This window comes from Rhizobacter sp. OV335, from assembly GCF_900142965.1.
Lineage (GTDB): Bacteria > Pseudomonadota > Gammaproteobacteria > Burkholderiales > Burkholderiaceae_C > Rhizobacter.
Genome location: NZ_FRCQ01000021.1, coordinates 1 through 55,589, shown reverse-complemented (window position 1 = coordinate 55,589; position 55,589 = coordinate 1). Strand labels below are relative to the sequence as shown.

56 protein-coding genes and 2 tRNA genes (1 of these 58 running past the window's edge) are annotated in these 55,589 nt (G+C 69.3%); 40 read left to right on the top strand and 18 right to left on the bottom strand.

The features are described from left to right. Positions 1-1,065, bottom strand: the 5' portion of a protein-coding gene (locus tag BUE42_RS20590) for a sensor domain-containing diguanylate cyclase (RefSeq protein ID WP_073467167.1). Its footprint begins 801 nt before the window's first position; the window shows 1,065 of its 1,866 coding nt (coding positions 1-1,065); the start codon lies at positions 1,063-1,065; its stop codon lies off the left edge, out of view. A 342-nt stretch (positions 1,066-1,407) separates the two neighbouring features. Here BUE42_RS20590 and BUE42_RS20585 point away from each other — a divergent pair, with 342 nt between their 5' ends. Continuing rightward, on the top strand, positions 1,408-2,508 hold the full coding sequence (locus tag BUE42_RS20585; protein ID WP_073467166.1) for a PAS domain-containing sensor histidine kinase: 1,101 nt from the start codon (positions 1,408-1,410) through the stop codon (positions 2,506-2,508). On the opposite strand, the gene BUE42_RS20580 is transcribed toward BUE42_RS20585, so the two are convergent. From BUE42_RS20580 to BUE42_RS20570, 3 genes are all read right to left on the bottom strand, one after another. Beyond that, positions 2,433-3,167, bottom strand: coding sequence for a response regulator transcription factor (locus BUE42_RS20580; protein ID WP_073467165.1), 735 nt, complete (start codon positions 3,165-3,167; stop codon positions 2,433-2,435). The two genes, BUE42_RS20585 and BUE42_RS20580, sit on opposite strands and share 76 nt — an antisense overlap. A gap of 100 nt (positions 3,168-3,267) precedes the next feature. Continuing rightward, on the bottom strand, positions 3,268-3,942 hold the full coding sequence (locus BUE42_RS20575) for a response regulator (protein WP_073467234.1): 675 nt from the start codon (positions 3,940-3,942) through the stop codon (positions 3,268-3,270). Between the two features lie 8 nt (positions 3,943-3,950). Next, entirely contained in the window at positions 3,951-5,603 is a 1,653-nt protein-coding gene (locus BUE42_RS20570) for an ATP-binding protein (protein WP_143171650.1), read from the bottom strand. A 2-nt stretch (positions 5,604-5,605) separates the two neighbouring features. Between BUE42_RS20570 and BUE42_RS20565 the strand changes: the two genes are divergently transcribed. After that, on the top strand, positions 5,606-6,049 hold the full coding sequence (locus BUE42_RS20565; RefSeq protein WP_073467163.1) for a type IV pilin protein: 444 nt from the start codon (positions 5,606-5,608) through the stop codon (positions 6,047-6,049). A gap of 37 nt (positions 6,050-6,086) precedes the next feature. Then, the gene (locus BUE42_RS20560; protein ID WP_159445469.1) at positions 6,087-6,995 is read left to right on the top strand and encodes a winged helix-turn-helix domain-containing protein; all 909 of its coding nucleotides are present in this window, start codon (positions 6,087-6,089) and stop codon (positions 6,993-6,995) included. Here BUE42_RS20560 and BUE42_RS20555 read toward each other — a convergent pair. Continuing rightward, on the bottom strand, positions 6,941-7,663 hold the full coding sequence (locus BUE42_RS20555) for an SCO family protein (RefSeq protein WP_159445468.1): 723 nt from the start codon (positions 7,661-7,663) through the stop codon (positions 6,941-6,943). The two genes, BUE42_RS20560 and BUE42_RS20555, sit on opposite strands and share 55 nt — an antisense overlap. Positions 7,664-7,690: 27 nt before the next feature. Further along, positions 7,691-8,476 carry a YHYH protein gene (locus BUE42_RS33150; protein WP_159445467.1) on the bottom strand — a complete coding sequence of 262 codons (786 nt, stop codon included), beginning with the start codon at positions 8,474-8,476 and terminating at the stop codon, positions 7,691-7,693. Between BUE42_RS33150 and BUE42_RS33145 the strand changes: the two genes are divergently transcribed. The 5 genes from BUE42_RS33145 (at position 8,457) to BUE42_RS33130 (ending at position 10,887) form a co-directional block, all read left to right on the top strand. After that, on the top strand, positions 8,457-8,699 hold the full coding sequence (locus BUE42_RS33145; protein WP_159445466.1) for a hypothetical protein: 243 nt from the start codon (positions 8,457-8,459) through the stop codon (positions 8,697-8,699). The genes BUE42_RS33150 and BUE42_RS33145 overlap by 20 nt on opposite strands. A gap of 30 nt (positions 8,700-8,729) precedes the next feature. Continuing rightward, positions 8,730-8,975 carry a hypothetical protein gene (locus BUE42_RS33140; RefSeq protein WP_159445465.1) on the top strand — a complete coding sequence of 82 codons (246 nt, stop codon included), beginning with the start codon at positions 8,730-8,732 and terminating at the stop codon, positions 8,973-8,975. Between the two features lie 30 nt (positions 8,976-9,005). Continuing rightward, positions 9,006-9,155: a hypothetical protein gene (locus tag BUE42_RS33135; protein WP_159445464.1), complete on the top strand. Its 150-nt coding sequence runs from the start codon at positions 9,006-9,008 to the stop codon at positions 9,153-9,155. Positions 9,156-9,371: 216 nt separating this feature from the next. Further along, the gene (locus BUE42_RS20545; RefSeq protein ID WP_073467159.1) at positions 9,372-9,596 is read left to right on the top strand and encodes a hypothetical protein; all 225 of its coding nucleotides are present in this window, start codon (positions 9,372-9,374) and stop codon (positions 9,594-9,596) included. Positions 9,597-9,786: 190 nt separating this feature from the next. Beyond that, positions 9,787-10,887, top strand: coding sequence for a hypothetical protein (locus BUE42_RS33130; protein ID WP_073467158.1), 1,101 nt, complete (start codon positions 9,787-9,789; stop codon positions 10,885-10,887). Positions 10,888-10,908: 21 nt separating this feature from the next. Here BUE42_RS33130 and BUE42_RS20535 read toward each other — a convergent pair whose 3' ends face one another. Further along, positions 10,909-11,406, bottom strand: coding sequence for a DUF3016 domain-containing protein (locus BUE42_RS20535; protein WP_073467157.1), 498 nt, complete (start codon positions 11,404-11,406; stop codon positions 10,909-10,911). 116 nt (positions 11,407-11,522) lie between these two features. Between BUE42_RS20535 and BUE42_RS20530 the strand changes: the two genes are divergently transcribed. Next, entirely contained in the window at positions 11,523-12,995 is a 1,473-nt protein-coding gene (locus tag BUE42_RS20530) for a M48 family metalloprotease (RefSeq protein WP_073467156.1), read from the top strand. A gap of 3 nt (positions 12,996-12,998) precedes the next feature. On the opposite strand, the gene BUE42_RS20525 is transcribed toward BUE42_RS20530, so the two are convergent. Then, the gene (locus BUE42_RS20525; RefSeq protein WP_073467155.1) at positions 12,999-14,816 is read right to left on the bottom strand and encodes a glutamine--tRNA ligase/YqeY domain fusion protein; all 1,818 of its coding nucleotides are present in this window, start codon (positions 14,814-14,816) and stop codon (positions 12,999-13,001) included. A gap of 207 nt (positions 14,817-15,023) precedes the next feature. Here BUE42_RS20525 and BUE42_RS20520 point away from each other — a divergent pair, with 207 nt between their 5' ends. After that, positions 15,024-15,431: a hypothetical protein gene (locus tag BUE42_RS20520; RefSeq protein WP_073467154.1), complete on the top strand. Its 408-nt coding sequence runs from the start codon at positions 15,024-15,026 to the stop codon at positions 15,429-15,431. Positions 15,432-15,582: 151 nt separating this feature from the next. Next, complete coding sequence (locus BUE42_RS20515) at positions 15,583-16,023, top strand: hypothetical protein (RefSeq protein WP_073467233.1); 441 nt, start codon at positions 15,583-15,585, stop codon at positions 16,021-16,023. Here the strand turns inward: BUE42_RS20515 and BUE42_RS20510 are convergent, their stop codons facing one another. From BUE42_RS20510 to BUE42_RS20500, 3 genes are read right to left on the bottom strand one after another with little or no spacing between them, the layout of a single operon-like run. Continuing rightward, positions 16,024-16,848, bottom strand: coding sequence for a LytR/AlgR family response regulator transcription factor (locus tag BUE42_RS20510; protein ID WP_200799002.1), 825 nt, complete (start codon positions 16,846-16,848; stop codon positions 16,024-16,026). Beyond that, on the bottom strand, positions 16,845-17,912 hold the full coding sequence (locus BUE42_RS20505) for a sensor histidine kinase (RefSeq protein ID WP_073467231.1): 1,068 nt from the start codon (positions 17,910-17,912) through the stop codon (positions 16,845-16,847). Before BUE42_RS20505 ends, BUE42_RS20510 begins: the two co-directional genes overlap by 4 nt. Before the next feature lie 43 nt (positions 17,913-17,955). Beyond that, positions 17,956-18,465, bottom strand: coding sequence for a DUF6622 family protein (locus tag BUE42_RS20500; protein WP_073467153.1), 510 nt, complete (start codon positions 18,463-18,465; stop codon positions 17,956-17,958). 185 nt (positions 18,466-18,650) lie between these two features. Here BUE42_RS20500 and BUE42_RS20495 point away from each other — a divergent pair, with 185 nt between their 5' ends. Then, complete coding sequence (locus tag BUE42_RS20495; protein ID WP_073467152.1) at positions 18,651-20,372, top strand: M14 family metallopeptidase; 1,722 nt, start codon at positions 18,651-18,653, stop codon at positions 20,370-20,372. Between the two features lie 4 nt (positions 20,373-20,376). On the opposite strand, the gene BUE42_RS20490 is transcribed toward BUE42_RS20495, so the two are convergent. Beyond that, on the bottom strand, positions 20,377-21,939 hold the full coding sequence (locus BUE42_RS20490; protein WP_073467151.1) for a helicase HerA-like domain-containing protein: 1,563 nt from the start codon (positions 21,937-21,939) through the stop codon (positions 20,377-20,379). A 91-nt stretch (positions 21,940-22,030) separates the two neighbouring features. Between BUE42_RS20490 and BUE42_RS20485 the strand changes: the two genes are divergently transcribed. The 12 genes from BUE42_RS20485 to BUE42_RS20430 are packed head-to-tail and all read left to right on the top strand — an operon-like array spanning position 22,031 to position 33,504. Then, a complete protein-coding gene (locus tag BUE42_RS20485; RefSeq protein ID WP_073467150.1) occupies positions 22,031-22,753 on the top strand; it encodes a YebC/PmpR family DNA-binding transcriptional regulator in 723 nt (240 codons plus the stop codon). Next, positions 22,753-23,523: a glycosyltransferase family 25 protein gene (locus BUE42_RS20480; RefSeq protein ID WP_073467149.1), complete on the top strand. Its 771-nt coding sequence runs from the start codon at positions 22,753-22,755 to the stop codon at positions 23,521-23,523. The genes BUE42_RS20485 and BUE42_RS20480 overlap by 1 nt, the downstream gene beginning before the upstream one ends. After that, entirely contained in the window at positions 23,520-24,677 is a 1,158-nt protein-coding gene (locus tag BUE42_RS20475; RefSeq protein WP_143171647.1) for a glycosyltransferase, read from the top strand. The genes BUE42_RS20480 and BUE42_RS20475 overlap by 4 nt, the downstream gene beginning before the upstream one ends. 44 nt (positions 24,678-24,721) lie before the next feature. Next, the gene (purD, locus tag BUE42_RS20470) at positions 24,722-26,023 is read left to right on the top strand and encodes a phosphoribosylamine--glycine ligase (RefSeq protein WP_073467147.1); all 1,302 of its coding nucleotides are present in this window, start codon (positions 24,722-24,724) and stop codon (positions 26,021-26,023) included. Next, on the top strand, positions 26,020-26,946 hold the full coding sequence (gene hemF, locus BUE42_RS20465) for an oxygen-dependent coproporphyrinogen oxidase (protein WP_073467146.1): 927 nt from the start codon (positions 26,020-26,022) through the stop codon (positions 26,944-26,946). The genes purD and hemF overlap by 4 nt, the downstream gene beginning before the upstream one ends. After that, the gene (gene nadD, locus BUE42_RS20460; protein ID WP_073467145.1) at positions 26,943-27,536 is read left to right on the top strand and encodes a nicotinate-nucleotide adenylyltransferase; all 594 of its coding nucleotides are present in this window, start codon (positions 26,943-26,945) and stop codon (positions 27,534-27,536) included. Before hemF ends, nadD begins: the two co-directional genes overlap by 4 nt. Continuing rightward, positions 27,537-28,388 carry a ribosome silencing factor gene (gene rsfS / locus BUE42_RS20455; RefSeq protein WP_073467144.1) on the top strand — a complete coding sequence of 284 codons (852 nt, stop codon included), beginning with the start codon at positions 27,537-27,539 and terminating at the stop codon, positions 28,386-28,388. After that, positions 28,385-28,852 carry a 23S rRNA (pseudouridine(1915)-N(3))-methyltransferase RlmH gene (gene rlmH, locus BUE42_RS20450; RefSeq protein ID WP_073467143.1) on the top strand — a complete coding sequence of 156 codons (468 nt, stop codon included), beginning with the start codon at positions 28,385-28,387 and terminating at the stop codon, positions 28,850-28,852. Before rsfS ends, rlmH begins: the two co-directional genes overlap by 4 nt. A 16-nt stretch (positions 28,853-28,868) precedes the next feature. Continuing rightward, positions 28,869-29,471 carry a Maf family protein gene (locus BUE42_RS20445; protein ID WP_073467142.1) on the top strand — a complete coding sequence of 201 codons (603 nt, stop codon included), beginning with the start codon at positions 28,869-28,871 and terminating at the stop codon, positions 29,469-29,471. A gap of 25 nt (positions 29,472-29,496) precedes the next feature. Further along, positions 29,497-31,002, top strand: a complete 1,506-nt coding sequence (gene rng, locus BUE42_RS20440) for a ribonuclease G (protein ID WP_073467141.1) — start codon at positions 29,497-29,499, stop codon at positions 31,000-31,002. 10 nt (positions 31,003-31,012) lie between these two features. Next, positions 31,013-32,410: a glycosyltransferase family 4 protein gene (locus BUE42_RS20435; RefSeq protein WP_073467140.1), complete on the top strand. Its 1,398-nt coding sequence runs from the start codon at positions 31,013-31,015 to the stop codon at positions 32,408-32,410. After that, on the top strand, positions 32,407-33,504 hold the full coding sequence (locus tag BUE42_RS20430) for a glycosyltransferase family 9 protein (protein WP_073467139.1): 1,098 nt from the start codon (positions 32,407-32,409) through the stop codon (positions 33,502-33,504). Before BUE42_RS20435 ends, BUE42_RS20430 begins: the two co-directional genes overlap by 4 nt. On the opposite strand, the gene BUE42_RS20425 is transcribed toward BUE42_RS20430, so the two are convergent. From BUE42_RS20425 to msbA, 4 genes are read right to left on the bottom strand one after another with little or no spacing between them, the layout of a single operon-like run. After that, positions 33,485-34,585: a glycosyltransferase family 4 protein gene (locus BUE42_RS20425; RefSeq protein WP_073467138.1), complete on the bottom strand. Its 1,101-nt coding sequence runs from the start codon at positions 34,583-34,585 to the stop codon at positions 33,485-33,487. The two genes, BUE42_RS20430 and BUE42_RS20425, sit on opposite strands and share 20 nt — an antisense overlap. Continuing rightward, a complete protein-coding gene (locus BUE42_RS20420) occupies positions 34,582-35,469 on the bottom strand; it encodes a glycosyltransferase family protein (RefSeq protein WP_073467137.1) in 888 nt (295 codons plus the stop codon). The genes BUE42_RS20425 and BUE42_RS20420 overlap by 4 nt, the downstream gene beginning before the upstream one ends. Next, positions 35,466-36,287, bottom strand: a complete 822-nt coding sequence (locus tag BUE42_RS20415; RefSeq protein ID WP_073467136.1) for a glycosyltransferase family 2 protein — start codon at positions 36,285-36,287, stop codon at positions 35,466-35,468. The genes BUE42_RS20420 and BUE42_RS20415 overlap by 4 nt, the downstream gene beginning before the upstream one ends. Further along, a complete protein-coding gene (msbA, locus tag BUE42_RS20410) occupies positions 36,284-38,071 on the bottom strand; it encodes a lipid A export permease/ATP-binding protein MsbA (RefSeq protein ID WP_073467135.1) in 1,788 nt (595 codons plus the stop codon). The genes BUE42_RS20415 and msbA overlap by 4 nt, the downstream gene beginning before the upstream one ends. Positions 38,072-38,144: 73 nt before the next feature. Here msbA and BUE42_RS20405 point away from each other — a divergent pair, with 73 nt between their 5' ends. The 7 genes from BUE42_RS20405 to BUE42_RS20375 all read left to right on the top strand — a co-directional run bounded on the left by BUE42_RS20405 (position 38,145) and on the right by BUE42_RS20375 (position 42,726). Continuing rightward, positions 38,145-38,930, top strand: a complete 786-nt coding sequence (locus BUE42_RS20405; RefSeq protein WP_073467134.1) for a glycosyltransferase family 2 protein — start codon at positions 38,145-38,147, stop codon at positions 38,928-38,930. 14 nt (positions 38,931-38,944) lie between these two features. Continuing rightward, positions 38,945-40,228: a Tol-Pal system beta propeller repeat protein TolB gene (gene tolB / locus BUE42_RS20400; protein WP_073467133.1), complete on the top strand. Its 1,284-nt coding sequence runs from the start codon at positions 38,945-38,947 to the stop codon at positions 40,226-40,228. Positions 40,229-40,283: 55 nt separating this feature from the next. Continuing rightward, complete coding sequence (gene pal / locus BUE42_RS20395; protein WP_073467132.1) at positions 40,284-40,817, top strand: peptidoglycan-associated lipoprotein Pal; 534 nt, start codon at positions 40,284-40,286, stop codon at positions 40,815-40,817. 14 nt (positions 40,818-40,831) lie between these two features. After that, positions 40,832-41,635: a tol-pal system protein YbgF gene (ybgF, locus tag BUE42_RS20390; protein WP_073467131.1), complete on the top strand. Its 804-nt coding sequence runs from the start codon at positions 40,832-40,834 to the stop codon at positions 41,633-41,635. Positions 41,636-41,648: 13 nt separating this feature from the next. Beyond that, complete coding sequence (locus BUE42_RS20385; RefSeq protein ID WP_369822980.1) at positions 41,649-42,461, top strand: tRNA threonylcarbamoyladenosine dehydratase; 813 nt, start codon at positions 41,649-41,651, stop codon at positions 42,459-42,461. A gap of 91 nt (positions 42,462-42,552) precedes the next feature. Next, positions 42,553-42,628: transfer RNA gene (locus BUE42_RS20380), tRNA-Lys, on the top strand. Positions 42,629-42,650: 22 nt separating this feature from the next. After that, a tRNA-Lys gene (locus BUE42_RS20375) sits at positions 42,651-42,726 on the top strand. Between the two features lie 88 nt (positions 42,727-42,814). Here BUE42_RS20375 and BUE42_RS34130 read toward each other — a convergent pair. Then, positions 42,815-42,949: a hypothetical protein gene (locus tag BUE42_RS34130; RefSeq protein WP_255376875.1), complete on the bottom strand. Its 135-nt coding sequence runs from the start codon at positions 42,947-42,949 to the stop codon at positions 42,815-42,817. Between the two features lie 114 nt (positions 42,950-43,063). Here BUE42_RS34130 and BUE42_RS20370 point away from each other — a divergent pair, with 114 nt between their 5' ends. From BUE42_RS20370 to BUE42_RS20345, 6 genes are all read left to right on the top strand, one after another. Next, on the top strand, positions 43,064-44,098 hold the full coding sequence (locus BUE42_RS20370) for a M14 family zinc carboxypeptidase (RefSeq protein ID WP_073467130.1): 1,035 nt from the start codon (positions 43,064-43,066) through the stop codon (positions 44,096-44,098). A 110-nt stretch (positions 44,099-44,208) separates the two neighbouring features. Continuing rightward, complete coding sequence (locus BUE42_RS20365; RefSeq protein ID WP_073467129.1) at positions 44,209-44,418, top strand: hypothetical protein; 210 nt, start codon at positions 44,209-44,211, stop codon at positions 44,416-44,418. Positions 44,419-44,504: 86 nt separating this feature from the next. Further along, complete coding sequence (locus BUE42_RS20360) at positions 44,505-44,870, top strand: hypothetical protein (protein WP_073467128.1); 366 nt, start codon at positions 44,505-44,507, stop codon at positions 44,868-44,870. A 194-nt stretch (positions 44,871-45,064) separates the two neighbouring features. Continuing rightward, positions 45,065-45,700, top strand: a complete 636-nt coding sequence (locus tag BUE42_RS20355) for a hypothetical protein (RefSeq protein WP_143171646.1) — start codon at positions 45,065-45,067, stop codon at positions 45,698-45,700. A gap of 14 nt (positions 45,701-45,714) precedes the next feature. Then, the gene (locus tag BUE42_RS20350; RefSeq protein ID WP_073467126.1) at positions 45,715-46,209 is read left to right on the top strand and encodes a hypothetical protein; all 495 of its coding nucleotides are present in this window, start codon (positions 45,715-45,717) and stop codon (positions 46,207-46,209) included. Next, the gene (locus tag BUE42_RS20345) at positions 46,206-46,583 is read left to right on the top strand and encodes an ArsC family reductase (RefSeq protein WP_073467125.1); all 378 of its coding nucleotides are present in this window, start codon (positions 46,206-46,208) and stop codon (positions 46,581-46,583) included. The genes BUE42_RS20350 and BUE42_RS20345 overlap by 4 nt, the downstream gene beginning before the upstream one ends. Before the next feature lie 30 nt (positions 46,584-46,613). Here the strand turns inward: BUE42_RS20345 and acnA are convergent, their stop codons facing one another. Then, positions 46,614-49,364, bottom strand: a complete 2,751-nt coding sequence (gene acnA, locus BUE42_RS20340) for an aconitate hydratase AcnA (protein WP_083614326.1) — start codon at positions 49,362-49,364, stop codon at positions 46,614-46,616. A 252-nt stretch (positions 49,365-49,616) separates the two neighbouring features. Here acnA and BUE42_RS20335 point away from each other — a divergent pair, with 252 nt between their 5' ends. Genes BUE42_RS20335 through BUE42_RS20325 form a run of 3 tightly spaced genes read left to right on the top strand, consistent with a single transcriptional unit; the run spans position 49,617 to position 54,972 of the window. Next, positions 49,617-51,464 (top strand): O-linked N-acetylglucosamine transferase, SPINDLY family protein, encoded by a 1,848-nt coding sequence (locus BUE42_RS20335; RefSeq protein ID WP_073467124.1) that lies wholly within the window; start codon positions 49,617-49,619, stop codon positions 51,462-51,464. 20 nt (positions 51,465-51,484) lie between these two features. Further along, positions 51,485-53,743 carry a type I secretion system permease/ATPase gene (locus tag BUE42_RS20330; RefSeq protein ID WP_073467123.1) on the top strand — a complete coding sequence of 753 codons (2,259 nt, stop codon included), beginning with the start codon at positions 51,485-51,487 and terminating at the stop codon, positions 53,741-53,743. Positions 53,744-53,745: 2 nt separating this feature from the next. After that, positions 53,746-54,972: an HlyD family type I secretion periplasmic adaptor subunit gene (locus BUE42_RS20325; protein WP_073467122.1), complete on the top strand. Its 1,227-nt coding sequence runs from the start codon at positions 53,746-53,748 to the stop codon at positions 54,970-54,972. The last annotated feature ends 617 nt before the right edge of the window (positions 54,973-55,589 follow it).

Below are 55,589 nucleotides of genomic sequence, written 5' to 3'. Positions count from 1 at the left end.
GCCTTCGGCCGGGCAGGCACCGGGGCCGCCGCTGAAGGTCCAGGCCCAGCGGCGGGCCTCGCCGCGTTCGGCCAGTGCGCAGGCGCGGGCGCCCAGCAGTTCGGCGATATCGGCCAGCGCCATGCGAAGCGCCAGCGGATAGGCGTCGGGCGGCAGGTAGATCAGGCGGGCCGACAGCCGCGAGGCCGATTCGAGCACCCGGTTCAGCCGCGTCAGGTCGGCGGTGCGTTGCTGCACCGCGCTCTCGAGGCGGTCGCGCTCGGCGCCGAGCCTGCGCAGCGCGCGGTCGCGTTCGCCGACGTAGCGTGCGATGCCGTGGTGCAGTTGCTGGAAGCTGTCGGCCACCAGGTCGATCTCGTCGCGCCAGCGGCGCTGCGGGCGCGGCCAGGTCGGGGGCGGGCCGAGTTCTTCGGGCTTCAGCAAGGCCGCCTGCCGGGCGATCAGGCGCAGGCCGCGCGAGATGTCGCGGTGCAGCATCCAGGCCACCAGCAGTGCGAGCAACACCGCCGGCAGCACGATCGCGACGGCCGTTCGCGCGACGCTGCGGCGCACCTCGGCCGACAGGCCGCTGCGATCGAAGTCGAGCTCGAGCCGGCCGAGCACCGAAGGATCGGCGCCTGCCGCGGCGATCGGCATCTCGACGCCGCGCAGCGCCGCGCGCGGCAGCACGTCGTGCAGCACGCCTTGCGGCGCACCGGGCAGGTCCGACGGCACGCCGGCCGCATAGGTGGCGCCGGTCTCGGCGACGAGCCGCGCGTTCACCAGGCGCGGGTAGCGGGAGATCAGGTCGAGCTCGTGCTGGATCGCGCTGCCGTCGCGCCGGCGAAGGGCATCCGCCAGGCGGGGCAGGCGCGTGGCGGCGATGTCGCGCGCCATCGATTGCTCGTCGTCGGCCTGCGCGCTGAACGCGAGCCAGGCGTGCAACCCGAGCGACAACCCCGAGCACACCAGGCAGCTCAACGCGATGGCGGCGAGCGTGCGCGACACCAGCGGGCGGAATCGCCGCGCGGCCGGGGCAGGCGCAGCGGGCAAGGCAGCGACGGTGGACAAGATGTCGATGGTCATGGGAACGCCCGCGAACGGACGAAGGAGGCGCGACGGAGAGGCATCGTGCCTGCCATTTCGGCACGACCGCAGGCGAGCTGTTGGGGTGGCGCGTGACTTATTCCGGTGGTCCGCGAAGCACCGCGGCGAGTTGACAGTTGTTGGCGATTGAGGCGACCGGGCCGCCGGCAAAGGCTCGGTTTGGCCTTGCAAAGCGCCGAGGGCTCCGCCCACAATGAACTCATGCCAGCCTCACCGTCACGACCGGACAAGGTGCCCGCTCCCACGGGGGCGAGGCCGCTGGGGCGCGGCGGCTGGCACGGGCTTCTGCAGCACCTGTCGGCACTCGGGCGCAACGGCCCGATGCTGAGCCCGCACACCCATCGCCGTGCCATCGCCGACGCCCATCTGGGCCCGATGCTGCTGGTGAACGCCGCGGGGCGCATCGATCACGCGAACGCGGCCGCGGTGGCGTGTTTCAACGGGCCGGGTGCCGGGCCGCTCCACGGGCGAGCCATCGCCGATGTCTTCAGCGGCACGGTCCGCCTCAGCGACCGTTCGGCCGTGTGGCCGCAAGGCGATGTGCCGCAACACGGCTTCGAATGCGAGTCGCAGGACGCGCAGCAACGACACCTGCTCGTCCGCGCGACGCCGCGCTTCGGGGTGTTCGGCGGCGTGTCGGGTTGGAGCGTGTCGGTGCGCGACTGCACCGCCGAACAACTGGCGCAACAGCAGCTCGACGCGGCGCTGCGGCTGCTCAACCACGACCTGCGCGCGCCGCATTCCACCATCCTCAGCGTGGTCGAGCTGTGGCGCCTTCACCAGGGCTCGACCAGCGAAGCCGATCTGCTCTCGCAGGTCGAAAGCAACTCGATCACCGCCCTGGCCATGGCCGACAACTTCGTGCGCTATGTGCGGGCGCAGCAGGCCGAGCTGCGTTGCGAGACGTTTGACCTGAACGATGTGGCGGCCGAGGCGGTCGACGATCTGTGGGAACGCTCCCGCGAACGCCGGGTCACGATCCGCCGACCCCAGGCCGCAGGCGGGCCGGTGTACGTCGCGGGCGATGCCCAGCTGCTGCAGCGGGCGATCGGTCATCTGCTGCGGCATGCGCTCGGGCGAAGCCCGGGTGGGGCGAGCATCCAATGCGGCGTCGTCCGCCGTGCCACAGGCACGGCCGTCGAGGTGACCGATCATGGCGCGACGCCGGACCTGAGCTTCTCGCCGATGCCGGGCGGCGACGCCGGCGAGGGCGTGCCGGTGCTGCCAGCCGAGGGCGACTACGCGCTGGGGTTCGCCGAACTGGTGGCGCGCCGACACGGTGGCATGCTGCGTCAGCGACGCGCGGCGACGCAGGGCCTGACGATGAGCCTGTACCTGCCCGGGCTTCAGTCGCGCGAGCCGGATTCGGACACGGGCAGCGCCGCTGTCGCCCCGGATTCGTCCAGCGTCTCGAGCCGGTAGCCCACGCCGTAGACGGCGCTGAGCCGGTAGCCGGACGAAGGCCGCAAGCCGAGCTTGTTGCGAAGGTTCGAGACATGCGTGTCCAGGCTCCGCGACCAGATCTCGGGGTTCACGCCCCACACCTTCTCGAGCAGGTGCTGCCTCGACAACAACCTACCCACGTTGTGGAACAGGAAGTGCGCCAGCTCGTACTCCTTCTGCTTCAACTCGATCGTTTGCCCTTCGATTGACAGCACGCGGCGCCGGGTGTCGAAGCTGTAGCGGCCGAAGGCTTCGATCTCGCTCGTGACGACGGGGTAGCTGCGGCGCATCAGCGCGTTCACTCGGGCGGCCAGTTCGCCGACACGCACCGGCTTGGTCAGGTAGTCGTCGGCACCGTTGGCCAACGCGTCCATCAGGTCGCGCTCTTCGTTGCGGTTCGTCACGAAGAGGATCGGAATGCGGTGCTCGACCTTGTTGCGGACCCAGGTCACGATCTCAGGCCCGGTCATGTCGGGCAGGTGCCAGTCGAGGACCAGGAAGTCGAAGGTGTCGCGCCGCATCTGCCGGATCAGGGCCTGGCCGCGCTCGAACCCTTGGCAGTCGTGCCCGAGGCTGGAGATGGCATGCGAGATCAAGTCGACCTGTGAAGGATCGTCGTCAACGATTGCGACTTTCATCGGGTCCCCCGGAACGATCGGGCGGCCTGCGAGGCCGATCCCTGGGTTTGAACATACCTGAAAACAGGCCTCTGTGGGCAGGGCTCACACGGGTTGCGCGTCACGGGTCGAAGCGGTAGCCGACGCCGTACACCGCGACGATGCCGGAGCCCTGCGGCCGCACCTCCTCAAGCTTGCGCCGCAGGTTGCGGATGTGGCTGTCGACGGTGCGATCGGCCGTGTCGCGAAAGTCCTGCCGCACCGCATCGAGCAGTTGCGCGCGTGACAGGATGGCGCCGGCGCGCACCAGCAGTGCACGCAGGATGCGGTATTCGGAGGTCGTCAGGTCGAGCGCGCGGCCTTGCCACAGGATGCGCTGCGCCGCCTCGTTGACGTCGAAGCCGCCGTGCGACATGGTGCGGAACTGGCCGGTGACGCGCCGCCATTGCGCCTTCACGCGCGCCGCGACCTCGCGCGGGCTGAACGGCTTGCAGACATAGTCGTCCGCGCCGGCTTCCAGGCCGAGCAGGCGATCGACTTCGTCGATGCGGGCCGTCAGCATGATGATCGGCACCGACGAAAACTCGCGGATCGAGCGACACACCTCGAGGCCGTCGAGCCCCGGCAGCATCAGGTCGAGCAGCAGGATCGACGCGCGCTGCATGCGCACCTCGTTCACCGCGGCGATGCCGTTGTGGACCACCAGCGTCTGCCAGCCCTGGGCCCGCAGGTAGTTGCCGAGCATGTCGGCGATCTTCACGTCGTCCTCGGCGATGAGGATCGGGGTGGTGTCCATCGAGGTGTTCACGCGGGGGCTCCTTGCTGCTGCGCCTTCACCGGAAGCATCACTTGCATGGCCAGGCCGCCCCATGCGGACGGGCTGGCGTCGACCGTGCCACCGTGGGCGATCACGATGGCACGCACGATCGCCAGGCCCAGCCCGCTGCCTGTTCCGCTGCGCTGGCGGGACCGATCGCCGCGGAAGAGCGGCTCGAAGATGTGGGGGATGTCGGCCGGGTCGACGCAAGGCGCCGAGTCTTCGACCGTCAACCGCATCTGCCGAGCGTCCTCGGACAGCGCCCAGGCCACGCGCACGCGCCCCGGGCGCGACGTGTAGCGGCCGCTGTTGGTCAGCAGGTTCCGCAGCACCTGCTCGATGCGCACCGGGTCCCATGAGGCCCGCACGACGCGCGGTGCGGCGGCATTCACGTCGACCTCCAGGCCGTCGAGGGATGGATGGCGGACGAGCTTTGCAACGACGTACTCCAGCGTGTCCAGCGGATCCAGGTCGACCTTGTGGCAAGGCAGGCTGCCGAGGTCCGCGACCGCCAGCAGGTGCAGGTCATCGACGATGCGCACCATGTGGCGAATCTCTTCGCCGAGGTTCATCACGAGCGCGCGGTTGGGTTCGCGTGCACCGTCTTCCATCGATTCGATCTCGCCTTGCAGCACGGACAGCGGCGTGCGCAGTTCATGGGAGATCTGGGCCATCCACTTGCGGCGGGTCAGTTCCAGGCGGCGCAGCGAGTTCGCCATCGCCGACACGTCGTGCGACAGCTGCACGATCTCTTCCGGGCCATCGAATGACGGTTCGGTCGATTCGAAATGGCCGCCGGCGAGCTTGCGTGTCACCTCCTGCAGCGCGCCGAGCGGCCGGCTCCATCGGCGGGCGACGCGCATGGCCAAGCCGATTGAGACGGCCAGTGACACGAGGGCGGCCACCGCGACACCTTGGTACTGGCTGCGCAGGAAATCGATGTCGGAGTCGCTGGTCTGATCGCCGAGGTCCAGCAGGGCCGAGCCCACCGCGCGGCCGTTGACGAGGATTTCGCGGGCCAGCGTGCGGCCGCTCGGTTCCGCGGGACTGCCCGCCACCCGCATGCCGTTGGCGTCGAGGATCCGGATGCGGCCCGCGAAGCCGGGTTGCCGAACCCGGCTGGTCTGGGGGCCGATGTCGGGTTCCTGCGGGTCGGCTTCGCGAGCGAGAAAGCCGTCGACCAGCCTGCGCATGTCGTCGAAGTCGGAGGCCACCGCCGGCAAGCCGCCGCGGGCACTCGCCTGCTCGCCGACGTAGACCGCAAAACGATTCAACCGGCGCGATTCGCGATCGTGGACGTAGTCGGATGCGCCACCGCTCAGGCTGAGCAGCGCGCCGACGATGACGCACAGCACCGACAGCGTGACCGTGGCCAGCAGCAGCAGCGCCAATTGATGAACCATTCGCAAGCGCATGGCGGGATGTCGTGATCGTGGAGTGGTGTCGGTGTTGTCGGCGCATGCCGGCGCGATGACAGGGTCCAAAGCGCAGGTATGTGCATGCTCGGTGCAGAGGCCTCGACTTGGCAACGAGGGTTCGCAATCGTTGACATTTGCTGCCCTCAAAACGGGCACTTGTAGGTGGCATTCGCATTCTGTTACCCCGATGATTCGACCCCACCAACTCGCAACAAATTGCAACCATGACTTCCACCTACACGACTTCTCGCGGCTTCACCCTTGTTGAACTCAGCGTGGTCCTCGCGGTCGCCCTGGTGACGCTGGCGGTGGCCCTGCCCGGATACAGCGCCCAAGTCCAGAGATCGCGCGCCATGCCCGCGCTGATGGAACTGTCAGTGGCCAGCATCCAGCTGGAAAAGTTCTTCCAGCGCAAGCAGCAGTACGGGGCCGGCGGGAAATGTGCGATTCCGGATGCCGAGGTGGAACATTTCTCGGTTCACTGCTCACTCAGTGATGACGGTCGCGGTTACACGCTCGATGCCGTCGGCCACGGGCCGATGGCGGGCTACCAGTACCGCACCGACGAAAAAGGGCGCCAACAGACGATCTCCCTTCCCCAGACGGGCAACGCGGCCAACGCAACCTTGCCCTGCTGGTCACCGGATGGTCGCGCCTGCGGGGCGTGAGATTGCCGCTATCGATCGAGCTTTCATGACCACTACCTTGGATACCCTGGACACCTTGCACCGGCGCACCGATGAGCAGCCTCTTCTGTTGAGCCTGCCCTGCGCGAACCCCGCAGGCGCGGTGCCTGACGCCTTGGACGGCATCGGCGCAGGCGGCGCGACGAATGCTGCGATCGAAGCGCCCGCCGAGACACCGATGGACATGCCGGCCGCGTCGCCGGCAGACACCGTGTTCGTCGTGGCACAGGACGAGCGGCATCGCGCCAGGTTCCGTCGGGTCTGCGCCAGCCTCGGCCGCGCGTGCCTGGTGGCCTCGGTGGCCGACGTGATCGTGCATGCGCCGCGGCCCGGTCCGGCCCAACTGGCGATCGTTGCGGCCAACGGCCTCGACGTCCCGCTCGGTGCCGTGCTCGAAGCCCTGCGCGATGCGGGCGTGTCGTCGGTGGCCTTGTACGGTCCGACCTTCGGCAGCCTGGTGCATCTGCTTGCGCTGGAACTCGGCTTCGATCACGTCTGGGGTGACCTGGCCCATGAAGAAGCCCTGGCCGTGCTGATCCGGCACGCCGGGCAGCGGATCCACAAAGGCCGCGTCGCTCGCGCCGACGATGCGATGGGCGACACCGGGCTGACGGTCGATACGGCGAGCCTGACCTGCAACGTGCGGGGCGTGCCGTTTGCGCTGGGAATTTCGTCGCTGTACACGTTGAAGCTGCTGCTCGATCGGGCGCCGCATCCGGTCAGCCGGGCCGACATCGAAACAGTCATTCCGGCGACCAAGGCAGGCCGCATCGGCGGCACGCGTGTCGTCGATGCGCATGTGTCGCGGCTGCGCCAGCGGCTGCGTGAGGTCGGTGCCGATGCGGTTCGAATCGTGGCCATCCGCGGCAAGGGCTATCGCCTCACGACGACCGCGACCTCGGATGGCGAAGACGGCGAGATCGACTGATCGGCGAAGGCGGGAGCCTCCTCCTGCCTCAGCCGGGCGATGTCGTAGCGAAGCCGCACCATCTCGTGCGGCGAGCGCGCGTCGTAGATGCCGCGGATGCGGTGCCCCCGGTCGATCAGGAATGCGCGCTCGGTGTGGGGCGGCAGGCCGTCCGGGCCGATCTTCGTGATGTCGGAGTAGAGGCTGCGACGTGCCCAGGCCTCGACGGCTTGCGGATGTCCTGTCAGCAGCACCCAATCCTTGGGCAACACGAACTTGCCGGCGTAGTCGGCCAGCGCCCGCACGTCGTCGGTGAGCGGTGAGACCGTCAGCGACACGAACCTGGGCGCCTGGCTGCCGAGGTTCGCCTGAAGCGTGCGCAGCAGGTCCATCGACACCGGGCACACCGACACGCAGCCGGCGAAGAACAGGTTGACGACGGTCGGGCCGCTGTCGAGCAAGCGATCGTCGACGGCTGTCTTGCGCTGGTCGGTGAACTCGAAGCCATCGACCTGAAGCACCGACGAGACGCGATCCCAGCGAGGCCGGAGGTCGGCCGACGCATAGAAGGGCAGCGTGTCGTGCGCGAGGATCGAATCGGGCCGGTGCCAGTCGGCCCACAAGGACACTGCCGATACCCCCGCTGTCATGACGGCGAGGGCGAGGCACAGAACAGCGGTGCGGCGCATCACAGGTGCGGGCTGGCAGTCGCCGGGTTAGTTGTGGCTCGTGATGGGCGTGCCGCGGTAGCAGCCGATCGTGTACGGGAAGGTTTCCGTCGTGTGGTAGTGATACTGCGTCACCGAGGTGTCGGTGTGCCCGTGGCAGATGTCGAGGTCGGCGTTGGCGATGGTCTTGCCCGCATCACCTTGCATGCCGTAGACGGCGAAGCCGTCGGCCGCATATCCGATCACGGCCGAATGCTGGCCCGTGACGTCGGCGGTCAAACCGCATTTCGGCATGCTGTGATAGTGGTACGCACCTCCCGGCGCAGGGTGGCCTTCGCAGGCATCGGTGACCTCCCAGGCCCGCGCATCGCGGCCCTTGGCATCAAACGCGGCGAACATGCGCGCTCCGGTCAGGAAAACGCCGACTGCTCCGGTACTCAGGCAGGTCGGAGTGGCATTGACGGTCGGGTTGGGGTTCAGGCCGGACCAAGCAATGGTGTTCGTCAGGATGTAGTTGGGGTTCTGGTCGTATTGGTAGGCTTGCGGGCTGGTTTCATTCGTGATCTTGTAGATCCCGGTGGTATGGCTGGGCAAGCCGTTCCCATCCAGTTTGCGGAAGCCATTGGCGATCGCGTTCGTGAACGTCGATGCCCATGAAACAGCGCCGCTCACCGAGTAGAGCGACTTGGTTTGAAGGTTCCAGGTCGTGCCGTCGCTGCTGATCCAGCCTTGCGCTGAGTTGCCCGGGTTGCCCGCCGAAACGTTTGCAGTGGAGCAGAGGTAGAGGTAGCCGGCGTCGGTCGGGACCGTGGTGATGACCTTGCTGGTACCCACGGGCAGCGTCGTGGTGTCGACAGTCGTCGACGTGCCTCCACCCGAAGACGCCGCCACCGGCGTCACGCTCTTGCTCGCCGAGGTCGCCGACCCTGCCGAGTTGGTCGCCGTCACCGTGCAGGTGTACGCCTTCGTATTCGTCATGCTGGTCACGGTGATCGGGCTGCTGGAACCTGTGGCGCTTCTCGTGGTCTCCCCGGTGGCCGAGCAATTGCCGCTGTAGCTCGTCGCCGTTCCGCCGCTGGTCGATGCCGTGAACGCGAGCACCGCCTGGCCGTCGCCGGCGGTCGCCGAATTCAGCGTCGGCGTGCCGGGTGCCGAAGACGCCGCCACCGGCGTCACGCTCTTGCTCGCCGAGGTCGCGGTCCCCGCCGAGTTGCTCGCCGTCACCGTGCAGGTGTACGCGATCGCGTTCGTCATCCCGGTCACGGTGATCGGGCTGCTGGAGCCCGTGACCGACCGAGTCGTGGCCCCCGTAGCCGAGCAGTCGCCGTTGTAGGTCGTCGCCGTCCCCCCGCTGGTCGACGCCGTGAACGCCAGCACCGCCTGGGTGTCGCCGGCTGCCGCCGAATCCAGCGTCGGCGTGCCCGGTGCCGTCACGCTGGACGACGAACCGTTGCCGCCGCACGCGGCCAGCATCAGCAGCGGACCGACCTGCATCAGGGATCGGATGAGTTGAACTGCGCGCGAGGGGGTTTGGGTCACTGTGGGCTCCAGAGAACGGTTGCGGGAACGTCGGATGAAACGCACCGTGGACGGTAGACATCCTTTGTGGAGCAACGCAGCGGGTTGTCTGCACAGTTTCTGCATCTTTGTAGCCAAGCCCCGCGACTCGCGCCCCGTCTGCGGTACGCTGCCGCCCTTGGTCCGGCCAGCGGGCCTGCGGAGAGCGTTCATGAAGACCCACAACATCGAAATCCAGCGCGTCAAATCCATGGCCCACGACGTCCACGGCATGGTGCACCTGAAGGTCGATGCACTGGCGCAGACGGTGACCAACCACGACGACGAGCCGTCCAGCGTCATCAGCCTGACCGAGGCGAACTTGCGCGTGCTGCAGGCGCTGATCAAGAACCAACTGCTCGAACTCGACAAGCGCAAGGCACGCAGCCGCTTCTGATCGGGAACGCTCGAGTTGAAACCGGGTGTGTACCCGGGGCGCCTCGCCCTACAGGCCGGCGCCGAGGGGCCGATGACAGGGGCGAGTGCCGTCCGATCCGGCCTTCAACCCGCCTGTGTACGCGAGCGAAGTGACCACTGACGGTTACCAGTTCTCGCGCCACAATGGTGCCTTCGACCCGTGATCCCTGATGCCCGTGCCCACCGTTCCCACCAAGACCTCGCGCGGCCATGACGAGTTGCGCACCCGCACGCAGCGGCTCGGTCAGCGGCACCGCACGGTGCTGTTCCTGGTGGACGGCCGCCGCACGCTGGCCGAGGTGCTGAGCCTGGCGCACCAGGCCGGCGCGCAGACCGGGCATTTCGAGGAACTGGTGCGGCTGGGCCTGGTCGAGCTGCCCGAAGAGCACGCAGCGGCGGAGGCGATCGACAGCGGCTCGGGCGCGCTCGACGCACCGACGCTCACCAGCGTGGCCCTCGACGTGCCGATGCCGCAGGAAGCTCCTCCGGCCGCCCGCGAGCCGGCCGCACCGCCCGTCTGGATCGACCCCGAGAGCGCCCCCGACATCGCGCCGCTCACGCTCGACGAGCACACCGAGGCGGCACCGATCGATGCGACCCGCCTGTCGAACACCTCGCTGCTGCCGCCGCAACCGGTGGTGGCGCCGTCGCTCCATGCGGCGGTCGACGAGCCGATCGCACTGCAGCCGGCACCGCCGCTGGCGCGACATCCCGAGCCGGAGCCGGCGCTGCAAGTGCAACTGGTGGACGCGGTGCCGTGGTCCGACACCATTCCGCTGGCGGTGGAGCCCCGCGAAACCGTGTGGTCCCCGCCCGAGTCGGCGGTGGCCGTGGCGCAGAAGCCTTCGCGCAGGTCGGGCGCCCGCGCCGCTGCCGGCGGCATGACGGCGGTGCTGAACAAGGCGCTGGGCCGCGTGCGCGCGAAACCGGCCGAAGCCTTGCCGCCGGTGACGCCGAAGGTCGAGAAGCCGTCGTCCGAACAGCAGCTGATCGCCCAGGTGCGCGAGCTGCTGATCGACACCTTGCGCATCGATGCGCCGCTGTTCGCCGCGTTGACGCACGGCAAGGTGCGCTCGGCGCAGACCCAGCGCGACCTGATCGAGCTGGTGTGGGAGATCGAGCGCCACCGCAGCCATGCGCGCATGTCGCGCGACGAGCTGATCAGCCTTCAGCAGGCGCGTGAGCTGCTCGGCATGGGCAACACGCTGGTGGCCGGCGACAGCCAGTCCGACCGGCACGACGACTGGCCGACCACGCAGCCGCGGCTGTGATCGCGTCGGGCCAGGTGCGGCTCAGTTCGCGGCGGCCCGCGCCGCGCCGAATTCCTTCGTGAACCAGCTCGCCAGCAAGGCCTTTTCACGGCCGAGCGGGCCGCGTTCGTGATCCAGCCCCGGTGACTTGCGCGAGGCCAGGTCGCTCAACGCGGCATCGCCCGAGCGCAGCGCCTGGCCGTTGGACAGCAGCGTGTAGCGCAGCCAGATGCGCGCGCTGTCGTGGTCGTCGCGCACCACGCGCAAGTCGCCGCGCTGGGTGTGCCGCACGTAGCCGGCCAGGTCGACGTCGAGCACCTCGACCTGCAGCGTCTGGTCCGCCGGCAGGTTTTGTACGGCGAGCGATTGCAGCCGGTCGGTCAGCGCGCGCAGGTTGTCATCGCGTTCACGCGGCGTCTCGCCGGCATCGAAGAATCGCTCCGGCTGCTGGTAGCGCACCTCGGCTGAGCCTGCCGCCACGGCCGGCCCTGCCACGCATGCCGCGAGTGCGGCCCATCCGACGATCGATCTGAAGTGCATCGTGAACCCCTGAAGCCCATGCGAGACAGTACGCCTGCGCCCGCGCCCCTGCAAGCATGGGGGCAGGCCCGCCCAGCGGCTACCATCCGGCCGCACTCCCGGAAAAGGTCCCTGCCATGCGTCGTCTGTTGATCCCCTTGTTGCTGGCCACGTCGCTGCTGGGCGCCTGCGCCTCCGTCGTCAACCCGGTGACGGGCCGCAGCGAGCGCTCGGTGATGGACGAGCCGACCGAGATCGCCGAAGGCAAGAAGGCCCACCAGGAGGTGCTGAAGGAATACACCGTGCTCGACAACGCGCCGGTGCAGGCCTACGTGAACGACCTCGGGCAGCGGCTGGCGAAGCAGTCGCACCGGGCGCAGCTGCAGTGGACCTTCACCGTGCTCGACAGCCCCGAGGTCAACGCCTTCGCGCTGCCGGGCGGCTACGTCTACGTGACGCGCGGCATCATGGCCTACATGGAGAGCGAGGCCGACCTGGCCGGCGTGATGGGCCACGAGATCGGGCACGTCACCGCCCGCCACGGCGCGCAGCGTGCGACGCGCCAGCAGACCGCCGGCATCGGCGTGGTCGCGGCCACGGTGCTCGGCGCGGTGCTGGGCATCGGCGACGTGGCGAGCCAGGTGTCGCAGAGCGTCGCGGCCGGCTACATCGCGTCGTACAGCCGCGACCAGGAGTCGCAGGCCGACCAGCTCGGCGCCGAGTACCTGGTGCGCAACCACTACGACCCGAAGAACATGGTCGAGGTGATCCAGGTGCTGAAGCGCCAGGAGCAGTTCGCGGCCGACACCGCGAAGGCCGAGGGCCGCAGCGCCTCGGGCGGCAACGACTGGCTCGCCTCCCACCCGAGCAACGACCAGCGCCTGCGCGACATCACGACGATCGCCGACGGCTACGCGAAGGACGCGTCCTATGTCGACGAAGGCCGCGACCGCTACCTGCAGACGATCGCCGGCTTGCCGTTCGGCGAGAGCCGGGCGCAGGGCGTGACGCGCGGGCGCAGTTTCTACCACGAGCCGCTGGGCATCGCGCTGAAGGCGCCCGAGGGCTGGAAGGTGCAGAACTCGGCCGAGGACATCACGCTGGTCAACGCGGCGGGCGATGCCGGGCTGGTGGTGATGCTGGCGCCGGCCAAGGCCGGCAGCACGCACGAGGAGATCGTGCGCAGCGTGTTCAAGCCGACGCAGGGCAAGTTCGACAAGCTCGAGCTGAACGGCCTGAAGGCGAGCCGCTTCACCGGCACCGCGACGACGAAGCAGGGCCGGGCGCGCCCGGTCGTCGCGACGGTGGTGGACGGGCCGCAGAACAATCACTTCGTGCTGCTGCAGGCGTCGAAGGATGCCGCGGCGCTGCAGCGCAACGCGGCCGGCCTGAAGGAGGCCGAAGCCTCGTTCCGCGCACTGACCGCGGCCGACCGTGCGGCCGCGAAGCCGTGGGTGTTGAAATCGGTGCCGTTCCCGCGCGGCGGGTTCGCCGAGCTGGCGAAGCAGTCGCCGTTGCCGCAGGCCGAGGCGCAGCTGAAGCTGGTCAACGGCGTCTACGGAGGCGGCAAGGACCCGGCGGTGGGGCAGCGGGTCAAGGTCGTCGAGTGACGGCTACTTCCCCCAGCTGTCCTTCAGGCTGGTGATGCGGTTGAAGACCAACTTGCCCGGCTTGGAATCGATGCGATCCGCCACGAAGTAGCCATGCCGCTCGAACTGGAACTTGTCGTCCGGCTGCGCCTTCGCGAATGACGGCTCGACAACGCCCTGCACCACCTTCTTGCTGCCCGGGTTCAACACCGTCAGGTAATCGCGCCCGCCGGCGTCAGGCTGGGCTTCGGTGAACAGCCGATCGTAGAGGCGCAACTCGGCCGGAACACCGTCATGCACGCCAACCCAGGTGATCGTGCCCTTGACCTTCACCGCATCCGCACCCGGCGTGCCGCTCTTCGTGTCGGGGATCACCTTCGCCAGCACGACCCGCTCGCCGTTCGCATCGGTCTCGCTGCCGACGCACTCGACGATGACGCCGTACTTCAGCCGCACCTTGTTGCCCGGGAACAGCCGGAAGAATCCCTTCGGCGGCGTCTCGGCGTAGTCGTCGCGCTCGATCCACAGTTGCGGGCCGAGGCCGAATTCGCGCTGGCCGAGTTCGGGCTGGTGCGGATGCGCCGGCGCATGGCAGGGCTCGATGTGCGCATCGCTGCCGAACACCTCGGCCCAGTTGACGAGCTTCAGCCTCACCGGGTCGATCACCGTCATCGCGCGCGGCGCCTTGGCTTCCAGGTCGTCGCGCAGCGCGCCTTCGAGCGTGCCGTAGTCGATCCAGCTGTAGTCGCGCGTCACGCCGATGCGTTCGCAGAACAACTGGATCGCCGCCGGCGTGTAGCCGCGGCGGCGCAGGCCGGCCAGCGTCGGCATGCGCGGATCGTCCCAGCCGTCGACGTGCTTCTCGTCGACCAACTGCTTCAGCTTGCGCTTGCTGGTGATCACGTAGGTCAGGTTCAGCCGCGCGAACTCATGCTGGTGCGGGCGCGGCTGCGCGAGCAGGCCCAGCCCGCACAGCGTGTCGAGCAGCCAGTCGTAGAACGGGCGCTGGTCTTCGAACTCCAGCGTGCAGATGCTGTGCGTGATCTGCTCGAGCGCGTCTTCGATCGGGTGCGCGTAGGTGTACATCGGGTAGATGCACCAGGTGTCGCCGGTGTTGTGGTGCGTCGCGCGCTTGATGCGGTAGAGCGCCGGGTCGCGCAGGTTGATGTTCGGCGACGCCATGTCGATCTTCGCGCGCAGCACCGCGGCGCCGTCGGCCAATTTGCCGTCGCGCATCTCGCGGAAGCGCGCAAGGTTCTCGGCCGGTGTGCGGCTGCGGAACGGGCTGTCGGTGCCGGGCGTGTTGAAGTCGCCGCGGGTGGCCTTCATCGCGTCGGCGCTCTGTTCGTCGACATACGCGTGGCCGGCGGTGATCAGCGCCTCGGCCGCGCGGTACATGAAGTCGAAGTAGTTGCTCGCGTAGAACAGGTGGTCGACCGGCGCGCCGTTGACGTCGCTGCGCCAGTCGAAGCCCAGCCACTTCACCAGTTCGATGATCGCGTCGACGTACTCCTGCTCTTCCTTCTCGGGATTGGTGTCGTCGAAGCGCAGGTGGCACACGCCGCCGAAGTCGCGCGCCAGCCCGAAGTTCAGCCAGATGCTCTTCGCGTGGCCGACGTGCAGGTAGCCGTTCGGCTCGGGCGGGAAGCGGGTGCGGATGCGCGCCGCGTCGAGCGGTCCGCCGGCCTGGTGGGCCGCGTCACCCGGGGAGCCGGCGAAGTGGCGACCCGCGTAGCGTCCCTGGTCGAGGTCGCGCTCGATGATCTGCCGCAGGAAATTGGTCGGCCGAACGTCGGAGGCGGCGGGCTCGCCATGGGGTGCCTTGCTGTGGGGATCGCTCATGAAATGCGCTGGGGATTCAAGGAGTTGGAGGCGCTGCGCGGGGGTGCGAAGCGTGAAATCATTGTAGTTCGCGGCCCCGGATGCGCCCGGGTGATTGCCAAGCCGTGACTTTTCACACGCTCAGGTGTGTCCAGATGTATCTACCCCCGCGAGCAGAGGGGCGCCGCGGTCTTCTCATCCAGCGGGTGCGGTCGAACAATCGGCGCCATGAACACACCGCCGCGTCCGTCGAACTTCATGTTCGACTTCTCGCCCAGCCAGACCGGCTGGATGGCCACCGCGCCGTCGGCGCTGATGGACGGGCCGCACGGCCTGCAGCACCGACCCCCGCCGCCGAAGCGCGCACCGCAGTTGTGCGGCCTCAGCGGCATCGCCGAGGAGTGGCTCGCGTCGCTGCCGCCGCGCTACCAGCCGCTGACCACCGCGCAACGCCATCCGCACGTCGTCAACCGGCTGGCCGCGCTGTGGGAAAAGCCGCTGAGCCTGCCGGCGTACTTCGACGAACTGCTGCTGAGCGACCGCCCCGGGCGCGCCGGCTTCTCGTTCGAGGTGCTGACCGAGCTCGGCGACCTGCGTTCGCTGCTGGAGTTCGCGATGCACCGCGCACGTCAGTAAGCGGGTCGCGAGGCGGCCAAGCGGCCAACTTAACCTTCCAGAAACCTGCGGCTTACCAATCGACACGGAAACCGGTCTTCGCAGGCAGACGTTGTGACGTTGTAGACCCATGACGCTGCTTTCGCAGTGTCCGGACCACAAGGAGTTCACGATGTTGAATCGCAAGACCTCGTTCATCGCCGCGCTGGCCCTGCTGGGCGCGCTGTCCACCGCCGGCGCGCATGCCGCCAATGTCCAATGGTCGATCGGCGTCAACCTGCCGCCGGTGACCACCGTCGTGTCGAGCGGGCCGGTCTATGCCCAGCCGGTGTATGCAGAGCCGGTCTACGTGCAACCCGCCTATGCACCGGCACCGGTCTACGTGCAGCCTGCGCCGGTGGTGGTGTACCGCCCGCGCCCGGTCTATCGGCCGTACCCGGTCGTCTACCGCCCGTACCCGGTCTACCACGGCTACTACCCGGTCGGGCGGCCGGTGCCGGTGGTGGTGCCGGGCCGTGGCGGGTACTACGACCACTACGACCATCGCGACCACCACGACCACGACGGCTACCGTGATGACCACCGCGGCGGCCACGACGGCCACCGCCGTTGATCACATCGGCTTGAAGAGGTTCGCGTAGAGCCGGCTCACCACGAGCCGGTCGGCGTGGCCGCGCAGGGTCAGCGTGATCTTGCCGGCCTCGTCGCGCAGCGCGGTGGCGATGGCATCCGAGCGCACCACCGTGCCGCGGTGCACCTGCCAGAAGCGCTGCAGGTCGATCTGCGGCAGCAGTTCGCGCAGCGAGATCCGCACCAGGTACTCGCGCTCCAGCGTCACGACCCGCACGTACTTGTCGGCGGCTTCGAAGTACAGCACCTCGGCCACCGGCACCAGGTGGATCGCGCTGCCGACCGCGGCCTGGATCACGCTGAGCGGCGCGGCGGCCGGCGCAGGCGCCGTCGGCGCGCCGCTGCCGAGCAACTGGCGCAGCTGCCCGAGCGCGGCGTCGATCGCGTCGCCGCCGGCTGAGGCCCGCTGCTTCAGGAAGGCCTGCGCGCGCGCGCAGGTCTGCGCCAGGCGCGTCGGCTGCACCGGCTTCAGCACGTAGTCGACCGCGGCCCGCTCGAAGGCCTGCAGCGCGTACTCGTCGTAGGCGGTCACGAACACCAGCGCCGGCAGCGGCGTGCCATCGTCCGGCCAGTCCTCGGCGATGGCCTGCGCCGCCTCCAGGCCGCTCATGCCGGGCATGCGGATGTCGAGGAACAGCAGCTGCGGCCGCAGCGCCAGCGCCTGCTGCACCGCGGCCTCGCCGTGGGTCACGCTGGCGACGATCTGCAGCCCGGGCCACAGCGCATGCAGCTCAGCCTTCAGGTTGGCGGCGAGCAGCGGCTCGTCCTCGGCGATCAGCGCGGTGGCCTGCAATGCGGTGGTGTTCATGCGCTCGGGCTCCAGGGCAATCGAACGGTGGCCAGCGTGCCGCCTTCGGCGTCGACCGCGGCCGCCAGCGTCAGCGACGCGGCCTCGCCGTGCAGCGTCGCCAGCCGCTGGCGCACCTGCGACAGGCCGAAATGCGTGCCGTCGGCCGGCGCGGCGGACAGGCCCGCGCCGGTGTCGCGCACGTCCAGCACCAGCGCATCGCCGTCGCGGCGGGCGCTGACGACCAGCCGCCCGCCCTCGACGTGCGGCTCCAGCCCGTGCTTGATCGCGTTCTCGACCAGCGGCTGCAGCAGCATCGGCGGCACCGCCTGCGTGCCGAGCCCGGCGGGCAGGTCGAGCTCGGTCTGCAGGCGCTCGCCCATGCGGATCTTCATCAGGTCGAGGTAGTCGCCGACGCGCGCGAACTCGGCCGACAGCGGATGCAGCGGCGCCCGCGAGGCCGACAGCGTCGCGCGCAGGAAGGCGATCAGCTGGTCGAGCATCTGCTGTGCGCGCGGCGGGTCGAGCGCGATCAGCACGCGCAGGTTGGCCAGCGTGTTGAACAGCATGTGCGGCTCGAGCTGCGATTCGAGCAGCTTCAAGCGGTGCTCGGCGACGTCGCGCTGCGCGGCGGCGAGCTGGCGCAGGCGCAGCTGGTCCTGGTTGCGGGCATGGAAGTAGAACGAGATGCCGGCGCTGACCGCCAGGCACATCAGCAGGTAGCTCAGCAGCATGCGCGGCGAGCCGCGCCACATGTCGAGCAGCGGCCGGCCGAACAGCGCGTCGGCGATCGTGCTGCCGATCAGGTAGCCGCCGAGCACCGCCCCCAGCTGCAGCGCGACGCGCCGCCAGCCCTCGGGCCAGCCGGTCTCGGGGTTGGGACTGAAGGCCAGCCGGCCGAAATCCATCAGCGCCCAGATGCTCAGGCCGATGCACTGCGCGTAGACCATCTGGATGCGCCAGTCGCCGCCGCGCCCGATTGCGAGCGCGATGCCGATGAAGGTGTTGAAGCCCAGGACGATCAACCCGTGGCGGGCGAAGCCGCCGGCGGTGAAGGACTCGTGGGCAGGGGAGGCGTCGCGCATCGCGGAATTGTGCGGCAGGTGTGCGGGCAGGTCCGGGCCGGGCTCAGGCGCGGCTCGCACGCAGCGCATGGCGGCCGGCCTGCCAGCTCGCGATGCCGCGGCTGAAGAAGAGCCCGCTGAAGCCGCCGTAGAGCAGCGCGGCCGCACCGACGAAGCTGGCCTGCGTGCGCAGCGCCGGTTGCATCGCCAGCAGCACGCCGACGGCGAACTTGACGCTGAAGACGCCGAGGATCACGACCATCGGCACCCAGCTGCCCGGCACGAACACGCGCCGCGCGGCGGCCTGCCATTCGATGCCGCGCCAGCCCCCGGCGACATGCACCGCGGCGAGCGCGGCGGCCGCGCCGGCCAGCCAGGCGGTCAGCGGCTCGGCGGCCCAGCCGAAGGCCGAGCCGAGGCCGTACAGCGACAGGCCGACCATCGCCAGCGGCAGCAGCGTCGCGCGGGGCAGCGTCAGCAGGCGGTCGCGCGACTGCGACCAGCCGAGGGCGACGAGGCCGGCGAGCAGCAACCAGACCCAGGACGGCGTGTGGTGGAGGATGGCGGTGAACATGGTGGATTCCTGAAGCGGTGGTGTGTCGATGGCCGCACTGTCGCGCCGGGTCGGCGGGCGGGCGAGCCGCATGCGACGGAGCGCGCGAGGGCGGCGTGAGCGGTGCGCGGCGCGGCGCGAGCCGGTCGGCGGGCCTGGTGGTCGTATAGTCGGCGCCGCCGCTTTTGCGTCCCACGGAGACCCGCATGTCCTCTTCCACCCCGCTGTCGCGCGCCGCTGCCGGCCTGTCGCTGCTGGCCGTGACCGCGCTGCTCGGTTGCAGCTCGCCGATGCCGCCGTGGACGCCCGCCGGCGGGCCGCCGATGCCGCCGGCCAGGCGGCCGGCCCCGACCGCTGCGGCGCCGACCCCCGTGCCGTCGGCCGACGCGCCGCAGCCCGCCCCTTACAACGACGCGGTCGCCGCCCGCTTCCCGGAGCCTGCGGTCGATTTCCGCACGCCGGCCTTCCAGCCCGGCCACCCCGGGTTCACGACCAATGACGAGCTGCAGGCGGTGCTGCGCGAGATCGTGCACGGCGGCCGCAACGCGACGCTGCTGCCGCTGGGCAGTTCGCAGGCGGGCGTGCCGCTGGAGGCGGTGCTGTTCACCCGCAACCCCGACATGTCGCCCGCCGCGGTGCTGAAGAGCGGCCGGCCGACGGTGCTGCTGGTCGGCCAGCAGCATGGCGACGAGCCGGCCGGCAGCGAGGCGCTGATCGTGCTCGCGCGCGAACTCGCCGGCGGCAGCCTGCAGGACTTGCTGGACCGCCTCAACGTCGTGATCCTGCCGCGCGCCAACCCGGACGGCGCGCAGGCGCAGCGGCGCGTCACCGCCAGCGGCATCGACGCCAACCGCGACCACCTGCTGCTGCGCACCCCCGAGGCGCAGGCCCAGGCGCGGCTGGTGCGCGATTTCCAGCCGGTGCTGGTCGTCGATTCGCACGAGTACACGGTGGTCGGCCGCTTCCTCGAGAAGTTCGGCGCGGTGCAGCGCTTCGATGCGCTGGTGCAGTACGCGACCACCGCCAACCTGCCGGAATTCATCACCAAGGCCTCGGAGGAATGGTTCCGCCAGCCGATGCTCGCGAGCCTGAAGCAGCAGGGCCTCAGCGCCGAGTGGTACTACACCACCTCGGTCGACGTGAACGACAAGAAGATCTCGATGGGCGGCACGCAGCCCGACACCGGACGCAACGTGAACGGGCTGAAGAACGCGGTCAGCATCCTGATCGAGACGCGCGGCGTCGGCATCGGCCGCCTGCACCTGAAGCGCCGCGTGCAGACGCACGTGGTCGCGCTCGGCAGCTTCCTGCGCAGCGCGGCCGACCGCTCGGCCGACCTGGTGAAGCTGCGCCAGTACGTCGATGCCGAGGTGGCCGCGAAGGCCTGCCAGGGCGATGCGGTGGTGGAAGCCGGCCCGACGCCCAGCGAGTACACGCTGCAGATGCTCGACCCGGCGACCGGTGCCGACAAGGCGCTGGTGGTCAACTGGGATTCGGCGCTCGAGCTGCAGCCGCTGAAGACCCGCCCGCGCGCCTGCGGCTACTGGCTGGCCGCCGACCAGAGCGACGCGGTGATGCGCCTGCGCACGCTGGGCGTGCGCGTCGAGCAGGTCGCCGCGATGGGCGTGATGCAGGGCGAGGTGTATGCCGAGACGAGCCGCCAGAGCGGTGCGCGCCAGGACGTGCGCGGCACCATCGCCGACGGCGGCGCGGTCGTGCATGCGCAGGTGCAGCTGACGCAGGCGCTGATGGACGTGCCGATCGGCAGCTACTATGTGCCGTTGAGCCAGCCGCTCGCCAACCTGGTGATCGCGGCACTGGAGCCGGACACGCAGAACAGCTTCTTCGCGAACGGCATCATCGGCAGCGTGACGAGCGAGGCGCGGGTCACCGCCGTGCCGGGCGTGAAGCTCAGCGTGCTGCCGTAGGCGCTCAGCGGCGCTTGCTGCCGCCCATCAGGCTGCCGAGCACGCCACGGATCAGCTCACGGCCGACGCTGGTACCGATCGTGCGCACCGCCGATTTCGCCATCGTCTGCGCCAGCCCGTCGTGCTTGCCGCCGCGCGGGCCGGTGCTGCCGAACAGCACGTCGTTGAGCATGCCGCCCCAGCCGGGGCCGGCTTCGGCCGGCTGGCCGGCGGTCGGCGTGGGCATCGAGGTGGACGTGGAAGTCGGCGAGGGCGCCGACGACGGCGCCGCGCGCCCCGCATCCGCGCTCGCCACACCGCGCCCCTTCAGCTTCTCGTAGGCCGACTCCCGGTCGACCGCCTTCTCGTACACGCCGGCCACCAGCGAACTCGCGACCAGCGCCTGGCGCTGCTCCGCCGTGATCGGCCCGATCTGGCTGCCCGGCGGCAGCACGAACACGCGCTGCGTGACGCTCGGCCGGCCCTTGTCGTCGAGCAGGCTGACCAGCGCCTCGCCGACCGCCAGTTCGGTGATCGCCGTCTCGATGTCGAGCCCCGGGTTCGCCCGCATCGTGCTGGCCGCCGACTTGACCGCCTTCTGGTCGCGCGGCGTGAACGCGCGCAGGGCATGCTGCACCCGGTTGCCGAGCTGGGCCAGCACGGTGTCGGGGATGTCGAGCGGGTTCTGCGTCACGAAGTACACGCCGACGCCCTTGCTGCGCACCAGCCGCACGACGAGTTCGATGCGCTCGACCAGCGCAGCTGGCGCGTCCTTGAACAACAGGTGCGCCTCGTCGAAGAAGAACACCAGCTTCGGCTGTTCCAGGTCGCCGACCTCGGGCAGTTGCTCGAACAGCTCGGACAGCATCCACAGCAGGAAGCTCGCGTACAGGCGCGGCGCGTTCATCAGCTTGTCGGCGCTGAGCACGTTGACGACGCCCTGGCCATCGACGGTCTGCATGAAATCGCTGATGTTCAGCATCGGCTCGCCGAAGAACCTGTCGCCGCCCTGTTCGTCGATCTGCAGCAGCCCGCGCTGGATCGCACCGACGCTGGCCGCGCTGACGTTGCCGTATTCGGTGGTGAACTGGCTCGCGTTCTCGCCGACGTGCTGCAGCATCGCACGCAGGTCTTTCAGGTCGAGCAGCAGCAGCCCGTTGTCGTCGGCGATCTTGAACACCAGGTTCAGCACGCCGGCCTGCGTCTCGTTGAGCGCCAGCATGCGGGCCAGCAGCAGCGGACCCATGTCGCTGATGGTGGCGCGCACCGGGTGGCCGTGCTCGCCGAACACGTCCCACAGCGTGGCGGGGCAGGCGGCCGAGGCCGGCGCCTCCAGCCCGCGCTCCTTCAGCAGCGCCGCCAGCTTGTCGCTGACCTTGCCGGCCTGCGTGATGCCGGTCAGGTCGCCCTTCACGTCGGCCATGAAGACCGGAACGCCGAGTTTGCTGAAGTTTTCGGCCAGCGTCTGCAGCGTGATCGTCTTGCCGGTGCCGGTGGCGCCGGTGATCAGGCCATGGCGATTGGCCAGTGCCGGCAGCAGGAAACACTCGGCCTTGTCGTGCTTCGCGATCAGGATCGGCTCGGCCATGGGGGTCTCCGGTGGGCGGACAAGTAAAATTGCAGTCTATCCAAGAACATTGCCCACCCGGCTGCCGGCGTGGGCCTTCAGAGGAGCCTTCATGGCCGGACATTCGAAATGGGCCAACATCCAGCACCGCAAGGGGCGTCAGGATGAAAAGCGCGGCAAGATCTGGACCCGCGTGATCCGCGAGATCATGGTCGCGGCACGCCAGGGCGGCGGCGACGTCAAGGAGAATCCGCGGCTTCGGCTTGCGGTCGAGAAGGCCAAGGCTGCCAACATGCCGGCCGACACCGTCAAGAAGAACATCGACAAGGCCACCGGCAACCTCGAAGGCGTCAGCTACGAGGAAATCAGGTACGAGGGCTACGGCATCGGCGGCGCCGCGGTGATCGTCGACTGCATGACCGACAACCGGGTGCGCACCGTCGCCGAGATCCGCCATGCGTTCAGCAAGTACGGCGGCAACCTCGGCACCGAGGGCTCGGTGGCCTTCCAGTTCAAGCACTGCGGCCAGTTCGTGTTCGCGCCGGGCGCCAGCGAAGACAAGGTGATGGAAGTCGCCCTCGAAGCCGGGGCTGAAGACGTGGTGACCGACGACGACGGCGCGATCGAGGTGCTGTGCACGCCGGCCGATTTCGAGGCGGTCAAGGCGGCGCTCGAAGGCGCGGGCCTGAAGCCCGACGTGGCCGAGGTCACGATGCGCGCCGAGAACACCATCGAGCTGAGCGGCGAGGATGCGCAGCGCATGCAGAAACTGCTCGACGTGATCGAAGACCTGGACGACACGCAGGATGTCTTCCACAACGCCGTGATGGTCTGATGCAATGTTTCGTCATCAACCTTGTCAAGGATGTGGCGCGGCGCGAGCAGATCACCGCCGGGCTGCAGCGGCAGGGGCTTGATCACGAGCTGTTCCCCGCCGTCCTGGGCGACGCACTGACCGACGAGGCGATCGGTCACGCCTACGACGCCGCGGCCGCCGGGCGCTGCCGCCATCCGATGACGCGCGGAGAGATCGGCTGCGCGCTCAGCCACCTGGGCGTGTACCAGCAGGTGGTCGAGCGCGGGCTGGCGTGTGCGCTGGTGCTCGAAGACGATGCGAGGCCGGGCGATGCGCTGCCGCAGGTGCTGGCGGCGATCGAGCCGCTGATGCAGGTCGACACGCCGTTGGTGGTGCTGCTCAACTGCGTGAAGCTCACGTCCTATTTCGCGTCGCGCCGGCTCGACGCCGGCCATCTGCTGGCGCCGGTGCTCGACGGCACCTGGGGCGCGCATGCCTACGTGATCAACCAGGCCGCCGCGCGCTCGCTGCTGCACGGCCTGCGGCCGGTGCGGCTGCCTGCCGACATCTGGGACGAGTTCCGCCGCGAGAAGCTGGCCACCATCCGCGCGGTGGTGCCGTACTGCGTGGGCCTGTCCGAACTGGCGGCGCAGTCCAACCTCGGGGCGGCCCGCGCCGCGCCCACCGCGCTGGCCCGGCAGGCCGAGGAGCGCGGCATCGTCCACTGGCTGCACCGCTACGCCTACCGGAAGTTCATCTACCAGCTGTTCGTGCGGCCCTTCATCCGCAGGCAGGTGATGACGTGGTGAGTGCCGGCAGCATCCCGGTGTTCGGCATCGGCGATCTCTACCCGGTGAAGACCGGCGGCCAGAAGGCCACGTACCACCTGTTCGGCGCGCTGAACCAGCTGCGGCCCTGCCGCTACGTGTTCCTGGAGCCGGGCGCCACCGGCATCGACGAGGGCACCTACCCGAACGGCCTGCGCTACCAGCGCATCGGCGGACGCGCCGCGAAGTCGTGGCGCAACGCGCTGATCGCCCCGAAGCTGCTGTACGGCGACGGGCCGACCCGCAACCTGCTGCGCACCGCGCGCACCCGCAGCATCGTCGACGCGCTGGCCGCCTTCGCCGTGGCATCGCCGACGGTGATCTTCGCGACGCCGTGGATCTGGCCGGTGCTGGCGCCGCGCATCCCGGCGACCCAGCAGGTGGTCTACGACTCGCACAACTTCGAGCTGCAGCTGCTGCGCGAACGCCTGGCCGCCGGCACGCTGGACGCGCGCAGCCTGCAGGCGATGTGCGAGGCCGAGCGCTCGCTGAGCCGGCGAGCCGACGTGCTGCTCGCCTGTTCGCCGATCGATGCCGAGGCCTACGTCACCGAATTCGGCGTCGATCCCAAGCGGCTGCACCTCGGGTTCAAGGGCGCCTCGGTGCCGGCGCAGCCGATGCTGCGCGAGGCCGTCGAGCCGCCGGTGGCCACCTTCGTCGGCTCCGACTGGCCGGCCAACAACGAGGCCGCGCTGGCGGTGGCCACGCGCATCGCGCCGCGCCTGCCGCAGGTGCGGTTCCGCCTGATCGGCAGCTGCTGCCTTCGCCTGCCGAAGCAACTGCCGCCGAACGTCGAGGCGCTCGGCTTCGTCGACGACCTCGAGGCGCAGCTGCGCCGCACGACGGTGGCGCTGAACCCGATCACCAGCGGCTCCGGCATCAACATGAAGCTGCTGGAGTACCTGACGCTGGGCATTCCGGTGGTCAGCACGGTGTTCGGTGCGCGCGGGCTGCCGCCCGAGGCGATGGCGGCGCTGGAAATTGCGACAATCGACGACTTTCCGGCGGCCATCGAGGGCTTGCTGCAGTCGCCCGAGCGCCTGCAGCAGCAGGGCCGCGAGGGGCACGGCTACGCGCGCCGCCACCTCGACTGGCCCTTGCTCGGGGCGCGGCTGTCCGCCCTGCTGGCCGGCTGAGGGCGGGCATCCGGATCATTTATCGCAAGGACGTGGTGAACAGAATGAAAGTATTGGTGATCGGCTCCGGCGGACGCGAGCACGCGATGGCCTGGAAGCTCGCGCAGTCGTCGAAGGTGCAGGTGGTCTACGTCGCGCCCGGCAATGGCGGTACCGCGCTCGACGCGCGGCTGAAGAACGTGGCGATCACCGACGTGAAGGCGCTCGCCGACTTCGCGGTGGCCGAGAAGATCGCGCTGACGGTGGTCGGCCCCGAGGGCCCGCTCGCGGCCGGCGTGGTCGATGAATTCCGTGCGCGCGGGCTGCGCGTGTTCGGCCCGACGCAGGCGGCGGCGCAACTCGAGAGCTCGAAGGCGTTCGCGAAGGATTTCATGCAGCGCCACGGCATCCCGACCGCGCTGTACGCCACCTTCGACGACCCGAAGGCGGCGCATGCGCACGTCGACAAGCACGGTGCGCCGATCGTGATCAAGGCCGACGGCCTCGCGGCCGGCAAGGGCGTGGTCGTCGCGATGACGCTGGCCGAGGCGCACGAGGCGATCGACTGGATCCTCGGTGCCGTTGCCGGTGATGGCAAGAACAACCGCCTCGGCGTGCAGCACAACGCCGGCGTCGCCCGCGTCGTGATCGAGGAGTTCCTGCAGGGCGAGGAAGCCAGCTTCATCGTGATGTGCGACGGCAAGAACGTGCTGCCGCTCGCCACCAGCCAGGACCACAAGCGGCTGCAGGACGCCGACGTCGGCCCGAACACCGGCGGCATGGGCGCGTACTCGCCGGCACCGGTCGTCACGCCGAACGTGCATGCCACGGTGATGCACGAGATCATCCTGCCGACCATCGCCGGCATGGCGCGCGACGGCGTGCCGTTCACCGGCTTCCTGTACGCCGGGCTGATGATCGACGACGAAGGCGCGCCGAAGACGATCGAGTTCAATACCCGGCTGGGCGACCCGGAGACGCAGCCGATCATGATGCGGCTCAAGAGCGACCTGTTCGACGTGATGATGGCCGCGACCGACGGCACGCTCGACCAGGTCGAGCTGCAATGGGACCGGCGCGTGGCACTCGGCGTCGTGATGGCGGCCGGCGGCTACCCGCTCGACCCGCGCAAGGGCGACGCCATCACCGGGCTGCCGGCCGAGCAGCCGGATGCGATGGTGTTCCATGCCGGCACCGCGCCGGCGAAGGGCGGCGTCGTGACCTCGGGCGGGCGCGTGCTGTGCGTCACCGCGCTCGGCGATTCGGCCAAGATGGCGCAGCAGCGTGCCTACGAGGCGCTGCAGGGCATCCACTTCGACGGCATGCAGTTCCGCCGCGACATCGGCCACCGGGCCATCAAGCGATGAGCGACACCGGCGCGGTCCGCGCGTACCTGCTGGGCCTGCAGTCGCGCATCATCGGCGCGATGGAGGCCGAAGGCGGCGATGCCTTCGTCACCGACCACTGGGTGCGCGAGCCCGGCGGCAAGCTCGAGGGCGAGGGCCTGTCGCGGCTGGTGGAAGAGGGTGGGCTGCTCGAGCGCGGCGGCTGCAGCTTCTCGCACGTGAAGGGCAAGGTGCTGCCGCCGTCGGCGACGCAGCACCGGCCCGAGCTGGCCGGGGCGCCGTTCGAGGCGATGGGTGTCTCGCTCGTCTTCCACCCGCGCAACCCGTTCGTGCCGACCGTGCACATGAACGTGCGGATGCTGGCCGCGCTGCCGGCCGGCGGCGCGCCGGTCACCTGGTTCGGCGGCGGCATGGACCTGACGCCGTACTACGGCTTCGAAGACGACGCGCGGCACTTCCACCGCAGCAACCGCGACGCGCTCGCGCCCTTCGGCGACGACAAGTACCCGCGCTTCAAGCAGTGGTGCGACGAGTATTTCTTCCTGAAGCACCGCAACGAGCCGCGCGGCATCGGCGGCGTGTTCTTCGACGATTTCTCCGAGCTCGGCTTCGAGCGCAGCTTCGAGATGATGCGGGCGGTGGGCGATGCGTTCGTGCCGGCGTATCTGCCGATCGTGCAGCGCCGCAAGGCGCTGGCCTTCGGAGAGACCGAGCGCGATTTCCAGGCCTACCGGCGTGGCCGCTATGTCGAGTTCAACCTGGTGTTCGACCGCGGCACGCTGTTCGGGCTGCAGTCGGGCGGGCGCACCGAATCGATCCTGATGTCGATGCCGCCGCTCGTGAAGTGGCGCTACAACTGGGCGCCCGAGGCCGGCACGCCCGAGGCGCGGCTGTACACCGATTTCCTGCGCCCGCGTGCGTGGGCCGACGAGAACCCCGCTTGAAACGCATTGCGCTGTTCGGCGGCAGCTTCGATCCGGTGCACATCGCGCATGTGGCGCTGGCCCGTGTGGCGTTGTCGCAACTCGAACTCGACGAATTGCGCTGGGTGCCGGCCGGTCGCCAATGGCAGAAACACCGCGACCTGACGCCCGCCGTGCACCGCGAGGCGATGGTGCGGCTGGCGATCGCCGACGAGCCGCGCTTCTCGCTCGAAGACTGCGAATTGCGCCGCAGCGGCGCGAGCTACACCTTCGACACCGTGCGCGAGCTGCAGGCCGCCGAGCCGGGCGTCGAGTGGTTCCTGGTGATCGGCCAGGACCAGTACGCCGGGCTGCACAGCTGGCTGCGCTGGCAGGATCTGCTGCAGCGTGTCACGCTCGCGGTCGCGAACCGGCCCGGCGTGACGATGGCGGCGAGCCGCGAGGTGCAGGCCCTGCCGCACCGGGCGGTGCCGCTGCCGATGATGGACGTGTCGTCGACCGAGATCCGTGCCCGCGTGGCCCGGGGACTTGCGGTCGACGATCTGGTGCCCGCCCCCGTGGCGCGCTATATTGCCCAATACGCCCTATACAGAGGCGATCTCAGGAGTTGAATGGACATCCGAAAACTGCAGCGCGCCATCGTCGATGGTCTGGAAGACGTGAAGGCACAGAACATCCTGGTCTTCAACACCGAGCATCTCTCGCCGCTCTTCGAGCGCGTGATCATCGCTTCGGGCACCTCGAACCGCCAGACCAAGGCCCTCGCAGCCAGCGTGCGTGATGCGGTGAAATCGGGCGGCTTCCCGGTGTTGCGCACCGAGGGCGAGGACAACGGCGAATGGATCATCGTCGACTGCGGCGCCGCCGTCGTCCACGTGATGCAACCGTCGATCCGCGAGTACTACCACCTCGAGGAGATCTGGGGCGACAAGCCGATCAAGCTCAAGGTCGACACGGCGCCGGTCCGGCTCGTGAAGGCCGAGGAGCCGGAGGCGAAGAAGGCACCGGCGAAGAAGGCGGCGGGTGGCAAGGCGCCGGCGAAGACCGCGGCCGCGAAGCCGACGGCGACCCGGACGACTGCCAAGGCAGCGCCCGCCAAGGCACCGGCGGCAAGGACCCCCGCGGCCAAGGCGCCGGCCCGCAAGGTCGCTGCCAAGCCGGAGGCCCGGCGGACAGCCCCGGCGAAGGCCCCGGCCCGCAAGGCGGCCCCGGCGAAATCCGGCAACGTGACCCGCACGGTCGGCGTGAAGAGCGCCGCACCGGCGAAGAAGGTCGCGGCCAAGGCGGCACCGGCCAAGGGTGCCGCCAGGAAGGTCGCCGCCAAGCCGGTCGCAGCCCGCAAGGCGCCGGCGACGAGGGCGCCCGTCAAGGCGGCTCCGACCAGGACGGCACCTGCCAAGAAGGCTCCTGCGAAGACGGCACCCGCCAAGAAGGCACCGGCGAAGAAGACCTCGCGCGCGTGAAGCTGCTGCTGGTCGCCGTCGGCCAGCGCCAGCCGTCATGGGCCGAGACGGCCTATGACGACTTCGCGAAGCGCTTTCCCCCGGAGATGCGCCTCGAGCTGAAGGCCGTCAAGGCCGAGACCCGCGGCTCGCGCACCGCCGAGCAGATGATGGCGGCCGAGGCCGCGCGCATCGAGGCGGCGCTGCCGAAGGGCGTGCGCCGCGTCGTGCTCGACGAGCGCGGCGATCGCCTGACCAGCGTGCAACTGGCGGCCCGCATGAAGGCCTGGTTGCCCGACGGGCGCGACGTGGCCTTCGTGATCGGCGGCCCCGACGGGCTCGATGCCGACCTGAAGCGCAGTGCCGACGAGACGATGCGCCTGTCCGACCTGACGCTGCCGCACGCCTTCGCGCGGGTGCTGCTGGCCGAGGCGCTGTACCGCGCCTGGACGCTGACGGTGAACCACCCCTACCACCGCGAATAGCGCGCTGCACCCTCGAATGCACGATTTCATCTACCTCGCGTCGCAGAGCCCGCGCCGCCGCCAGCTGCTCGACCAGATCGGCGTGCGCCACGAGCTGCTGCTGCCCGGTGCCGACGAAGATGCCGAGGCGCTCGAGGCCGAACGGCCCGGCGAGCTGCCGGCCGACTACGTCGAGCGCGTGACCCTCGCCAAGCTGGCCGCCGCGCGCAAGCGCCATGCGGCGCGCGGGCTGCCGGCCGCGCCGATCCTGTGCTCGGACACCACCGTGGCGGTCGGGCGCCGCATCCTCGGCAAACCGGCCGATGCCGACGACGCGCGCCGCGTGCTCGAACTGCTGTCGGGCCGCACGCACCGCGTGCTGACCGCGGTGGCGCTGGCGCACGGCCGGCGGCGCGAGCTGCTGGTCAACGTCTCGCGCGTCGAGGTGGCGCCGCTGCCAACCGCGTGGATCGAGGCCTACATCGCGAGCGGCGAGCCGTTCGGCAAGGCCGGCTCGTACGCGATCCAGAGCGCGATGGCCGGCTGGATACGGCGCATCGCCGGCAGTCACTCCGGTATCATGGGTTTGCCCCTGTACGAAACGGCCCAACTGCTGAGACAAGCGCGCGTCAGGTTCTGACGGCGCCGCCACAACAAGAGCGCCCATGCAAGACATCCTCATCAACTGGGCACCCCAAGAGACCCGTGTCGCGATCGTCGAGAACGGCGCGGTGCAGGAACTCCACCTCGAACGCACGCTCGAGCGCGGCCTCGTCGGCAACATCTACGCCGGCCGCGTGGCCCGCGTGCTGCCGGGCATGCAGTCGGCCTTCATCGACATCGGGCTCGAGCGCGCGGCGTTCCTGCACGTGGCCGACGTGCACGTGATCGGCAGCAGCCCGCGCAACGACCATGCGCCCGGTGCCGCGCCGCCGCCGCCGATCGAGCGGCTGGTGTTCGAAGGCCAGACGCTGACCGTGCAGGTCATCAAGGACCCGATCGGCACCAAGGGCGCGCGGCTGTCCACGCAGATCAGCATCGCCGGGCGCATGCTGGTGTTCCTGCCGCAGGACGACCACATCGGCATCTCGCAGAAGATCGGCTCGCACGAGCTGCGCGACCAGCTGCGCACCCGCATGAACGAGCTGACCGGCAAGACCGAGGCCGGCCAGCCGCCGGCCACGGCCTATGCGGGCGGGGGCTTCATCCTGCGCACCAACGCCGAGGATGCGACCGACACCGAGCTGGGCGACGACATCGCCTACCTGCGCAAGACCTGGGCCGCGATCCGCGAGCGCAGCTTCAAGTCGCCGCCGGGCACGCTGCTGCACCAGGACCTGAGCCTGGTCGAGCGCGTGCTGCGCGACCTGGTGAACGACGCGACCCAATCCATCCGCATCGATTCGCTGATGCAGCACGAGCAGCTGGTGGCGTTCGGCGCCGAGTACACGCCGGGCTCGGTCGGCAAGCTGCAGCACTACAAGGGCGAGCGGCCGATCTTCGACCTGTACAACATCGACGAGGAGATCGCGAAGGCGCTGGCGCGTCGCGTCGACCTGAAGTCGGGCGGCTACCTGATCATCGACCAGACCGAGGCGCTGACGACGATCGACGTGAACACCGGCGGCTACGTCGGCGCGCGCAACTTCGACGACACCATCTTCAAGACCAACCTCGAGGCCACGCAGGCGATCGCGCGCCAGCTGAGGCTGCGCAACCTGGGCGGCATCATCATCATCGACTTCATCGACATGGCGCGCGAAGAGCACCAGGGCACGGTGCTCGGCGAACTGCGCAAGCAGCTGGCGCGCGACCGCACCAAGATCACGGTGAGCGGCTTCACGCAGCTCGGGCTGGTCGAGATGACGCGCAAGCGCACGCGCGAGTCGCTCGCGCACATGCTGTGCGAGCCGTGCCCGACCTGCGGCGGCAAGGGCCAGGTGAAGACCCCGCGCAGCGTCTGCTACGACATCCTGCGCGAGATCCTGCGCGAGGCGCGGCAGTTCAACCCGAAGGAATTCCGCGTGATCGCAGCGCCCTCGGTGGTCGAGATGCTGCTCGACGAAGAAAGCCAGCACCTGGCCGGCCTGAGCGATTTCATCGGCAAGCCGATCTCGCTGCAGTCCGAAGCGGCGGGGTCGCCGGAGCTGTACGACATCGTGCTGCTCTGAAGGGAACGGGATGGGCGAGCGCGTCTACTTCGACATCACCGACATCGTCCGGTTTGCCGGCAGCCACGACCGCGTGGCCGGCATCCCGCGCGTGCACTTCAACCTGATCTCGCACCTGAGCCGCACGCACGGCGGCGAGGTCGTGCGCTGCATCTTCCACCATTCGGCCGCGCGGGGCATGGTCGAGTTCGATCCGTCGTCGCTGTTCGCGGACGACGAATTCGACGCCTCGACGTTGCTGCAGCGCCTGGGCCTGGAAGCGCCGCACCGCTACCTGCCGCGCGAGCGCACCATCAAGAACTACCTGCGCCGCTTCGACGGCAACAAGCCCTTGCGCGCCTGGAAGAAGCTCGACGTGCATGTGTCCGCACGCTGGTTGCCGCAGCGCCTGGCCGCGATGGGGCTGGCCAGGCCGGTGCAGGTCGCACCGCTCGCGCTGCACGAGGTGAAGGCGCTGCCGCCCGGTTCGCGCCAGGTGATCCTGAGCATCGACAACGCCGAGACGCTGCAACTGGCGCGCGAGCACCGTGCCCGCGGCGGCGACGTGGTGCAGATGGTCTACGACCTGATCCCGCAGACCTGCCAGGCGCTCTTCGCGCCGGAGCGCATCCGCGAGTTCACCGGCTGGCTGGACCAGATCGTCGCGCTGCGGCCGCGCGCGCTGTGCATCTCGGCGTGGACGGCCCGCGATCTGCGCGAGTACATCGGCAACGATGCCGCGGACTGGGACATCGCCGTCGTGCCGCTCGCGCACGAACTCGACGGCTTCGAGCGCAATGCGCGGGTGCCGATGCCGGCCTCGGCCGAGGCGCGCCTGCCGTCGGCGCCTTTCGTGCTGTGCGTCGGCACGCTCGAGAACCGCAAGAACGGCGTCGGGCTGCTGCGCGCCTGGCAGCAGGTGATCGATCGGCTCGGCGAGCGCGCGCCCGACCTGGTGTTCGCCGGCCGCCATGGCTGGCACATCGAGGAATTCCTGTCGCTGATGAAGTCGCCGGGGCTCGCAGGCAAGGTGCGCGTCGTCGAGTCGCCGAGCGACCACGACCTGGCCTGGCTGTACGGCCACTGTCTGTTCACCGCCTACCCGAGCCTCTACGAAGGCTGGGGCCTGCCGGTGGGCGAGTCGGCCTGGTTCGGCAAGTACTGCGTCGCGTCGAAGGCGTCGTCGGTGCCGGAGGTGTGCGGCGACCTGATCGACTATGTCGATCCGCACGACCCGGCCGACATCGCCGCCAAGCTGCTCGCCGCGCTGGCCGACCCGGCCCTGGTCGCGCGCCGCGAGGCGGCGATCCGCGCCGCCGTGCTGCGCCGCTGGACCGATGTGGCCGACCACGTGTTCCGCTGCGTGGTCGGCACCGGTGCGGCGGCGGTGCTGGCACCGACCGCCTCGCCGCGCGCCGCGTTGTCGTGATCGTCGAACGCATCCGCCGCTACGGCGAGGCCACGTGGCAGCCACCGTTCGACTGGCCCTTGCCCAGTTCGGCCGCGCAGTACGCCGCGAGCCATTCCCCCTGGCAGGCCGCGCGCCGCCGTGCGATGCGCGAGTTGAACCTCGCGCTGCACGGGCAGTCGGGCCTGCAGCGCGAGCGCATCGATCCGGCGGTGCACCGGCGCATCCTGTGGATCCACCAGGGCACGCCGCAGGTCGGCGATTCGCTGATGGACCTGGCGGCGCGGGTGCTGCTGCACCGGCGCGGCGCGCGGCTCGACCTGCTGACCGAAGCGCACCTGCTGCCGCTGTACCGCAGCGATGCGGTGTTCGCCAACGTCGCCTCGTCGGCGCGCGACCTGCCCGCCGGCGGCTACGACCTGGTGATGCTGCACAGCATGTCGTCGCGCTCGGTGCGCGACAAGCTGCAGCATTTCCGCCGCGTGCCGTTCGTGCACGTGCAGGGCTGCTACACCGGCCCGGAGTTCAACCGCACGCTGTTCGGCTTCTACCGGCTGGCCCAGCTGATGGGCTTGCCGGGCGCTGCGCTCGAGACGATGGCCCGTCCGACGATGCAGCCGTCGCATGCCGAGCATGACGCGATCGCCGCGTTGGCGATCCCGCCGGGCGCCATCGCCGTCGCGCTGGGCGGCGTGCGCGACTGGCGCACCTACACCCGCTGGACCGACGTGCTGCGGGGCCTGGCGGCGACCGGCCGGGTGCCGCATGTGGTGCTGGTCGGCGCCGACAACGGCCTCGCGATGCGCGATGCGATCGTCGCCGCCGAGATCGGCCTGCCGCTGATCGACCGCGTCGGGCGCCACAGCCTCGGCGAGGTGCAGGAGCTGATCGGCCGCTGTGCGCTCGCGCTGTGCGCCGATGGCGGGCTGCTGCACGTGGCCCACACCACCGACACGCCGGTGGTCGCGCTGTTCGCCGGCGAGATCCTGCCGGCCTTGCGCGTCACGTCGGCCAACCGCACGACCTGCCTGCACGGCCCGGTGCAGGTCGACGACATCGACCCCGACGCGGTGCTCGCCGCGGCGCTGGCCTGCCTCAACGCGGCGTCGCGCTGACGGTCGTGCCCAGCAGGCGCTGGTAGATCGCGAGGTAGGCCTCGGCCGCGCGGTCCCAGCGGAATTGCGCGGCATGCGCACGGATCGCCAGGCCTTCGCGCAGCAGGCGCGGCGTCTCGGTCTCGATGGTGCGGCGCATCGCCTGCGGCTCGAAGCTGTCGAAGTAGCCGGCGTGCGTGCCACCGACCTCCGGCAGGCTGGTCAGTCGCGACAGGAACACCGGCTTGCCGAAGTGCATCGCCTCCAGCGGCGGCAGCCCGAAGCCTTCGGTCAGCGACGGGAACACGAAGGCCTGGCAGTGCGCGTACAGCCAGGTCTTCTGCGCATCGCTCACCTCCTGCACCACCGTCACGTTCGAGAGGCCGCGTTCGCGCACCTGCGCCGCCAGCCGGTCCGAATCACCGGTGCGCGGCCCGGCCAGCACCAGCGCCTGCTGCGGCCACAGCGCGGCCATGTCGACCAGGCTCTGCGGGTTCTTCGAGGCCGCCATGCGGCTCAGGTGCAGCAGGTAGCGGCCCGGCACGATGCCGGGCACGGCGTCCTGGGCATGGGTGTTCAGGTCGCGGGCGCCGTTCGGGATCACGCTGATCGGGCCGGTCCAGCCGAGGTGGCGGCGGATGTCGCCCTCGACGTGGTGCGTCAGCGTCGTCACCTCGTCGAACCGGCGCAGCCGGCGGCGCAGCTTGTCGAGCGCCTTGCGGGCCTGCGGCTCGCTGTCGTGGTAGACCGGGTTCAGGTCGTGGATGGTCAGCAGCGAACGCCGCGTGCCGAGCGGCGGGATGATGCGGCCGAGCTGGTTCAGCCCGTGCCAGACGTCGAAACGCCGCCGGTGTTGCCAATTTCCTTGCCAGTGCCAGTAGCCCTGCAGCTTGCTCGTCGCGAGGTAGCCGACCTGGTCGCCGAAGCGGCCGTGCCAGCGGGCGGGCATGTGCAGGTGGAAGCGCACGCCGTGCTGTTCGCGCCAGGCCGGTGCGATGCGCGCGACGTGCTCGCAGATCTGGGTCGAAAACTCGCCGAGTCCGTCGCTCAGCGAATCGATCATGCCGAGGCTGATGCCGACGTGGCGGGCAGGCGTGGTCACGGGGACGTGATCAGGCGATAGTGCTTGCGGCTGAGATCCACGCCCAGCAGCCGCTCGACCTTCATCGACCAGCGGTGCTTGCGCTCGCGGCTCGTGAGCACGTGCGCCGGATCGGGCGCGAAGTGCTGCTCGGCCTCGTCGCGCAGCCAGTCGGCCATCAGCGCCGGGTGCGTGCCGGTGTACGGCACCAGCGACTGCGGATCGATGTTGCCGTAGTGCACCGTCGGCGCGCCGTGCGACCAGTACTTGCTCACCTGGTCGAGCTTGGCCTGCATGTAGTCGGTGCGGCGCACGTGGCCGTAGTGGTAGATGTGGGCGTTCGCCAGCGCCGCGTTCGGGTGGCGGCCTCGGCGGTGCTTGTCCATCACGACCCAGAACTGGCCGTCGGGCGCGTAGCTGCGGATCGTGTTGCGGATCAGCCGGCATTCGCGCCGGTACCAGGCGGGGCTGGTCGCCAGCCAGTGCGGCGAGCCGTAGAAGTGCAGGTAGTCGAACACCAGCGCCTCGATGCGGCGGTCGGCGTGGTGGCGCTCGACCGATGCGCGGATCGCCGCCAGTTCGCCCTCGTGCAGCACCTCGTCGCCTTCGAGGTAGAAGGCCCAGTCGCCGGTGCAGGCGTACTGCGCGATCATCTTCTGCTGCGCGTAGACGAAGCCGCGCGATTCCATGCGCTCGTTCCAGACGGTGTCGATCAGCCGGAGCTTCGGGTCGCCGATCGCCATCAGCCGCGCGCGGGTGTCGTCCTCGCCACGGCCCACCGCGATCACGAACTCGTCGACCAGCGGCAGCAGCGAGCGCACCGACGCTTCGAACGGGAAGCCGAGCTTGACGCCGTTGCGCAGGAACGTGAAGCCGCTGATGGAGGCCGGAACAGCGGCCGTCATAGCGTGTGCGCCGCCAGCCGCGCCACCTCGGCCGCGCTCCACTTCTTCTCCATCGGGATCAGGCGCGCGGCGTCGGCGAAGGCCGGCGGGCGCGCGCGCAGCGTCACGCGGATGTAGTGGTGCACGAACACGTCGAGCGCGATGTGCAGCGGGCGGATGTCGCCGACCTCGACCGCGCGCTTCTTGGCGCGCAGGAACAGGTCGGCATCGGCGGCCTGGATGCGCTCGTCCCACAGCCCGATGCGGTCGATCGCACGCCGGTTCATCAGCACCGAATTGCCGACGTAGCCCTCGATCACCAGGCCTTCGAACTGCTCGGCGCGATGGCGGCAGAAGCGCTCCCAGTCGCCGTACATCCAGCGGTGCGACATGCCGAGCCAGGGCTGCTTCGCGCCGAAGAACCGCACCGGCAGCGAGGCCCGCTTCCAGCGCCGGCGCAGCGCGTGCGTGGCCTCGGGCGTCTCGACGCGCTCGATGCCGCACACCGTCAGCGCGTCGAGACCGTGCAGCTCGGCGTTGGCGACGAGGCGCGTGTCCCAGTCCGGCGGCACGACGATGTCGTTGTTCAGGAAGGCCAGCCAGTCGCCCTGCGCGGCCTTGATGCCCTGGTTCTGCGTGTACGGGTAGGAGAAGTTCTGCGCGTTGCGGATGACCTTGGCGCCGACCGATTCGAAGAACTCGGCCGAGCCGTCGGTGGACGCGTTGTCGATGATGATCAGCTCCGACGGCATGCGCGTGCAGCGCTGCAGGTGCTCGACGAACCAACGGTTCATCTCCAGCTGGTTGTGCACGGCGGTGATGATGCTCAGTCGGGTCATCCTCGGGTCTCCGATGGCGCGGCGTGGGGGGTGCGGAACTGGAGTGAATGCAGGTGCGCGAACAGCCCGCCCTGGGCCAGCAGCTCGGCATGCGTGCCTTGTTCGACGACGCGGCCGGCCTCGAGCACCAGCACGCGGTCGGCTGCCTTGATGGTCGACAGCCGGTGCGCGATCACGAGGCTGGTGCGGCCCTTCATCAGCCGGTCGAGCGCCTCCTGCACCAGGCGCTCGGATTCGGAATCGAGGGCCGACGTCGCCTCGTCGAGGATCAGGATCGGCGCGTCCTTGTAGATCGCGCGTGCGATCGCGAGCCGTTGCCGCTGGCCGCCCGACAGCTGGTTGCCGTTGTGGCCGATCAGCGAGTCCAGCCCCTGCGGCATCTCCTCGACGAACTTCAGCAGGTTGGCCGCGCGCAGCGCCTCGCGCACGCGGGCGGTGTCGATGGTGCGGGCATCGTCCGGCCCGGTGTCGCCCAGCGCCACGTTGGCCGCCACGGTGTCGTTGAACAGCACCACGTCCTGGCTCACCAGCGCGAACTGCCGGCGCAGCGCGGCGACGTTCCATTCGCGGACCGGCCGGTCGTCGAGCAGCAGCTCGCCCTCGGTCGGTTCCAGGAAGCGCGGCAGCAGGTTGACCAGCGTCGTCTTGCCGGCGCCCGACGGTCCGACCAGCGCGACCGTCTCGCCGATGTTCAGCCGCAGGTTCACGTCGGCCAGTGCCGGCGCGTGGTCGGTCTTGTAGCGCAGGCCGACGTGGCGCATCTCGATGCGGCCCTGGGCGCGCCCGGGGTCGTGGCTGCCGCCTTCCTCGACCGGTGCATCGGTGATCAGCGCGACGCCGCGTTCCAGCGCCGCCAGTCCGCGGGTGATCGGCCCGGCCACCTCCGACAGGTGCTTGATCGGCGCCAGCAGCATCAGCATGCTGGTGATGAAGGCCGCGAAGCTGCCGGCGGTGCTGCCGGCATGGGTGCTCTGCCACAGCGCCGCGACGATCACCGCCGACAGGCCGCAGGCGGCGATCATCTGGGTCACCGGCGTCATCGTCGCGGCGGCCATCGTCGACTTGATCGACAGCCGGCGCAGCGTGTCGCTGAGCGCGCGGAAGCGTCCGGCCTGGCCGGCCTCGGCGCCGTGCAGGCGCACGATGCGCCAGGCCAGCACGTTCTCCTCGACCACGTAGGCGAGCTGGTCGGTGGCGCGCTGGCCCTCGACCGTCAGCCGGTGCAGCCGCTTGCTGAGCTTGCGCATCACGAACGCCACCGCCGGCACCAGCACGCCGACGAACAGCGTCAGCTGCCAGTTCACCCACAGCAGGTAGGCCAGCAGCGCGATCAGCGTGGCCGAATCGCGCACCAGCGTCATCACCGAGCCGACCAGCAGGCCGGCACCGCTCTGCACCTCGTAGGTGAGGGTGTTGGTCAGGCTGCTGGCGGTGCTGTGGCTGAACAGCGTCGGCTGCACCGTCATCAGGCGCTGGAACATCGCGGTGCGCAGCGCCTGCGTGCCGCGGTTGGCCGACCAGGCCAGGCCGTACTGCGCGATCAGCCCGGCGACGCCGCGGATCAGGAACAGCCCGATGATCGCCACCGGCACCGTCCACAGCGGAATGCCGTCGGTGGTGAAGCCCTTGTCGAGCAGCGGCTTCATCAGCGCCGGGATCACCGGTTCGGTCAGCGCGCCGACGATCGAGCCGACGATCATCAGGACGAAGCCCTTGCCGCTGTCGGCGAAATAGGGGGCCAGGCGCTTGAGGCGCTCTTTCAGGGGCAGGGTGGGGGTGCTCATTCCGGGCGCATTATCGTTCGCCGGCACTGCCTACAATCCCGGCACCTCGCGCTGCACGCACCAACCGCCCTCCATGCCCGCTCCGAACCTGTCGGTCATCGTCATCACGCACAACGAAGGCCACCAGATCGCGGATTGCCTGAAGAGCGTCGCGTTCGCCGACGAATGGATCGTCGTCGACTCCGGCAGCACCGACGACACCCGCGAGCAGGCCGCCGCGCTCGGCGCCCGCGTGACCCGCACCGACGACTGGCCCGGCTTCGGACGGCAGAAGAACCGGGCGCTCGAGCTCGCACAAGGGCGCTGGGTGCTGAGCCTGGACGCCGACGAACGGGTCAGCGAGGCGCTCGCGGCGGCGATCCGGGCGGCGGTGGCGCCGGGCGCGGACGGCGCGGAAGGTCCGTCCGGCTACCAGTTGTCACGCCTGTCGCGTTTCTGCGGACAGTGGATGCGACATGGCGACTGGTACCCTGACCGGGTCACGCGGCTGTTCCTGCGCGGGCGTGCCCGCTTCACCGACGACCTGGTGCACGAGCGGCTCGACGTGCAGGGCCCGGTCGGGCGCCTTCCCGGCGACCTGCTGCACGAGACCATGCCGACGCTGCACGACGCGCTGGACAAGATGAACCGCTACAGCAGCGGCCGCGCCCTCGACAAGGTGCGTGCCGGCCGCGGCGGCGGTCTGGGTACGGCGCTTGCCCATGGAGCCTGGGCGTTCTTCAGGGGCTACCTGCTGCGGCGGGGCTTCCTGGACGGGCGGCTGGGTTTCGTGCTGGCGGTCTACAACGCCGAGGGCACCTATTACCGATACCTGAAAATGGCGTTCGTGGACGCTGCTGGAACCAAGACCACAATTTGAGATCAGGACACTGGATGCTGAACCGACGTCAATTTTCCGCTGCCTCCGGCCTCGCCTTGTGCGGGCCGGCCACCGTCCCGGCTTTTGCGCAATTCCGCGTGGAGATCGCCGGGGTCGGCGCCACGCAGGTGCCGATCGCGATCGCCAGGTTCCGCGATGAAGACAAGACCACGCAGGCGCTGTCGGCCATCATCCGGGCCGACCTGGAGCGCGCCGGCGTGTTCCGCGGCATCGACAACAGCGTGGCGATCGACGAGACCGCGCAGCCGGTGATGGCCGAATGGCGCGGCCGCAGCGCCGACGCGCTGGTGGCCGGCTCGGTGACCCGGCTCTCCGACGGCCGCTTCGACGTGCGCTTCAAGCTCTGGGACATCGTCAAGGGCCAGGAGCTCGGCGGCCAGAGCAATGCGGTGCAGCCGGCCGACCTGCGGCTGGCCGCGCACCGCATCGCCGATTACGTCTACGAGAAGCTGACCGGCGACAAGGGCGTGTTCTCGACCCGCATCGCCTACGTCACCCGCACCGGCAGCCGCTACGCATTGCGCATCGCCGACGCCGATGGCGAAGGCGGCCAGGTCGCGCTGAACAGCCCCGAGCCGATCATCTCGCCGGCCTGGGCGCCGAACGGCCAGGAACTGGCGTATGTGTCGTTCGAGAAGCAGAAGGCCATCGTCTACGTGCAGAGCGTCGCCACCGGCGAGCGCCGCATGATCGCCAACTTCCGCGGCTCGAACAGCGCGCCGGCCTGGTCGCCCGACTCGCAGTCGCTGGCCCTCACGCTGAGCCGCGACGGCATCTCGCAGCTCTACCTGATGGGGCGCAACGGCGGCGAGCCGAAGCGCATCACCACCAGCCAGGCGATCGACACCGAACCGGTGTTCACGCCCGACGGCCGCACGCTGTACTTCGTCAGCGACCGCGGGGGCGGCCCGCAGGTGTACCGCACGGCGCTCGGCGGCGGCGCGGTCGAGCGCGTCACGTTCTCGGGCAACTACAACATCAGCCCGTCGCTCAGCCCGGACGGCCGCAACCTCGCCTACATTTCCCGCCAGGGCAACGCCTTCCGGCTGTACCTGATGGACCTGACCAACCCGGGCGCGACGCCGCTGGCCCTCAGCGACACCAGCGACGACGAAAGCCCGAGTTTTGCGCCGAACGGCCGGCTGATCATCTACGCCTCGCGCGCGCAAGGGCGCGACGTGCTGATGACCACCACGCTGGACGGCAAGATCAAGGCGAAGCTGGTGTCGACAGCCGCCGATGTCCGCGAGCCCATGTGGGGCCCGTACGGCCGCTGAAAAAACGGCCGACGCATTCTTTCTCGACAACAACACGACCAGGAGTTTCAACACCATGAAAGCAACACGTTTCACCCTTCTCGCTGCCCTGACTTCCGCCGTCCTGGCGGGCTGTGCCTCCGGCGTCAAGCTCGACGACAAGCAGGCCCCGGTCGAGAACCGCTCGACCGGCACCAGCTCGTCGAACAGCGGCGCCAACAACGCCGGCACCTCGCAATCGCAAGTCGCGAGCGTCGACCTGACGAAGAACGCGCCGGCACCGGCCAGCAGCGTCATCTACTTCGACTACGACAGCTATGTCGTGAAGGACGAGTTCCGCCCGACGGTCGAGGCGCAGGCGAAGAACCTGTCGGCCAACAAGTCGAAGAAGATCGCCGTCGAAGGCCACACCGACGAGCGCGGCGGCCGCGAGTACAACCTGGCGCTCGGCCAGAAGCGCGCCGAAGCGGTCGTGAAGTCGCTCGAACTGCTGGGCGTGTCGCAGACGCAGGTCGAGGCCGTCAGCTTCGGCAAGGAGCGTCCGGCGGTGCAGGGCAGCGACGAAGCGGCGTGGGCCAAGAACCGCCGCGCTGAATTCGCCACCAAGTGATCGTGAGGCCTGGCATGCAATCGATTCTTCGCGGACGGTTCGGCGGTGCCTGGTGGGCGCCGCTGCTGGCGGTTGTCGCCTTGGTGGCGGCGCCGGCCGCGCACGCCGGGCTGTTCGACGACGACGAGGCGCGCCGGGCCATCCTCGACCTGCGCGGCAAGCTCGAAGAAAGCAACAAGCAGCAGGCGCAGCGCCAGGCCGAGATGAACGCGCAGCTGCTCGAAGAAATCGGCAAGCTGAAGCGCAGCCTGCTCGACCTGAACACGCAGATCGAGCTGATGCGCAGCGATGCGGCCAAGCTGGTCGGCCAGAACGAGCAGCTCACGCGCGACGTGTCCGAGCTGCAGCGCCGGCAGAAGGACATTGCGCAGGGCGTGGACGACCGCATCCGCAAGCTCGAACCGCAGAAGGTCACGATGGACGACAAGGAGTTCCTCGTCGATCCTGAAGAGAAGAAGCAGTTCGACGACGCGATGGCGGTGATGCGCAAGGGCGATTTCCCCGGCGCGGCATCGGCGTTCGTCGCGTTCCGCCAGCGCTACCCGGCCAGCGGCTACAACGACGTGGCGCTGTTCTGGCTCGGCAATGCGCAGTACGGCAAGCGCGAGTACCGCGAAGCCACCGCGTCGTTCCGCGAGTTGCTGAAGGTCGCGCCGCAGAGCCCGCGCGCGCCCGAGGCGCTGCTGTCGATCGCGAACTGCCAGCTCGAGCTGAAGGACGCGAAGGGCGCGAAGCGCACGCTCGATGACCTGCTGAAGACGTACCCGAAATCCGAGGCGGCCGAGGCCGCCAAGGAGCGGTTGGCGTCGATGAAGTGACAGCGAGTCTGCTGTGAACGCCATCAACGAACTGCCCGCGCTCGACCTGCTGGAGCCCGACCTGGAGCGCCGCTTCGGCGGCCTGCGCCGCCTGTACGGCGACGCCGGCTACCAGCGGCTGCGTGCATTGCGCGTCGCGGTGGTGGGGCTCGGGGGCGTCGGCTCGTGGACGGCCGAGGCGCTGGCTCGCAGCGGTGTCGCGTCGCTGGTGCTGATCGACATGGACCACGTGTCCGAATCGAACATCAACCGCCAGGTGCAGGCGACCGGCGCGACGCTCGGCCAGGCGAAGGGCGAGGCCTTGCGCGAGCGCATCGCCGACATCCATCCCGGCTGCGAGGTGCGGCTGGTCGACGATTTCGTCACCGCCGAGAACTGGCCCGCGCTGCTGCCGGGCCCGGTCGATGCGGTGATCGACGCCTGCGACCAGGTGCAGGCGAAGCTCGCGCTGGCGCAGTGGGCGATCGCGACGCGCACGCCGCTCGTGATGGCCGGCGCGGCCGGCGGCAAGCGCCGACCGCAGGCGGTGGAGGTCGACGACCTCGCGAACGTCACGCACGACCCCTTGCTCGCATCGCTGCGGCAGCGCCTGCGCAAGCACCACGGCGCGCCACGCAGCGGCGCGATCGGCGTGCGCTGCGTGTTCTCTCGCGAGGCGGTGGTGATGCCGGCCGCCGACGGCGATGCCTGTGGTGTCGACACCACCCCGACCGACGGCAGCCTGAACTGCCACGGCTACGGCTCGACCGTGGTCGTCACCGCAACTTTTGGATTGGTACTGGCATCTGAAGCGCTCGAAATCGGGCTAGAATCAGGGCTTCGCTGAGTTGAGGCAGTGCTCGTGAAAGATGTTCAAACATCGCACGAGCGTGATTCAAGGATGACCCTGCGAGGCATGCTATAGTCATGGGCTTGCTGGGTTGTTAGCTCAGTTGGTAGAGCAGCGGACTTTTAATCCGTTGGTCGCAGGTTCAAGTCCTGCACAGCCCACCAGTTTTGGTCAGTTTCAGTGAGAGGGCTCCTAGCTCAGTTGGTAGAGCAGCGGACTCTTAATCCGTTGGTCGACAGTTCGAATCTGTCGGGGCCCACCAACACAAGAAACCCCGGAGAGCAGCGACGCTCTCCGGGGTTTTTCTTTTGTCCGCCAGCCAGCCAGCCCGGCCGCGGCGGCTTTCTTGGTCACCTGCGCGTCCAGCGTGCCCTGCACAGCGCGGCCAGTTCGATCGCGCCCCACAGCAGGCTGCTCGCGACCGCGACGCCGATCTGCCATGCGAGTCCCGGCCGTACCGGGAACCTGCGGATGATGCCGTTCATCGGCGTCTCCTGAGTTGACGATGCGGCACCGTAGCAAGCCTGCATGACGGTTTGATGGCAGACCGCGCGCACCGCCCGCGTTATCCTCCGCCGGCACCGCGAGCCCGGCATTCCTTGCAAACACCGACCGAACTGATCGAACTGCAGCGCCTGATCGACGAGGGCGGCTCGCACCTGAGCGCGCGGGTGCTGTGCGAGGTCGACGCGGGCGCGGGCGACGGCGCCCCGCGCCTGCCGGTGATCGCGGTGGCGCTCGGCAACCCGGCGCCCGACATCCCCGCGGTCGGCTTCTTCGGCGGCGTGCACGGGCTGGAGCGCATCGGCTCGGCGGTCGTGATGGCGCACCTGCGCAGCCTGGTGATGCGGCTGCGCTGGGACGAGTCGCTGCACCGCCAACTCGACGGCGTGCGCATGGTCTTCATGCCGGTCGTCAACCCCGGCGGCATTGCGCGCGGCACGCGCGCCAATCCGCAAGGCGTCGACCTGATGCGCAACGCACCGGTCGATGCGCAGGACCGCGTGCCCTTCCTGCTCGGCGGCCAGCGCCTCAGTGCATCACTGCCGTGGTACCGCGGCCCGGCCGGCGCGCCGATGCAGCCCGAGAGCGCCGCGCTGTGCCAGGTGGTCGAAGAAGAACTGCTCGCGCGGCCGTTCAGCCTCGCGGTCGATTGCCACTCGGGCTTCGGGCTGCGCGACCGGCTGTGGTTTCCGTATGCCCACACGCGCGCGCCGATGGCCCACCTGCCCGAGATGGACGCGCTGCACGGCATCTTCCAGCAGTCGCATCCGAACAACCGCTATGTGTTCGAGCCGCAGAGCCGCCAGTACCTCGCGCACGGCGACCTGTGGGACCACCTCTACCAGCGCGCGTCGGCCTTGCCGCAGCGCCTGCTGCTGCCGCTGACGCTGGAGATGGGCTCGTGGCTGTGGGTCAAGAAGAATCCGCGCCAGCTGTTCTCGCGCCACGGCATCTTCAACCCGCTGATCGCACACCGCCAGCAGCGCGTGCTGCGCCAGCACATGGCGCTGCTCGATTTCCTCGCGCGCGCCGCGGCGAGCTGGCGGCGCTGGCTGCCGTCGCCCGACTCGCGCGAGCGCCACGGGCAGCTCGCGCTGCAGCGCTGGTACGGCGCCGTCGCGCCACCGTAGCTCGCCGGCAACAGCCTCGCCCTGAGGGGAATCAACCCCCTCGAATGCGCGATGTCGCAACAAAGTGTGCGTCCGTAAAGTGGGCCATCCGCCAACGATGGGGCCCCTGAATGGACACCAGCTACCTTCCTGCCTTCGACCAGGCGATGCAGTTCCTGTACGAGAAGCACGGCAATGCCCTCAGCGAGGACCTCGTGCAGGCCTATTGCGTGCAGGGCCTGCTCAGCGAAGCCGACGGCGTTCTGACGCTGACCGACCGCGGCCGTGCGATGTTGCGCAAAGCGCCTGTTGCTCGGCAGCTACGTCAGTTACAGCTCTGAAATATCGAGCTTTCTTCCTACACGCAAACCGACAGCGCGCGAATACGCTGAAAACCATGTCGGACCTGCACCAAAGCCTTCGCCACATGGGACTGCCCCAGCTGCTGCTGGCGCTGATCTTCCTCTGCAGCTATGGCGTGGCACTGGGCGGGATGCTCGGCGCCACCGGGCGGTGGCGGGCCGCTGGGGTCGCCGCAACGTCGGCGATCACGTTCGGCTTCTTGACCGACCCGTGGGAGCACGCGGTGATGATGGTGGCGTTCGCGGTGATCGGCTTCGGGCTCTTCCTCGCACTGGCCTGGTTGCTGGCGCGGGCGCCCGAATGGTTCCTGCGCGGCGAGCCCATCGCGATCGAGACACCGGCGGTCGTGCGCGAGAGCGAGACCGACGCCGACGTGCCCGCGCGCACGCCGGTCGCCACGGCCCCACGCCGTCCGCGCCTGGGGCTCTGACGCACAATCTCCGGCGTCGGCGAGTGGCTTGCCGCGGCGCCTAGGACAGATCGGGATTTCGTCCTACACCGTGCCCCAAGCCCCCGCCGTAGCATGACTTCGGGGTTGGGCCGCTGGTAATGCTCCTCCGAATTCGGCGGTCCCTTGGCGGTCAGTGCATGCACTGGCCGCCTCTTCTATGCAGGAGCAACATGATGGTGAAGATCACGCGGATGGCCGGGCTGTGCAGCTCGCTGGTGCTGCTGGCCGCGGCGGGGTGCGCATCGACCACCCGCCTCGATTCTCAATGGAGCGATCCGGCCGCGGCACCCACGTCGCTGCAAGGCGCCAAGGTGCTGGTGGTGTGCGATGCCGACGAGGCGCCGCTGCGCCAGATCTGCCAGGACCAGATGCGCTCCGAGGTCACCGCGCGCGGCGCGACGGCGGTGGCCTTCGACGACGCCGACCGCAACATCGCCGGCACTGCCGCCAGTGCTTCCAAGCCCACCGGCGAGTACGTCGCCATCGCCCGCGAGCGCGGCGCCACCGCGGTGCTGCGCACGCGGGCGATGACCTCGTTGTCGCGCCCCGACAGCGGCGTGAGCCTCGGCTTCGGGCTCGGCACCTTCGGCTCCGGCGTCGGGCTCGGTGTCGGCATGTCGACGCCGGTGGGCGGCGGGGGCAATGCGACGGTCGGCTATGCCGCAGAGACCAGCATCACCGACGTGCGCAGCGGCAAGCTGCTGTGGACCGGCCGCGCGACCACCGCGCCGTCGAAGGAAGTCAACAAGCAGATGGCCGAACTGGCGTCCGCGTTGCTCGCCGGGGCCCAGAAGGCCGGCTGGTTCTGAAGCTGGGGTTCGATGTGAGGATTCGTTTCGCATGGCTGCTGGCAGTGGTGCTCGCCGGCTGCGCCGGCTACGACCCCGGCGGGCTGATGCCGGGGGCGACAGTGAGCACGATCACCGAGCGCATGGGTCCGCCGACCGGCGAGTACCCGTTGCCCGGCGGCGGCAAGCGGCTCGAGTACGCGCGAGGTCCGTTCGGCAAGCACACCTACATGCTCGACCTCGATGCGCAGGGCCGCTTGAGCGGCTGGCAGCAGGTGCTGACCGAGGCGCGCTTCAACGCGGTGATGGTCGGCACGCCGGGTGAGCAGATCCTGTTCGAGTTCGGCCATCCAGCGCAGCAGCAGCACATCGGCCGGCAGCACCTGACGGTGTGGTCGTACCGCTACTGGACGCCGTTCTGCCAGTGGTTCCAGGTCAGCGTCGGCGATGATGGCAAGGTGGTCGAGACCGGGTACGGGATCGACCCGATGTGCGACTACAACGACCACGACAGCGACAGCCGGACATGAGCCTGACTCCCACGATTTCCCTTCATGGCATCCCGAACTGCGACACCGTCAAGAAGGCGCGCCAGTGGCTGGCCGGGCAGGGCGCCGAGGTGCAGTTCCATGACTTCAAGAAAGAGGGCGTGCCGGACGCGCTTATCGACGGCTGGCTGCAGCAGGTCGAGTGGGAGACGTTGCTCAATCGCAAGGGCAACACGTGGCGCGGGCTCGATGACGCGACCAAGGCCGGCGTGACCGATGCCGCGTCAGCGCGTGAGGTGATGCAGGCGAACCCGAGCACGATCAAGCGCCCGGTCGTGCGTTGGCCAGACGGCCGCGTGACCGTCGGGTTCTCGGAAGACCAATTCGCTCAGGCCCTCCGCCCCCGTTCGACCTGAGCCTGTCGAAGGCGAACGGAGGGAGGGGCATCAAGCAGCCAGCAGTTGACGGAGCACGAACGGAAGAATCCCTCCGTGCTTGTAGTAATCCACCTCGATCGGCGTGTCGATCCGCAGCGTCAGCTTCACGTCGTGCGTGGTGCCGTCCACCCGCTTGATCACCAGCGTGGCCTCTTGCTGCGGTTTCAGGTCGGCGCCCAGCAGCACGTCGAAGGTCTCGTCGCCGGTGATGCCCAGCGACTGCCATGAGTCGGTACCGCGGAACTGCAGCGGCAGCACGCCCATGCCGACCAGGTTGGACCGGTGGATGCGCTCGTAGCTGCGCGCCACCACCGCCTTGATGCCCAGCAACTGCGTGCCCTTGGCCGCCCAGTCGCGCGATGAACCGGTGCCGTACTCCTCGCCGGCGAACACCATGGTCGGCGTGTTCTGCGCCATGTACTTCATCGCCGCGTCGTAGATGAACATCTTCTCGTTGCCCGGCTGGAAGCGCGTCACGCCGCCTTCCTCGCGGCTGCCGTCGGCCTCGGCCGGGATCATCAGGTTCTTGATCCGCACGTTGGCGAAGGTGCCGCGCACCATCACGTCGTGGTTGCCGCGGCGCGAGCCGTAGCTGTTGAAGTCGGCCTTCAGCACGCCGTTCTCCTTCAGCCACTTGCCGGCCGGCGAGGCCTCCTTGATCGAGCCGGCCGGCGAGATGTGGTCGGTGGTGATCGAGTCGCCGAACAGCGCCATCGCGCGCGCGCCCTTGACGCCCGCATCGGCCAGCGCCGGCGTCATGTGGAAATCGTCGAAGAACGGCGGCTTCGCGATGTAGGTGCTGTGCGGCCAGGTGTAGGTCTCGCCCTTCACGCCCTTGATCTTCTCCCACAGCTTGCCGGGCTTGCGGTCGATCTTCTCGTAGTTGTCGCGGTAGGCATCGGCGTTCATCGCGAACTTCATCAGCTTGGCGATCTCGTCGGCGCTCGGCCAGATGTCGCCCAGGTAGATGTCGCGCCCGCCCTTGCCCTTGCCGACCGGCTCGGTCATCAGGTCGCGCGTCGCGTTGCCGGCGATCGCGTAGGCCACCACCAGCGGCGGCGACGCGAGGAAGTTCGCCTTCAGGTTCGGATGGATGCGCGCCTCGAAGTTGCGATTGCCCGACAGCACCGCGGCGCACACCAGGTCGTTCTTCGTGATCAGCTCGTTCAGCTCGGGCGTCAGGTCGCCGGCATTGCCGATGCAGGTGGTGCAGCCGTAGCCGGCCAGGTTGAAGCCGAGCTTGTCGAGGTAGGGCGTGAGGCCGGTCTTCTCGAGGTACTCGGTGACGATGCGCGAGCCCGGCGCGAGCGAGGTCTTGATGTGCCTGGCCACCGTCAGGCCGGCTTCCACCGCCTTCTTGGCCAGCAGCCCGGCGGCCAGCAGCACGGCCGGGTTCGAGGTGTTGGTGCACGAGGTGATCGCGGCGATCAGCACGTCGCCGTTGCGCACTTCCAGGCCGTCCTTGGTCGTGAACACCTGGTGCAGCTTCTCGGCCGGCTGGTTGAAGCCGTTGGCCGAGGTCGGCTTGCTGAACAGCTCGGTGAACTCGCTCTTCATCTTGCCGAGCTCGATGCGGTCCTGCGGGCGCTTCGGGCCGGCCAGCGACGGCGTCACCGTCGACAGGTCGAGCGAGACTTCCTTCGAGAAGTGGATGTCGCCCGACTTCGGCACGCCGAACATGCCCTGCGCCTTGAAGTAGCTCTCGAACGCATCGATCTCGGCCTTGGTGCGGCCGGTGCCCTTGAAGTACTCGATGGTCTTGCCGTCGACCGGGAAGAAGCCCATCGTCGCGCCGTACTCGGGCGCCATGTTGGCGATGGTCGCGCGGTCGGGCAGCGACAGCGTGCTGGTGCCTTCGCCGAAGAACTCGACGAACTTGCCGACCACCTTCTCGCGCCGCAGCAGCTCAGTGACGGTGAGCACCAGGTCGGTGGCCGTCACGCCTTCGCGCAGCTGGCCGGTGAGTTCCAGGCCGACCACGTCGGGCGTCAGGAAGTAGACCGGCTGGCCGAGCATGCCGGCCTCGGCCTCGATGCCGCCGACGCCCCAGCCGACCACGCCGATGCCGTTGATCATGGTCGTGTGGCTGTCGGTGCCGACCAGCGAATCGGGGTAGTAGACGCCGTCCTTCTGGTGCACGCCGCGCGCCAGGTATTCGAGGTTCACCTGGTGCACGATGCCGAAGCCCGGCGGCACGACGCCGAAGGTGTCGAAGGCCTGCATGCCCCATTTCATGAACTCGTAGCGCTCGTTGTTGCGCTGGAATTCGAGCTTCATGTTCAGGTCGAGCGCGTTCTTGGTGCCGTAGTAGTCGACCATCACCGAATGGTCGACGACCAGGTCGACCGGCACCAGCGGCTCGATGGTCTTCGGGTTCTTGCCCATCGCCGCGGCGACGCTGCGCATCGCGGCCAGGTCGGCCAGCAGCGGCACGCCGGTGAAATCCTGCAGCACGACGCGGGCGACGACGAACGGGATCTCGTCGACGCGCTCGGCCGTCGGCTGCCAGTCGGCGAGCTGGGCGACGTGCTCCGGCGTGACCTTCTTGCCGTCGCAGTTGCGCAGCACCGACTCGAGCACGATGCGGATCGAGATCGGCAGCTGGTTGACGTTGGGGTGGGTCTTGGCCAGTTCCGGCAGCGAGAAATACTGCCCGGCCTTGCCCGAACCGGTCTTCAACGTCTTCAGCGTGTTCGAGAAGGCGTGGGCGGGGGCGGACTTCCGGGGGGACTTCTGGGTGGACTTGTCGTCTTGGGCCATGGGCAGCTCTCCGTAGGGGGTCATCGCAAGGGTCGGGTCGAACGATTGTGCCCCCGGGCGCTGCAAGATCCGTGACACGGCTCACGAAAACCCCATGCCCTGGCCCGCTGCAGAGAGCCCGGCCCGGTCGGCGGGTGGGGGCTCGGCGCGAAGTGAGCGGTATTCCTGCGCTTATTGCCCTGACCGGTCGGGGCCGGCCCTGCCCACAATGGGGCGAACCGATATCCTCCGGCCCCAACGCACGCCCCACGCATGGACAACCGCCCCGCAACGCCCCCCTCTGCTGCAACGCCTGCCGAGGTGGAGCGCGAGATCGCGCATGCCCGTTCCGGCGGGATGCAGCTCAACGAGCTGCTCGACCGCGCCCAGCAGCTCGCCCAGCGCGGCTTGGCCGAGGCGTCGGCGCAGCTCTACGAAAACTGGATCGCCCACACCGAATCGCCGTGGCGCCACGTCGCCTGCTTCAACTGGGGCACCGTGCTCGGGCTGCTGAACCGCCATGCCGAGGCCGAGCAGGCCTACCGCCGGGCGCTGGCCTTCCATGCCGATTTCCCGCAGGCGCGCCTGAACCTGGGCCACCAGCTGGAACACCTCGGCCGCCCCGAAGAGGCGCTGGCCGAATGGCGCGCCGTCGTCGACATCACCGAATCGAACCCGCAGGGCCTGAAAGAGATCCGGCTGCATGCGCTGAACAACCTGGCGCGGCTGCTGGAAATGCAGCGCCGCTTCGCCGAATCCGAAGCCAGCCTGGTGAAGAGCCTCGAACTGAAGGCCGATCAGTCCGACGTGCTGCAGCACTACGTGCACATCCGCCAGAAGCAGTGCGAATGGCCGGTCTACCAGGCGGTGGGCGAGGTCACGCCGAACCAGCTGATGGTGGGCACCTCGCCGCTGGCCACGCTCGGCCTGAGCGACGACCCTGCCGTGCAGCTGATGGCCGCCCAGCGCTTCGTGCACACCCGCGTGCCGAAGCCGCCGGCCGTGCCGGTGCATGCCGGCCGCCCGCCGCGCACCGGCCGCATCAAGGTCGGCTACCTGTCGGGCGACCTGTGCATGCACGCGGTCGGGCTGCTGACGGCCGAACTGCTGGAGCTGCATGACCGCAGCCGCTTCGAGGTGCACGGCTTCTGCTGGTCGCGCGAAGACGGCACGCCGCTGCGCGCCCGGCTGCGTCAATCCATGGACGTCTTCGTGCCGCTCGGCGGCGTCGACGACGCGACCGCCGCGCAGCTGATCGCGCAGCACGGCATCGACGTGCTGGTCGACCTGCAGGGCATCACCAATGGCGCGCGGCCGGCCATCCTCGGCCACCGCCCGGCGCCGGTGCAGGTCAGCTACCTCGGCCTGCCGGCCACCTCCGGCTTGCCGGGCGTCGACTGGATCCTGGCCGACCGCTTCGTGATGCCGCCCGAGCTGCTGCCGTACATGACCGAGAAGCCGCTGTACGTGCCGCACTGCTACCAGGTCAGCGACCGCCAGCGCGAGAGCGGCGCGGTGCCGACGCGCGCGCAGTACGGGCTGCCGGAAGACGCCTTCGTCTTCTGCTCGTTCAACAACAACCACAAGTTCACCGAGCCGGTGTTCGCCAGCTGGATGCGCATGCTGCAGCAGGTGCCGCGCAGCGTGCTGTGGCTGCTGGCCGACAACGAATGGTCGCAGGAGAACATGCTGCGCCAGGCCGATGCGTTCGGCATCGGGCGCGAGCGGCTGGTCTTCGCGCCGCGGGTGATGCCGGCCGACTACCTGGCGCGCTTCCCGCTGGCCGACCTGTTCCTCGACACCTTCCCGTACAACGCCGGCACGACCGCGAGCGACGCGCTGTGGATGGGCCTGCCGATCCTCACCTGCGCCGGCCGCACCTACATCGCGCGCATGGCCGGCAGCCTGCTGTCCGCCGTCGGGCTGCCCGACCTGATCACGAACTCGATCGACGACTACGAGCGCCTGGGCGTGCAACTGGGCCACAACCCGGCGCGCATCGCGTCGTACAAGCGCTACCTGGCCGAGCACGGCCGGCAGTCGAAGCTGTTCGACGTGCCGGGCCTGGTGCGCGACATCGAGACCGAGTTCGAGCTGCTCGCGCTGCAGCACCGCGGCTGAGCCCGAGCCTTCCCTGACCCATGGACCGGCAAGAACCCTTCATCGAACCCGGAGCCGGCGGCGCTGCCGCTGCGCCGCCGGACGATGCCTTGCTACAGTCCATCGTCTGGCTGACGCGCCACCACGGTCGCGAGCGTTCGGCGGCGTCGCTGCTGGCCGGCATGCCGCTGGCCGGCGCGCTCGGGCCCGACCAGGCGGTGCGCGCGATGCGCGAGGCCGGCTTCAACGCCGGGCTGGTGCAGCGCAAGATTTCCGAGATCCACGCGCTGCTGCTGCCGGCCGTGCTGCTGCTGCGCAACGGCGACGCCTGCATCGTCGTCAAGCGCCTCTCGGCCGACTCGTACGACGTGGTGATGCCGGGCCCCGAATCACACACCTGCAAGGCGAGCGAGGCCGAGCTGGCGGGCGAGTACACCGGCATCGCGTTCGTCGCGTCGCCGAAGGTGCAGGCGCCGAACGCCGAGCACAACGAAGCGCTGCGCGACCCGAACAGCCACTGGTTGTGGGGCACGATGCGCCGCTTCCTGCCGTACTACCGCTCGGCGCTGCTGGCGGCGCTGCTCAGCAACGTGCTGATGATGGTGACCGGCATCGTCACCTCGGTGGTCTACGACAAGGTGATCCCGCACCAGGCCTTCGTCACGCTGTGGGCGCTGGCCACCGGCGCGGCGCTGGCGCTGGTGTTCGACCTGGTCGCGCGCCAGCTGCGCACCCACCTGATCGACGTGGCCGGCAAGAAGGCCGACTTGATCATCGGCTCGCTGCTGTTCCGCCAGACGCTGGGCGTGCGCATGGAGCATCGCCCGGCCTCGGCCGGCTCGTATGCCCACCACCTGGCGCAGATCGAGCTGGTGCGCGATTTCTTTGCCGGCGCGACGCTGTCGGCCGTCAGCGACCTGCCGTTCATCGCGCTGTTCGTCGCGATGGTCTTCATCATCGGCGGGCCGCTCGGCTGGGTGATCGTGCTCGCGATCCCGCTGATCCTCGGCATGGCCTGGGCGATCCAGAGTTCGCTGCGGCGCTCGATGGCGGCCAACATGCATTTCCAGGCCGACCTGCAGGGCGTGCTGGTCGAGGCGGTCGAAGGGCTGGAAGACCTGAAGGCCGCCGGCGCGCAAGGGCAGTTCCTGCGCCGCTATGAAGATGCCACCGCGGCCGCGGCCGAATCGTCGCTGCGCGCGCGGGCGCTGTCGGGCCTCACCAACAACATCTCGGCCGCCGCGCAGCAAGCCATCACGCTGGTGATGCTGGTGTGGGGCGTGTACCTGATCAAGGAAGGCGCGGTGAGCGGCGGGGCGCTGATCGGCGCGGTGATGTTCGCCGGCCGCGCGATCGCGCCGCTCGGCAGCGTGGTCAGCCTCGCGACGCGCTACCAGGGCGCACGCGCCGCGATGGCGGCGCTCGACCAGATGATGTCGCTGCCGGTGGAGCGCGAGAGCGGCAAGACCTACATCGCGAACCACCGCATCACCGGCAAGCTGGGCCTGCACGAGCTGAACTTCGCGTACCCGGCGACGGGAGGCGACGGCGCGGCGCCGAAGGTGCTTAAGGGCATCAACCTGAAGTTCGAACCAGGCGAGCGCGTCGTGATCCTCGGGCGCATCGGCAGCGGCAAGTCGACGATCCTGCGGCTGCTGGCGGGGCTCTACCAGCCGACCGAGGGCATGGTCGAGGTCGATGGCATCGACCTGCGGCAGATCGATCCGGCCGACTTCCGCGCGAAGGTCGGCTTCGTGTCGCAGGAGCCGCGCTTGTTCAACGGCACGCTGCGCGAGAACGTGATGCTCGGCCGAGCGACGGTCGACCCGGCGCGGCTGGCCGAGGTGGCCCGCGTGACCGGGCTCGACCGCGTGGTCGCGTCGCACCCGCAGGGCTGGGAGCTGTCGGTCGGGGAGATGGGGGGGCTGCTGTCGGGCGGGCAGCGGCAATTGGTCGCGCTGGCGCGCTGCCTCGCGACGCAGCCGCAGATCTTGCTGATGGACGAGCCGACCAGTTCGATGGACGCGCAATCGGAAGTGATGTTCCTGCGCCAGCTGAATGAAGCGGCCGGCAAGCGCACGCTGATCATGGTGACGCACCGCCCGGCGGTGTTGGAACTGGCGCAGCGGGTGATCGTGGTCGACGGCGGCAAGGTCGTGCTCGACGGGCCGAAGGCACAGGTACTGGCGGCGCTGTCGGGCGCGAAGCCGGCGGCGACGGCGACGCCGGAGGGAAACGGGCCGAGCAACCTGCATCTGCATCCGGCTTCGCAGCCCGTTCAGCGTGAGGCGGCGGTCTGACCATGTTCGGCAAGAAGAAACAACAAGCCGAGCTGAAATCCGGCGACGCCAAGTTCCTGAGCGAGGTCCGCGCCGCGCAGGTGATGGACGACATGTCGCGCGCGACCTGGACGCTGTACCTGATGGCCGTCGCGGTGATCGTCGCGATCGCATGGGCTTCGACCGCCCGCGTCGACGAGATTACGCGTGCCGACGGCCGCGTGGTGCCCGACGGCAAGGAGCAGGTGATCGCGAGCCTCGAAGGCGGCATCCTGCGCGAGCTGTTCGTGCGCGAAGGCATGCAGGTGCAGGAGGGGCAGGAGCTGGCGCAGCTCGACCCGACGCGTTTCGAATCACAGCAGAACGAGGCCCAGGTCAAGCGCGCCGCGCTGCGCGGCACCGTCGCGCGGCTGACGGCCGAAGCGAACGGCCGGGCCTTGCAATTCCCGTCCGACGTGTCGGCGCTGTCCAGCGTCGTCGAATCGGAGACCGATGCGTTCAACGCCCGCAAGCGCGGGCTCGATGAAGCGGTGCGCTCGAACGGCCGCAGCATCGAGCTGGTGATGAAGGAGCTGGGCGTCTCGGAGGCGATGTCCGCGAAGGGGCTGATGTCCGAGGTCGAGGTGATGCGGCTGCGCCGCCAGGTCAACGACCTGCACCTGCAGTCGCAGGAGCGGGTGAACCGTTTCCGCCAGGACGCGAGCACCGAACTCGTGCGGGTGCAGACCGACCTGGCGCAGATCGAGGAACAGCTCGCTGGCCGACAGGATGTGCTGCGCCGCACGGTGCTGAAATCGCCGGTGCGCGGGCTGGTGAAGAACATCCGCTCGGTGACGGTGGGCGGCGTCGTGAGCCCGGGCGCCGCGATGATGGAGATCGTGCCGATCACCTCGCGCGTGCTGATCGAGGCGCGCGTGAAGCCGTCGGAGATCGGCTTCCTGCGGGTCGGGCAGACGGCCGAGGTCAAGCTGGCGGCCTACGACTACACGACCTACGGCGGGCTGAAGGGCAAGATCGAATACATCAGCCCGGACGCGCTCGGCGACACCGAGAAGGCCGCCGCGCCGGACCAGACCTACTACCGCGTGATGCTGCGCACCGACCGTTCGACGCTGCGCGAGCGCGGCAAGCCGTTGACGGTGCTGCCGGGCATGACGGGGTCGGTGGAGGTGCGCACCGGCGAGCGCTCGGTGCTGAGCTTCTTGCTGCGGCCGATGCTGAAGTCGAAAGAGGCGTTTCGCGAGAGATGAGTGGTCGTTCGCAGGGGGCGCGGCAAAGGCGCGGATGGGGAGGCTGTGGCTCGCCGGTCGCAGCGGTCTTCGCCCCAGGCGGGGCGAAGACTGCCCTGCGCTGACTGGTTGCATGGCCCGTCGCCGAAACTCCCTCCACTCACTTCGTTCGTTGTGGTCAAACAGTCGGCGACAGTCAGATCACGAAGCGTGCTGCACACGCGGGCCATGAAACCAGCCAGCTCCGGCGCTACTCCCTTATCGGCGCTCCACAGCCTCCCCACCCGCGCCTTTGTGGCACCACCGTGCTCACTCGGGAGGTGACAAGCGAACAAATGAGGATGGAACCCGGGTTGTCACCCGGGCTACACGACCCCTCGCGCGGCGGGCGCACCAGGCGGTCTCCCGAGGCCCACTTGACCGCAGACATCGACCCGGGTGACAACCCGGGAATCAATCCCCACTTGTTCGCTTGTCACCTTCTCCACAAGCGGTGGTGCCACAAAGGCGCGGGTGGGGAGGCTGTGGAGCGCCAATAGGGACGGGGCGCCGGAGCTGGCTGGTTTGATGGCCCCGCGCGCAGCGCGATCGTGAACTGACTGTCGCCGACTGTTTGACCACAACGAACGAAGTGAGTG

Bases quoted from the DNA above. Each gene is read 5' to 3' on its own strand.
- BUE42_RS20585 (WP_073467166.1), top strand. From the start codon at position 1,408: ATGCTGAGCCCGCACACCCATCGCCGTGCCATCGCCGACGCCCATCTG.
- BUE42_RS20580 (WP_073467165.1), bottom strand. From the start codon at position 3,167: ATGAAAGTCGCAATCGTTGACGACGATCCTTCACAGGTCGACTTGATC.
- BUE42_RS20575 (WP_073467234.1), bottom strand. From the start codon at position 3,942: ATGGACACCACCCCGATCCTCATCGCCGAGGACGACGTGAAGATCGCC.
- BUE42_RS20565 (WP_073467163.1), top strand. From the start codon at position 5,606: ATGACTTCCACCTACACGACTTCTCGCGGCTTCACCCTTGTTGAACTC.
- BUE42_RS20555 (WP_159445468.1), bottom strand. From the start codon at position 7,663: ATGCGCCGCACCGCTGTTCTGTGCCTCGCCCTCGCCGTCATGACAGCG.
- BUE42_RS33145 (WP_159445466.1), top strand. From the start codon at position 8,457: ATGACCTTGCTGGTACCCACGGGCAGCGTCGTGGTGTCGACAGTCGTC.
- BUE42_RS20545 (WP_073467159.1), top strand. From the start codon at position 9,372: ATGAAGACCCACAACATCGAAATCCAGCGCGTCAAATCCATGGCCCAC.
- BUE42_RS33130 (WP_073467158.1), top strand. From the start codon at position 9,787: ATGCCCGTGCCCACCGTTCCCACCAAGACCTCGCGCGGCCATGACGAG.
- BUE42_RS20535 (WP_073467157.1), bottom strand. From the start codon at position 11,406: ATGCACTTCAGATCGATCGTCGGATGGGCCGCACTCGCGGCATGCGTG.
- BUE42_RS20530 (WP_073467156.1), top strand. From the start codon at position 11,523: ATGCGTCGTCTGTTGATCCCCTTGTTGCTGGCCACGTCGCTGCTGGGC.
- BUE42_RS20525 (WP_073467155.1), bottom strand. From the start codon at position 14,816: ATGAGCGATCCCCACAGCAAGGCACCCCATGGCGAGCCCGCCGCCTCC.
- BUE42_RS20520 (WP_073467154.1), top strand. From the start codon at position 15,024: ATGAACACACCGCCGCGTCCGTCGAACTTCATGTTCGACTTCTCGCCC.
- BUE42_RS20515 (WP_073467233.1), top strand. From the start codon at position 15,583: ATGTTGAATCGCAAGACCTCGTTCATCGCCGCGCTGGCCCTGCTGGGC.
- BUE42_RS20510 (WP_200799002.1), bottom strand. From the start codon at position 16,848: ATGAACACCACCGCATTGCAGGCCACCGCGCTGATCGCCGAGGACGAG.
- BUE42_RS20505 (WP_073467231.1), bottom strand. From the start codon at position 17,912: ATGCGCGACGCCTCCCCTGCCCACGAGTCCTTCACCGCCGGCGGCTTC.
- BUE42_RS20500 (WP_073467153.1), bottom strand. From the start codon at position 18,465: ATGTTCACCGCCATCCTCCACCACACGCCGTCCTGGGTCTGGTTGCTG.
- BUE42_RS20495 (WP_073467152.1), top strand. From the start codon at position 18,651: ATGTCCTCTTCCACCCCGCTGTCGCGCGCCGCTGCCGGCCTGTCGCTG.
- BUE42_RS20490 (WP_073467151.1), bottom strand. From the start codon at position 21,939: ATGGCCGAGCCGATCCTGATCGCGAAGCACGACAAGGCCGAGTGTTTC.
- BUE42_RS20485 (WP_073467150.1), top strand. From the start codon at position 22,031: ATGGCCGGACATTCGAAATGGGCCAACATCCAGCACCGCAAGGGGCGT.
- BUE42_RS20480 (WP_073467149.1), top strand. From the start codon at position 22,753: ATGCAATGTTTCGTCATCAACCTTGTCAAGGATGTGGCGCGGCGCGAG.
- purD (WP_073467147.1), top strand. From the start codon at position 24,722: ATGAAAGTATTGGTGATCGGCTCCGGCGGACGCGAGCACGCGATGGCC.
- hemF (WP_073467146.1), top strand. From the start codon at position 26,020: ATGAGCGACACCGGCGCGGTCCGCGCGTACCTGCTGGGCCTGCAGTCG.
- rsfS (WP_073467144.1), top strand. From the start codon at position 27,537: ATGGACATCCGAAAACTGCAGCGCGCCATCGTCGATGGTCTGGAAGAC.
- BUE42_RS20445 (WP_073467142.1), top strand. From the start codon at position 28,869: ATGCACGATTTCATCTACCTCGCGTCGCAGAGCCCGCGCCGCCGCCAG.
- rng (WP_073467141.1), top strand. From the start codon at position 29,497: ATGCAAGACATCCTCATCAACTGGGCACCCCAAGAGACCCGTGTCGCG.
- BUE42_RS20435 (WP_073467140.1), top strand. From the start codon at position 31,013: ATGGGCGAGCGCGTCTACTTCGACATCACCGACATCGTCCGGTTTGCC.
- BUE42_RS20420 (WP_073467137.1), bottom strand. From the start codon at position 35,469: ATGACGGCCGCTGTTCCGGCCTCCATCAGCGGCTTCACGTTCCTGCGC.
- BUE42_RS20415 (WP_073467136.1), bottom strand. From the start codon at position 36,287: ATGACCCGACTGAGCATCATCACCGCCGTGCACAACCAGCTGGAGATG.
- msbA (WP_073467135.1), bottom strand. From the start codon at position 38,071: ATGAGCACCCCCACCCTGCCCCTGAAAGAGCGCCTCAAGCGCCTGGCC.
- BUE42_RS20405 (WP_073467134.1), top strand. From the start codon at position 38,145: ATGCCCGCTCCGAACCTGTCGGTCATCGTCATCACGCACAACGAAGGC.
- tolB (WP_073467133.1), top strand. From the start codon at position 38,945: ATGCTGAACCGACGTCAATTTTCCGCTGCCTCCGGCCTCGCCTTGTGC.
- pal (WP_073467132.1), top strand. From the start codon at position 40,284: ATGAAAGCAACACGTTTCACCCTTCTCGCTGCCCTGACTTCCGCCGTC.
- ybgF (WP_073467131.1), top strand. From the start codon at position 40,832: ATGCAATCGATTCTTCGCGGACGGTTCGGCGGTGCCTGGTGGGCGCCG.
- BUE42_RS34130 (WP_255376875.1), bottom strand. From the start codon at position 42,949: ATGAACGGCATCATCCGCAGGTTCCCGGTACGGCCGGGACTCGCATGG.
- BUE42_RS20365 (WP_073467129.1), top strand. From the start codon at position 44,209: ATGGACACCAGCTACCTTCCTGCCTTCGACCAGGCGATGCAGTTCCTG.
- BUE42_RS20360 (WP_073467128.1), top strand. From the start codon at position 44,505: ATGGGACTGCCCCAGCTGCTGCTGGCGCTGATCTTCCTCTGCAGCTAT.
- BUE42_RS20355 (WP_143171646.1), top strand. From the start codon at position 45,065: ATGGTGAAGATCACGCGGATGGCCGGGCTGTGCAGCTCGCTGGTGCTG.
- BUE42_RS20345 (WP_073467125.1), top strand. From the start codon at position 46,206: ATGAGCCTGACTCCCACGATTTCCCTTCATGGCATCCCGAACTGCGAC.
- acnA (WP_083614326.1), bottom strand. From the start codon at position 49,364: ATGGCCCAAGACGACAAGTCCACCCAGAAGTCCCCCCGGAAGTCCGCC.
- BUE42_RS20335 (WP_073467124.1), top strand. From the start codon at position 49,617: ATGGACAACCGCCCCGCAACGCCCCCCTCTGCTGCAACGCCTGCCGAG.
- BUE42_RS20330 (WP_073467123.1), top strand. From the start codon at position 51,485: ATGGACCGGCAAGAACCCTTCATCGAACCCGGAGCCGGCGGCGCTGCC.
- BUE42_RS20325 (WP_073467122.1), top strand. From the start codon at position 53,746: ATGTTCGGCAAGAAGAAACAACAAGCCGAGCTGAAATCCGGCGACGCC.